40 protein-coding genes and 1 pseudogene (2 of these 41 cut by a window edge) are annotated in these 57671 nt (G+C 48.0%); 35 read left to right on the top strand and 6 right to left on the bottom strand.

What is annotated here, in order from left to right; genetic code table 11:
• The 3 genes in view from HQN87_RS21940 to HQN87_RS33060 are tightly spaced (at most 60 nt apart) and all read left to right on the top strand, a layout consistent with a single transcriptional unit that may run on beyond the window.
• On the top strand, positions 1-826 hold the 3' portion of the coding sequence (locus HQN87_RS21940; protein WP_173137659.1) for a beta-glucosidase. Its footprint begins 1454 nt before the window's first position; only the last 826 of its 2280 coding nucleotides appear in the window; its start codon lies off the left edge, out of view; its stop codon occupies positions 824-826.
• 40 nt (positions 827-866) lie between these two features.
• Positions 867-2288, top strand: coding sequence for a cellulase family glycosylhydrolase (locus tag HQN87_RS21935; RefSeq protein WP_173137657.1), 1422 nt, complete (start codon positions 867-869; stop codon positions 2286-2288).
• Between the two features lie 60 nt (positions 2289-2348).
• Positions 2349-2588, top strand: coding sequence for an alpha-L-rhamnosidase C-terminal domain-containing protein (locus HQN87_RS33060; protein WP_173137655.1), 240 nt, complete (start codon positions 2349-2351; stop codon positions 2586-2588).
• Here HQN87_RS33060 and HQN87_RS21925 read toward each other — a convergent pair.
• A complete protein-coding gene (locus HQN87_RS21925; protein WP_173137653.1) occupies positions 2555-3109 on the bottom strand; it encodes a TetR/AcrR family transcriptional regulator in 555 nt (184 codons plus the stop codon). The genes HQN87_RS33060 and HQN87_RS21925 overlap by 34 nt on opposite strands.
• A gap of 156 nt (positions 3110-3265) precedes the next feature.
• Here HQN87_RS21925 and HQN87_RS21920 point away from each other — a divergent pair, with 156 nt between their 5' ends.
• The 5 genes and pseudogenes from HQN87_RS21920 (at position 3266) to HQN87_RS21900 (ending at position 7338) form a co-directional block, all read left to right on the top strand.
• Complete coding sequence (locus HQN87_RS21920) at positions 3266-4816, top strand: NAD-dependent epimerase/dehydratase family protein (protein WP_254075607.1); 1551 nt, start codon at positions 3266-3268, stop codon at positions 4814-4816.
• 244 nt (positions 4817-5060) lie between these two features.
• On the top strand, positions 5061-5984 hold the full coding sequence (locus HQN87_RS21915) for a HAMP domain-containing protein (RefSeq protein ID WP_173137651.1): 924 nt from the start codon (positions 5061-5063) through the stop codon (positions 5982-5984).
• Positions 5929-6243 (top strand): annotated as a pseudogene (locus HQN87_RS21910) (methyl-accepting chemotaxis protein); the annotation flags it as partial. The gene HQN87_RS21915 and the pseudogene HQN87_RS21910, both read left to right, overlap by 56 nt.
• Before the next feature lie 34 nt (positions 6244-6277).
• Positions 6278-6718 carry a MarR family winged helix-turn-helix transcriptional regulator gene (locus tag HQN87_RS21905; RefSeq protein WP_173137649.1) on the top strand — a complete coding sequence of 147 codons (441 nt, stop codon included), beginning with the start codon at positions 6278-6280 and terminating at the stop codon, positions 6716-6718.
• Positions 6715-7338 (top strand): TetR/AcrR family transcriptional regulator, encoded by a 624-nt coding sequence (locus HQN87_RS21900; protein ID WP_173137647.1) that lies wholly within the window; start codon positions 6715-6717, stop codon positions 7336-7338. Before HQN87_RS21905 ends, HQN87_RS21900 begins: the two co-directional genes overlap by 4 nt.
• An 852-nt stretch (positions 7339-8190) precedes the next feature.
• On the opposite strand, the gene HQN87_RS21895 is transcribed toward HQN87_RS21900, so the two are convergent.
• The gene (locus HQN87_RS21895; RefSeq protein ID WP_173137645.1) at positions 8191-9084 is read right to left on the bottom strand and encodes a LysR family transcriptional regulator; all 894 of its coding nucleotides are present in this window, start codon (positions 9082-9084) and stop codon (positions 8191-8193) included.
• Positions 9085-9344: 260 nt separating this feature from the next.
• Here HQN87_RS21895 and HQN87_RS21890 point away from each other — a divergent pair, with 260 nt between their 5' ends.
• The 4 genes from HQN87_RS21890 to HQN87_RS21870 all read left to right on the top strand — a co-directional run bounded on the left by HQN87_RS21890 (position 9345) and on the right by HQN87_RS21870 (position 14998).
• The gene (locus HQN87_RS21890; protein ID WP_173137643.1) at positions 9345-9785 is read left to right on the top strand and encodes a DMT family transporter; all 441 of its coding nucleotides are present in this window, start codon (positions 9345-9347) and stop codon (positions 9783-9785) included.
• Between the two features lie 24 nt (positions 9786-9809).
• A complete protein-coding gene (locus HQN87_RS21885; RefSeq protein ID WP_173137641.1) occupies positions 9810-11249 on the top strand; it encodes a glycoside hydrolase family 1 protein in 1440 nt (479 codons plus the stop codon).
• A gap of 99 nt (positions 11250-11348) precedes the next feature.
• The gene (locus tag HQN87_RS21880; RefSeq protein ID WP_173137639.1) at positions 11349-13205 is read left to right on the top strand and encodes a beta-glucoside-specific PTS transporter subunit IIABC; all 1857 of its coding nucleotides are present in this window, start codon (positions 11349-11351) and stop codon (positions 13203-13205) included.
• Positions 13206-13549: 344 nt separating this feature from the next.
• Positions 13550-14998, top strand: a complete 1449-nt coding sequence (locus HQN87_RS21870) for an MFS transporter (RefSeq protein WP_173137637.1) — start codon at positions 13550-13552, stop codon at positions 14996-14998.
• Here HQN87_RS21870 and HQN87_RS21865 read toward each other — a convergent pair.
• Positions 14993-16000: a helix-turn-helix transcriptional regulator gene (locus tag HQN87_RS21865; RefSeq protein WP_173137635.1), complete on the bottom strand. Its 1008-nt coding sequence runs from the start codon at positions 15998-16000 to the stop codon at positions 14993-14995. The genes HQN87_RS21870 and HQN87_RS21865 overlap by 6 nt on opposite strands.
• Before the next feature lie 247 nt (positions 16001-16247).
• Between HQN87_RS21865 and HQN87_RS21860 the strand changes: the two genes are divergently transcribed.
• Genes HQN87_RS21860 through cydC form a run of 4 tightly spaced genes read left to right on the top strand, consistent with a single transcriptional unit; the run spans position 16248 to position 22100 of the window.
• Complete coding sequence (locus tag HQN87_RS21860; protein WP_173137633.1) at positions 16248-17600, top strand: cytochrome ubiquinol oxidase subunit I; 1353 nt, start codon at positions 16248-16250, stop codon at positions 17598-17600.
• Positions 17597-18613, top strand: coding sequence for a cytochrome d ubiquinol oxidase subunit II (locus HQN87_RS21855; protein ID WP_173137631.1), 1017 nt, complete (start codon positions 17597-17599; stop codon positions 18611-18613). The genes HQN87_RS21860 and HQN87_RS21855 overlap by 4 nt, the downstream gene beginning before the upstream one ends.
• 15 nt (positions 18614-18628) lie before the next feature.
• Positions 18629-20386, top strand: coding sequence for a thiol reductant ABC exporter subunit CydD (gene cydD / locus HQN87_RS21850; RefSeq protein WP_173137629.1), 1758 nt, complete (start codon positions 18629-18631; stop codon positions 20384-20386).
• Entirely contained in the window at positions 20379-22100 is a 1722-nt protein-coding gene (gene cydC / locus HQN87_RS21845; RefSeq protein WP_173137627.1) for a thiol reductant ABC exporter subunit CydC, read from the top strand. The genes cydD and cydC overlap by 8 nt, the downstream gene beginning before the upstream one ends.
• Positions 22101-22737: 637 nt before the next feature.
• Here cydC and HQN87_RS21840 read toward each other — a convergent pair.
• Positions 22738-23730, bottom strand: a complete 993-nt coding sequence (locus tag HQN87_RS21840) for an aldo/keto reductase (protein WP_173137625.1) — start codon at positions 23728-23730, stop codon at positions 22738-22740.
• A gap of 160 nt (positions 23731-23890) precedes the next feature.
• Between HQN87_RS21840 and HQN87_RS21835 the strand changes: the two genes are divergently transcribed.
• The 13 genes from HQN87_RS21835 to HQN87_RS21775 all read left to right on the top strand — a co-directional run bounded on the left by HQN87_RS21835 (position 23891) and on the right by HQN87_RS21775 (position 47404).
• Complete coding sequence (locus HQN87_RS21835) at positions 23891-24550, top strand: TetR/AcrR family transcriptional regulator (protein WP_173137623.1); 660 nt, start codon at positions 23891-23893, stop codon at positions 24548-24550.
• A gap of 120 nt (positions 24551-24670) precedes the next feature.
• On the top strand, positions 24671-25258 hold the full coding sequence (locus HQN87_RS21830; protein ID WP_173137621.1) for a dihydrofolate reductase family protein: 588 nt from the start codon (positions 24671-24673) through the stop codon (positions 25256-25258).
• Between the two features lie 390 nt (positions 25259-25648).
• Positions 25649-26596 carry an ABC transporter permease gene (locus HQN87_RS21825; RefSeq protein ID WP_173137619.1) on the top strand — a complete coding sequence of 316 codons (948 nt, stop codon included), beginning with the start codon at positions 25649-25651 and terminating at the stop codon, positions 26594-26596.
• A gap of 13 nt (positions 26597-26609) precedes the next feature.
• Entirely contained in the window at positions 26610-27479 is an 870-nt protein-coding gene (locus tag HQN87_RS21820) for a carbohydrate ABC transporter permease (protein ID WP_173137617.1), read from the top strand.
• A gap of 65 nt (positions 27480-27544) precedes the next feature.
• Positions 27545-29131, top strand: a complete 1587-nt coding sequence (locus HQN87_RS21815; RefSeq protein ID WP_173137615.1) for an extracellular solute-binding protein — start codon at positions 27545-27547, stop codon at positions 29129-29131.
• A gap of 115 nt (positions 29132-29246) precedes the next feature.
• Positions 29247-30968 carry a sensor histidine kinase gene (locus tag HQN87_RS21810; RefSeq protein ID WP_254075606.1) on the top strand — a complete coding sequence of 574 codons (1722 nt, stop codon included), beginning with the start codon at positions 29247-29249 and terminating at the stop codon, positions 30966-30968.
• A complete protein-coding gene (locus HQN87_RS21805) occupies positions 30965-32584 on the top strand; it encodes a response regulator (protein WP_367272767.1) in 1620 nt (539 codons plus the stop codon). Before HQN87_RS21810 ends, HQN87_RS21805 begins: the two co-directional genes overlap by 4 nt.
• A gap of 99 nt (positions 32585-32683) precedes the next feature.
• Positions 32684-34900: an FAD-dependent oxidoreductase gene (locus tag HQN87_RS21800; protein WP_254075605.1), complete on the top strand. Its 2217-nt coding sequence runs from the start codon at positions 32684-32686 to the stop codon at positions 34898-34900.
• Between the two features lie 17 nt (positions 34901-34917).
• The gene (locus HQN87_RS21795) at positions 34918-36126 is read left to right on the top strand and encodes an SGNH/GDSL hydrolase family protein (RefSeq protein ID WP_173137609.1); all 1209 of its coding nucleotides are present in this window, start codon (positions 34918-34920) and stop codon (positions 36124-36126) included.
• A gap of 46 nt (positions 36127-36172) precedes the next feature.
• Complete coding sequence (locus tag HQN87_RS21790) at positions 36173-40726, top strand: golvesin C-terminal-like domain-containing protein (RefSeq protein WP_173137607.1); 4554 nt, start codon at positions 36173-36175, stop codon at positions 40724-40726.
• 87 nt (positions 40727-40813) lie between these two features.
• A complete protein-coding gene (locus HQN87_RS21785) occupies positions 40814-41308 on the top strand; it encodes an LURP-one-related/scramblase family protein (protein WP_173137605.1) in 495 nt (164 codons plus the stop codon).
• Between the two features lie 413 nt (positions 41309-41721).
• On the top strand, positions 41722-45504 hold the full coding sequence (locus HQN87_RS21780) for a glycosyl hydrolase 53 family protein (protein WP_173137603.1): 3783 nt from the start codon (positions 41722-41724) through the stop codon (positions 45502-45504).
• Between the two features lie 328 nt (positions 45505-45832).
• Positions 45833-47404 (top strand): carboxylesterase/lipase family protein, encoded by a 1572-nt coding sequence (locus HQN87_RS21775; RefSeq protein WP_173137601.1) that lies wholly within the window; start codon positions 45833-45835, stop codon positions 47402-47404.
• A gap of 389 nt (positions 47405-47793) precedes the next feature.
• On the opposite strand, the gene HQN87_RS21770 is transcribed toward HQN87_RS21775, so the two are convergent.
• Complete coding sequence (locus HQN87_RS21770) at positions 47794-48570, bottom strand: helix-turn-helix transcriptional regulator (RefSeq protein WP_173137599.1); 777 nt, start codon at positions 48568-48570, stop codon at positions 47794-47796.
• Between the two features lie 169 nt (positions 48571-48739).
• Between HQN87_RS21770 and HQN87_RS21765 the strand changes: the two genes are divergently transcribed.
• The 5 genes from HQN87_RS21765 to HQN87_RS21745 all read left to right on the top strand — a co-directional run bounded on the left by HQN87_RS21765 (position 48740) and on the right by HQN87_RS21745 (position 55777).
• On the top strand, positions 48740-50467 hold the full coding sequence (locus HQN87_RS21765; protein ID WP_173137597.1) for an extracellular solute-binding protein: 1728 nt from the start codon (positions 48740-48742) through the stop codon (positions 50465-50467).
• Between the two features lie 19 nt (positions 50468-50486).
• The gene (locus HQN87_RS21760; RefSeq protein WP_173137595.1) at positions 50487-51386 is read left to right on the top strand and encodes an ABC transporter permease; all 900 of its coding nucleotides are present in this window, start codon (positions 50487-50489) and stop codon (positions 51384-51386) included.
• 14 nt (positions 51387-51400) lie between these two features.
• A complete protein-coding gene (locus HQN87_RS21755) occupies positions 51401-52321 on the top strand; it encodes a carbohydrate ABC transporter permease (protein ID WP_173137593.1) in 921 nt (306 codons plus the stop codon).
• 83 nt (positions 52322-52404) lie between these two features.
• Complete coding sequence (locus HQN87_RS21750) at positions 52405-54171, top strand: sensor histidine kinase (protein WP_246553501.1); 1767 nt, start codon at positions 52405-52407, stop codon at positions 54169-54171.
• Positions 54158-55777 (top strand): response regulator, encoded by a 1620-nt coding sequence (locus HQN87_RS21745; protein ID WP_254075604.1) that lies wholly within the window; start codon positions 54158-54160, stop codon positions 55775-55777. The genes HQN87_RS21750 and HQN87_RS21745 overlap by 14 nt, the downstream gene beginning before the upstream one ends.
• Before the next feature lie 267 nt (positions 55778-56044).
• Here the strand turns inward: HQN87_RS21745 and HQN87_RS21740 are convergent, their stop codons facing one another.
• Positions 56045-57190, bottom strand: coding sequence for a family 8 glycosyl hydrolase (locus tag HQN87_RS21740; protein ID WP_173137589.1), 1146 nt, complete (start codon positions 57188-57190; stop codon positions 56045-56047).
• 246 nt (positions 57191-57436) lie between these two features.
• Between HQN87_RS21740 and HQN87_RS21735 the strand changes: the two genes are divergently transcribed.
• Positions 57437-57671: the beginning of a family 43 glycosylhydrolase gene (locus HQN87_RS21735; protein WP_173137587.1), read on the top strand. Its footprint extends 1568 nt past the window's final position; the window shows 235 of its 1803 coding nt (coding positions 1-235); it begins with the start codon at positions 57437-57439; the stop codon falls past the right edge of the window.

The raw sequence follows: 57671 nt of genomic DNA, 5'->3' as shown, positions 1-57671 counted from the left end.
CTTTGGTGATGCCAATCCAAGCGGAAAGCTAGCAGAGACTTTCCCGGGAAACCTTAAGCACACACCAGCCCATCCGTTTTTCCCGGGTGAAGGAGATCGTGTAGAATATCGTGAAGGAATATTTGTGGGTTACCGTTATTACGAGATGAAAGAAATAGAGCCGCTGTTCCCTTTTGGATTCGGTTTAAGCTACACATCATTTGCATATTCTGACCTGGTCATGGACAGCTATGAGCTAACGGATCAAGATGTGGTGAACGTAAGCGTTAATATCAAGAATACTGGGGCGGTATTCGGTCGAGAAGTTGTACAGCTGTATGTCCGGGATGTTGATTCTACGATGATTAGGCCAATGAAAGAACTTAAAGGCTTCACTAAAGTTGCTCTGGAGCCTGGGGAAGAGAAAACTGTAACGTTCCAGCTGGATAAGCGGAGTTTTGCCTACTACAATGTAGAGCTTGCGGACTGGCATGTTGAGTCTGGGGAATTTCAAGTGCTGGTAGGCAGCTCTTCACAGGATATCCGGCTGCAAAACACCTTAACAGTTCACTCTACGACAAAGATTGTACCGGTCTTTCACCGCAATTCAACCTTGGGGGATATTATGAGTAATCCGGCAACTATGCCCGTTCTTGAGCAAATGCAAAGCATGGCACCGTCATCGGATCAAACTTCTGATGCCGTATCTAATGATATGATGATGGCTATGATGCGTTATCTTCCGCTTCGTGCCCTGCTGCCGTTTACTAATGGGGCGCTTACAGAAGAAGGACTTACTGGGCTAATTGCTCAGTTTAACAACGCTGTTCGGACAGAGCAGGCTTGAACATAACCGTTTTTGAACAATAGACGGAAGGGGATATACAATGAAACGTTTGTTAGTAAAGGGTATGCATTTTGTTGACGAAGATGGAAACCAGGTCATTATGAATGGCATCAATCTCGTCTGCAAGGAAAAGTCACAGGGTTATCTGGAGCCGAACACCATGGAATTGTTGGAGTACTATGCTTCACACGGATTCAATCTGGTTCGGCTGGGTATTTTCTGGGATGGAGTAGAGCCTCAGCCCGGGAGCTATGACGATGCATATCTGGATCACGTGGAGAAGGTTATTCGTAGAGCCGACGAACTGGGCGTATATATTCTGCTGGACATGCATCAGGATCTGTTCGGGGCCAAGTATGGTGATGGTGCTCCAGACTGGGCTACGCTTGACGAGGGGCTGTACCATCCGGAAAATTGTACGATGTGGTATGAGGCGTATACGTCAAGCCAGGCAATTGCCAGGGCTGCCGACAACTTCTGGGCCAACGCGAAGGCATCTGATGGATTAGGTCTGCTGGATCATTATGCTACGATGTGGGAACACCTTGCGCGTAAGCTTCATTCGTGTACTAATATCATTGGCTTCGAGCCCATGAATGAACCTTTTATGGGTAGTATAGCCCCACAGGCATTCGGCATGGCTATAGCAAAAATTATGGAAGTGAACCCCGGCTTTGATCCGAATAATATGCAGTTGGCTGGGATGGAAGAGCAGACGATCATGAAGGAAGTTTTGAGTGAGCAGTTCATGAGGTTCGACCGTGAAATATTGATGCCTTTTTATAATCGAATTACGGAAGCTGTACGCAAGGTATGTACTATCCCTATTGCCACCGGTGGTAACATTTACAGCAGCTCGTTCGTTCCAACAGGAATCACAACTCTCTCCTCTGCAGACGGAAGCAGGGATACTCAGCAAGTATATACACCTCATGGCTACGATGCTGTTACTGATTCCGACCGGTATGATGCATTTAACAAAGAGAACGTATATCACATCTTCTCACAAAAGCGTATTTCTCAGCTAGAATTGGGCTTGCCGGTAATCGTAGGGGAATGGGGGGCATTTCCAAGCAAACCGTTTACCAATGACTTGATTGAGCATATGAATAGCATTCTAGAGGCCTATTTGTGGAGCAGCGCGTATTGGGTTTATCGTCCGGGTATGGAGAATGATCCGTATTTCTCCAGCTTGGAGCGCGGTTACCCTGTGCAGGTGGCTGGCAATCTTTTGACCTATCATTACAATAGCAGCAGTAAACATTTTATGGCTAAGTGGGAAGCCCGTAAGAATGGAGAAACGGTCTTCTACATACCCGGTTTATCGGATGTTAGTGAGGAAGACATTGTACTTTCCGCAAAAGCGTATGTAAAAATAGCTAAAGTACCTCAAGGGTCAGGTGGTTACGTTACTGTAACAGCTGATGAGGATGGTATTCTTGATATTTTGATTCGGTCGTAGTTAATAGTGTGAATATGAGGCTGGTCAAGGGCTTGTCCTTACCAGCCTCTTGAGTTTCTCATGTATTTCAAACCCGACTTTATCTGTGGACTTGATAGTGCCAGCGGTTCTTACGAGAGTGTGCACGGCACAATCCGGGTGAACTGGAGACAGGACCTGTTGAACTTGGAAACGGGGATTCCCCAGGTTCAACTGCCTGAGCTGATTCTTAGGTTAGCTATGGCCTGTATCCGAGATAAGAAGTTTTGTCCGTATAACGAATATTTTTATTCTGCAGACTTAAATGCTGCTAAAGAATGATCGGCCAAAGAGAATATAAGCTGTGCCAGATCATGGCTGGATAAGGAGTAACTGTCGCGTATCCACTCCTGGATAATCGCCAAGCTTCCATTAACCAGGTAGGTATAGGTAAAGCGTTTCATATTTTCGGGGACATTAAGTTGGAGCTGGCTGTCGATGTTCATTAAAATCTCATTTAGTAAACGTTTTGGGAACAAAACGTTATCATTTGATTTAATCAGCATAACGGTAAAAAGATCATCATTTTTCTTAATATAATCTAAAAACGCCAATATATAAGTAGCCCCGCTATCGCTAGGTTCAATTTTATCTAAATATTCCCTGGTACTAGTAATGATCTCTTGCTCTACATACTCTAGCAGCCCATACGCATTTGCAAAATGCAGATAGAAAGTAGAACGATTGATGTCTGCTTTTGCGCATAACTCTTTTACACTGATTTGGCTTATATTTTTCTCTTGGAGCAAGCTAATCAGGCTCTGCTTAAGAAGTAATTTAGTTAGCCGTTCACGCTGATTCATCACAAAATCAACTCCTTTTGGTTAATGAATTTTTATTGAAATCGACATATTCAGTATGACTGTCTAGATTACATCAATCTCATAATCAACTGGTGGTTGTAAAATAGACACTGTGTCTGTATTCTGAAGGTAGACGATGGATTTGTCAATAAACTAATGATGTGGGTGAAGAACATGGCGAAGAAAAAACGCATTATGATAACGGGTGCTGCGGGTAATATGGGCGGTGAAACGTTGAAGTTATTGAAGAATGATCTAAGCAAATGTGAGCTGTTGCTCTTTGATTTAGACAATCCAAACAGCCGTCAAAAGCTGAAAGAATATGAGGGACTACAAGGAGTTAAGGTAGTCTACGGTAATTTGCTCGACCGCAGCCTGGTTTATGATTGTGTAAAGGACGCCGATATTATACTTCATATCGCGGCTTTTGTATCCCCCGCAGCTGACGAATTTCCTGAACGGGCTATGCAGATAAATTATGGATCAGCAAAAAATATTATTGATTCTATTATAGAAAGCGGCCGTGCCCATGTAACTCGTTTCGTAAATATCGGCACAATTGCGGAAACGGGCGACCGAATGCCGCCGATCCACTGGGGGCGTGTAGGTGACCCCCTAAAACCAAGTGTTTATGATTACTATGCCGTATCGAAAATTGCCGCCGAACGTATGGTAATTGAATCAGGTCTGAGCTATTGGGTAAGCCTCCGCCAGACAGGTATCATGGGTCCGGCGATGAGCAAAATTCAAGACCCCATCATGTTCCATAACTGTCTGGACAATGTTCTGGAATATGTGTCTGATCGGGATTCAGGGCGTTTAATGCGTAACCTTTGCATCAAGGATATTGATGGAGAACTGAATAAAGGCTTTTGGCAGCATGTTTACAATATTGGCGGTGGTGAAAGCTGCCGTATCAGCACGACTGAGATGTACCGGGTGCTGTATGGCAAGCTTGGCATTACTAATCTTGATTATGTAATAGATCCGAAATGGTATGCTACCCGAAACTTCCACGGACAATATTATCTTGACTCCGACAAGCTGGAGGAATACTTTCACTTCCGCCGGGACTCAGTGGAATATTTCTATCAGAGCTATCTTGATAATTTGGGATCACTTGTACCAGTTGCAAAAGTTATCACAAAGCTTCCCGGAGGACAGAGGTTTATGGGTTCGATGATTAAGCGGACAATGAAAAAGCAGGCTGTGAAAGCACGGGGAACGTTACGTTTTATTGAAGACAACGACACTGAGAAAATAGATGCGTATTGGGGTAGTAAGAAAAACTGGGGAGAAATTCCTGACAAGCTATCTGAGGTTAAGGGGTTTACGGATTGGAAAAAAGCCATCAAGCTTGATCACGGTTATGATGAGAATAAACCGGCAGAGCAATTAAATCTTGAAGATCTAAAAGGTGCTGCAAAATTCCGCGGCGGAGAATGCCTCTCAACTGATATGACAACAGGTGATTGGACCCGGAAGCTTGATTTTAAATGTGCTTTCGGCCATACCTTTAGTGCCAGCCCCAAACTAGTACTTGAAGGCGGGCATTTCTGCCCTCAGTGTGAACGTGAAAGCTGGAACTACAAAGAACGCGCGAAGCGTGAACCGTTCTTTGCTCAAGTCTGGTACCCGCTTCAAGGTGAGACAGACGGACGTGAGTACAAGAAAATCGTATCGGAATTAGACGCTGAGAAAAAGTAACATTATTAGTGCTCTTAAAAGCTTGTCCTTAGCGGGGCAGGCTTTTCTTCGCAATTTCTGGCTTCCTCCAGTTTGCAGTCAAGAATAAAACGATGGAGTGTAAGTTGAAAAAATACTATATTTCTTTCGTTTATACTATTTTTGTAGTACTCAACTCCATATTATTAAATGAGAATTTCTATAAATATGAAGAGAATGGTTAGCTCAGAGGTTGGTCCTGTAGCAGCCGCGGAGGGGTATAGTTATGAAAATTGGTAAAAAGATTTTTTTGTCCTTTGGTGTTGTGGTGCTGCTTTTTCTTACTACAATTGTTTTTCTTAATTTAACGATCAGTAATCAAAGCAAAAAGATTATTGAAATAAAGGATAATGAACTTCAATCCTCGTTGATTGCTGGTGAACTGCAGCAGACATTATCTAATTATCAGCCCCTGTTCAAAGAATTTGAAGGAGGGGACAGTAAAGCTGGTGAAGAGATCACCCTATTGATATCCCAACTGAAAAATAATGAAACAGAGCAAATTCAAACGGGGTTGAACAATGCTGTAGAGTCAAACTGGCTTGCTTTTAAGCAAGCTATGATTTTTCAATCAATAATCGTAATTATCGTTATTGTACTTTGTTTCTTCTTTGCAAAGTCAATCACAGGCCCGATTCGGCGATTGATTCGTGCAGCAAGTGTGATCTCAGAAGGTAAATTAACAGAAGAAATTCATATTCATTCACGGGATGAGTTTGGTACACTTGCAGAAATTTTTGAAATAATGAGGCGGAATTTGGCTCATTTCGTAGGAGCTTCTCAAAGTACCACACTTCAGGTTATTGATTCTACAGATAAACTGTCTCATTCAATGGAAGATACGAAACGCTTGATAGATGAAATCAATCAATCCATACAAGGGATTGAGAGCGGAGCGCATACTCAGCTTCAAAATACTCAAGAATGCGTTCAGGCTGTCGAAGAAATGGCAAAGGGAGTTGCACAAATTACTACTTCTACATCTATTGTTGCAGATAATTCGATTTCATCAGAACGGGATTCACTGAATGGAAAAAGTTTAATTGAGAAAGTGCATGAACATGCTCAGGAGTTGAAGATTACATTTACAGATTGTGCTAAACGCAAGTATCGAAGCGGCCCGTGCTGGAGAACAGGGAAGAGGTTTTGAAGTCGTTGCGTCTGAAATCCGGAAACTTGCGCAGCAGGTAACTCATTCATCAAATCATATTTGGGAAATTGTCGCCAGTATACAGGCGAACATGATAACAACAGTAAATCAAATGGAACTGGGTCAGCATCAGCTTGAAGAGACAGAATCCTCTATTATGGAAGCAAATGCTGCATTCGAAACTATTATGTCCAGAACCATAAATATCTCTATTATGAGAATCGGCTGTCGAGTTACAGACTACAATTACAGCATATAAAGTCTAATTAGTGAGGAGAAGGAGGGAATGCTACATGGAGAAGATTTCAGAACGTTTTGAAGCGATCTGGACTCTGATCAATCGGGACCTTACTTTTGAAGCTCTTGGAGAGCTGAATCCATTGTTAACACAACGAGAGTGGTCAGTATTAATTTATATCTGCTCAAGTGAACATGTTACGCTAGGTCAGGTAGCTAAATTTGCAAAAATATCTAAAAGCTCAGCTACAATATTAATTAATAAATTTGAAAGTATGTGTTATGTCAAGAGAATACATGAATCGGGGGATCGCAGATTCGTCTCTCTTGAAGTCACGGCTGAGGGATACAAAGCGTGTGGGAAATATCTTTCTGAACGACGAACTGTTGTGGAAAGTTACCTTAACCAGCTTATTCCGGAAAGCCAAGTACAATTGGTGAGTCTCTTGGAAGAGCTGGTGCGATTAAACAAGAAGAATGCTTTGGATAGTAAATGATGGCGGAGAGGAATCGGAATTTACGGAAGATTAAAAAAGAATTAACAGAGAAAATATTAGCAGAAAAAGCATATGAGTTAGCCATAGAAAAAGGAATGGATGGATTCATTATTGAGGATGTTGTTCAGCGCTCAGGTTATTCCCGGAGAACCTTTGCAAATTACTACTCCTGCAAGGAGGAAGCTGTAGCTAAGGCGGTTATAACTTCCTGCAAATACGATCGACTCATGGACGAAATTAAAGGTTTGCCTTTAAAAGCTTCTCCACTTGAAGTGATGTACCATATTGCCAAAATACTGATTACAGAAGACCTGATTTTGAAAACAAACCAGTTTGTGATTCTATCTAGAAGATATTCAGCACTCCAGCCCTATGTGCTGAAAGTGATTTATGAGGCCCAAGTAAATACTGAGCATATTTTAAATGATTTGTTCCATGACCGATATTCTACCGTGTACATCCAACTTCTTGCTGGAGTGATATTTGCAGCCATTATTCCTTTATTTGCCGATAAAAAGAATTTACTGCTCCCAGGGCAAGATCCTAATGGATATTTAAATGCCGTATTAATTTGGGAATATATAGATGATATATTTGACTATTTAAAAACCGGGTTCTAGTTTTGAAATTAAAATCCTTGATTTTGTGAAAGTATATTATGCATAAATGCTGTATAATCCCCAATAGCGTTTTTTCTCGTTTAAAATGAAATATTAGTGGGGTACATGCCAGTTGAACTTTATTTTCTCATTTAAAATGAAAAATCACATGTATGTTTATGCATTGGTTTGCATGTTTTTTGGTGGCATTCCTACACTTATAAAGATGTTAATCTAATGGACCAGAGTAGTATCATCTGTGGTTGGTGCAGCGCACTAGGGAGTAGAAAGAGGTCGAGAGGAGTTATCTCGATCTTTTTTTATGGAATTTGATGAAAACAGGGAGATTTTACGGTTCGTACGGAAAAATTAGATTCTGGACAAATCGTTAAAGTGTTTGATTTAGTTGAACAAATCGTACTTAATGAAATCGGACGTCGCTTCAGGGTGATATGATGAAAATTAATTATAATACAGACGGCACCTTAATCCGTATTGTCGATCGGAATGCTCGCCAAGTTGAGCGTAGAATGCTGCATGAGAATCAAACTGTTCTTAATCATCAACTTCTAAAACCATCCAACCCACCATACCCATTTTATAAGTGAAAGATACTTAACACTTGAATTGTTTGTCAATAATGGGTTGTATCAAGGGCTTTCAGTTACCTTCATTTATAAAAAAAGCCTGGGATCCTTCTTACTCCTGTAGATCGTTACCGTGAAGCTGCAGGACACGAACTTGTACCGATTACACACTATTCATTAGGCTAATGGACAGGTTAGTTTAATGAATTACAGTTGAAGAGTACTAATTTAAGTTCGAATAGGTGTCTAGAATATACCTCCAGGTGTATCTTGTTCTAAGTTTTGTTTATATTAGATCTGTTTGAAAAAGTTCAATAAATTTCTGAGCGGCAGAGGTTAAAGGAAGATTCTTTTTAATGGCTATGCTCAAATATCTCTTGGGTATTTTCTCTATAATAGGTAAGACAAACAACTCTTTTTGATTAACATCCTTTTGGACAAAATCCTCTATTACACACGATACACCTAAGCCCTTCTTAGCAAACTCGATAAGTAGTTCCATTGTGCTTAATTCTGCCTTTGGTTTTACTTCTAGGTTATATGACGCAAGAACATTTTCAATGTAATTTCGTGTGTGTAGCCCTTTTTGCAAGAAATTAATCGGATATTCATCAATTAACTTTTTCAAAGAGATCTCCGTTTCACAAAGTTTCTTGAATCTCTCACCCACTACAAAACAATCTTGTATCTCAATTTCTCCGATCACATTAAGCGTATCTTGTTTGCCGCTTAGATTGATGATGCCTATGTCAACTTCACCTGACTCAAGTTGCTTAATCGTAGTATGAGTGGATTGATCTTTTATATATATATCAATGTTAGGATATGACAGTGAATATGTCTCTAGATATTGCATAAAAAAGTTACTACAAGCTGCGCTACTTACAGCTACTCGCAATTCACCTGCATCCAAATTATTGAACTCATCAAATCTCCGTTGTGCTGCTTGTAGTAATTCATAACTCTGCTCAACATAGCTATAAAGTACCTTACCCTCTGAAGTGAGTGTAACTCCGTGCGGCCCCCTATAAAATAGTTGTGACCCTAATTTACTTTCTAAAATTTTAATAGATTGGCTAACCGCAGATTGTGAAGTGAATAATTCCTTTGCGGCATTTGACATACTCCCAGCTTTAACAGTCATATAAAAAATTTTATATAGTTCAAAATTGATATCCATATCAGTTTTTAGTATACCCCCTATACTGAATATTAATTTTACTTATCACATTGCGTAAATTATACTCGGATTGTTCACGAATAATCAATAATAATTCGCCACTTTAGATTTCCAGGGATAATTGTTAACGGCTGAGTTATTCAGTACTTCATACTCAATATGTTCGTTTTGGGAGGAGGACTTACACAGAAGTTTAGTCAAAAGAATTGAAGTTGTAATGGATTGTTGAGTAGTACTTATATAGTGAAAGGAAAACAATTATGGCCATTTTTTTCATGATATTTGCATTATTGGCTGGGATGGCTTTACCTACTCAGTTTAGCGTGAACTCTCAACTAAGGACGGTTGTCGGCTCTCCAATTATTGCCTCAGCGATTTCGTTCACCGTAGGAGCTATTTCTTTAATACTCATCTCGTTCTTTGCCAAAGGATCGTTGGTCAAAAAAGAGTGGTTAGAAGCGCCATGGTGGATGTGGACTGGTGGACTGTTGGGCGCCTTCTACGTCTTGGCCACAACAATCTTGATGCCAAGAATCGGTGTAGCTGCAACGGTGGGCTATGTTTTAGCCGGCCAAGTTATTGTATCTATTATTATCGACCATTTCGGATTAATTGGAACAACAATGCACACCTTGAACATTCCTCGATTATTGGGGGCGCTGTTAGTCATAGTCGGTGTATTTGTCGTTCAGAAATTTTAAGTTATTGAGTTGGAGGGGAGCATCATGAGAAACATAAGACATGATTTTCTGTGGGGAGGAGCTATAGCTGCCAATCAGGCAGAGGGCGCTTATCTCAAAGATGGAAGAGGGTTAAGTACTGCTGATATTCAGCCGTTCGTTCCAGGTGCTAAACCAACGGATTTACATTTTAACGACATGGATTCTGAAACGTTCAAACGCTATAAAAACGGGGAGTATTATTATCCTAAACGGCAAGGTGTTCATTTCTATGAGCGATATAAAGAGTACATTGATGTATTGGCTGAAATGCATGTAAAAACATTGCGCTTGTCTATCTCGTGGAGCAGAATTTTCCCTAATGGCGACGATGCCGTTCCAAATGAACAGGGTTTAGTTTTTTATGAGCAATTATTTGAGTATATGAAGAAGAAAAAAATTGAACCGATCGTTACAATATTTCATTATGAAATGCCATTGAATTTAGTCGAGCAATATGGTGGTTGGACTAATCCCAAATTGATCGATTTTTTTGAGAATTACGGACAAACTGTGTTGAGAAGATATAATAATAATGTAAAATATTGGATAATCATTAATCAAATTAATCTTGTTCATAAGGAAGCCTTTGCTTCTCTTGGAATACTGAAGGATCAAATGGAAAATTACGAGCAAGCTAAGTTTCAAGCACTGCATCATCAATTTGTTGCATCTGCAAAAGTTACTGAGTTTGGTCACAACTTGAATCCGACACTTCAGATGGGCGTCATGTTAGCAGATACGCTAACTGCTCCTTACTCATGTGATCCTGCAGATGTAGAATTGAATTTCAGAAGGAATCGAATGCAATATTTCTACAGTGATGTGCTGATTCGTGGAGAATATCCTGAGTATGCATTGACTTACTTTGAAGATCGGGATATCCGAATAAATATGACTGAGGATGAAAAGAATCTTCTTCGTAACAACACAGCTGATTTCCTTGCAGTTTCTTATTATTGGTCAAATACGGTCAAAGCTAGTGAAAATTCGATGGACCCTAACACTACTGTGAAAAATCCTCATTTAAAAGTAAACCGTTGGGGATGGTCCATTAATGCATCTGGACTATATCTTTGTATGTCTAAGTATTGGGATAGGTATCACATTCCAATGATGATTGCTGAAAATGGGATCGGATTTAAAGATGAATTGACTATCGACAATGGTGTTCGCGATGATTATCGTATCGAATATCATCGAGATCATATCTTGGCCATGAAAGAAGCAATACGTGAGGGAGCGGATATCTTTGCTTATTGTTCGTGGGCTCCATTCGACATTATAAGTGCAGGAACTGCAGAAATGAGTAAGAGATATGGTTTCATTTACGTTGATTATGATGATGAAGGAAACGGAAGTGGCCGATTCCACTATAAGGACAGTTTTTACTGGTATAAGCAGGTAATTGATTCAAACGGCGAGGACGTTTTCGGACACAAATAGTTCTAGATGAGAACATACCAAAACAACTTAGGCACCCCCGGATCATTACAGTATCTATTTACAAGGATGATCCGGGCATCATTACTAGGAGGGATAACCATGGGTTATCAAAAAACAGCTGAAGATATTCTCGATGGAGTAGGGGGCAAAGAAAACGTCAATGCGGTGTGGCACTGTGCTACAAGATTACGTTTTAAGTTAAATGATACTAATGCTGCCGATACTCAGAAAATACAAAACATTGATGGGGTCATCACCGTTGTAAACAGTGCCGGACAGTACCAGGTCGTAGTAGGTAATTCGGTAGGGCGAGTTTATGACGAACTTACAGCGTTACCTGGGATGGCATCACATGTATCTCCTAACACTGAAAGCGCTTCAGTTAAAGAGAAGGGCACATTCAATCCAATTAGTCAATTAATGGACTTTGTCTCGGCTGTGTTTACGCCGTTTCTTGGAGCTTTAGCTGGAGCAGGAATCTTGAAAGGACTATTGGCTCTGATCATAACTTTGAATTGGATATCTACTGATAGTGGCCCATACAAAGTTTGGAATGCAGCAAGTGACGCCATATTTTACTTTTTACCCATGTTTCTGGCATTTACTGCGGCTAAAAAGCTCAAAGTCAATCAGTTTGTAGCTGTATCACTGGCAGGCGCCTTAATTCACCCATCCTTAGTGGAAATCGTGTCAAACTCTCAAACCATTGATTTCTTTGGAATATCGATTGTTCCAATTACGTATACGGCATCTGTATTTCCTATTTTGTTGTCCATTTGGGGACTTTCTTATCTGGAACCTCTGTTGAATAAATTTTTCCCGGAGTCACTCCGTAATATGCTAACCCCTTTGGTCTCGCTAGTTATCATGCTGCCTTTGACTTTAGCCGTGATTGGTCCGGTTGGTACCAAAATTAGTGACTTGTTTGCTTGGTTGTTGTTAGCAATCTATGGTTTTTCTCCACTCTTGGCAGGGCTGATCTTGGGAGCATTCCATCAATCCATCGTCATCTTCGGTGTTCATTGGGCATTGATTACACTAATGATTAACAATGTTGCGAATCATGGATATGACCAATGGTTGCCTATTGTGTGTGCAGCGGTACTTTCTCAAGCCGGTGCTGCGTTTGGCGTCTTTTTGAAATCCAAAGATCCGAAAATTAAAGGCCTTTCCGGTTCTGCTGCGATCACAGCTATTTTTGGAATCACAGAACCTGCAATCTACGGAGTGACCCTGAAATTAAAACGACCATTTTATTGCGCTATGATTGCCGCAGGTATTGGTGGTGCTGTTATTGGTTCTTTTGAGGTCCATGCGTCTACATTTACATTTCCGAGTTTATTAGCCCTTCCAACATACTTGGGCCAAGGTTTCCTTGGAGAAGTAATTGGACTCATGATTGCCTTTTTCGGGGCGGTAATTCTAACCTTTTTCTTCGGAGTACCTAAAAAAGCAGAGACACTTCCTACTCAGGTAGATGTTAACCTGAATGAAGTCATGGTACCCGCGGATGGTCAGATTGTTGCTTTAAACCAAGTAAGTGACGAAGTATTTGCGTCTGAAGCCATGGGAAAAGGAGCAGGTATTATCCCGATCAATGGACTGGTTACAGCACCTGTTAACGGTATAGTAAACAGTGTGTACAAAACGGGCCATGCCATTGGTATAATTTCTGATTCTGGGATAGAACTTTTGATTCATATTGGCATCAATACCGTGAAATTAAAGGGGCAATTTTTTAAACCTTTAGTTAAGGAGAATGATCGGATTATCATTGGTGACAAAATAGTTGAATTTGATTTGGAACAAATTAAGGCTGCTGGCTATGACCCTACTGTCATGGTGGTTGTCACAAATTCATATCAGTATGATCAAGTTCAAGTAAATCTAGATAACTCTAATTCCAAACAACTGCTACAAGTACAACCAAAGGATCCTAACCAAACGACCTCTTAATGTAAACTGAACATACATGTTTAATAACATCACTAAAACCTCTTTGCTCACAATTGTAAGACTTTTGTCTACCTTGATTGTGTGTAGTGATACATTAATTACACGGGCCATAGCCCTTCTTCTTGAAGGAATGTGTTTAGCTTTGCGCGGTAGGAGCATCCTTTAGGGAAACTAGCATGGTCAATTCATATTCAAAAAGTCCTGATTAGGAATTACCTAAATCAGGACTTTTATTTTTGCTCCCTTAATGAGGGGAGATTCTCCCGCAACAGGTAGAAGAAAGAGGGGTTTTCATTGATAATGGTTATCAATGATATCCGAAATTCGAGGAGGAAGAGGTAAGAATGCTCAGACATAAGACAGTCGAAGGCGAAGAACTGGAGCAGGGGGTTAGTCCGCGCCGATGGTATACGTTGGCGGTTATTCTTCTCCCCATATTACTTATTTCGTTGAACACCTATATGATCCAGGTCGCGCTTCCGTTCATACAAAATAATCTGAACGCCAGTTTTTCCGATGCGCAGCTTATTGTGACCTGTTTTTCACTTAGTTTGGCCATAACGCTCATTGTTAGCGGAAAGCTTGGCGACATCTACGGGAGGAAACGATTGCTGCGAATTGGCGTGAGCGGGTTTACACTCATGGCTATGTTGGGAGGTATGACTACGAGTCCGACTCTCCTGATCGTCATTCGAATCTTCCAAGGCCTTGCCGCGGCGCTTATTCAACCTCAAGTGTTATCCATGATGCAAGTTAATTTTCTGCCGCGGGAAAAGGGACTTGTCTTCGGGATTTACGGCGCATTGCTCGGGTTCGGGTTCGCCTTCGGCCTCACGTTGGGAGGGATTCTGGTCCATTGGAACGTGTTTGGTTTGGGTTGGAGATCCGTATTTTTGATCAATGTTCCATTCGGTATTGTTGTACTTCTATGCTTGCCGTTTCTATCGGAAACGCGAGGAGACCGGGCACAGAAAAACGACTGGTTCGGTACGGTCTTACTTATGGGTGGGCTGTTTCTGCTTGTGTATCCGTTATCCGAAGGCCAAAAACAGGGATGGCCGAATTGGATATGGGGGTGTCTGGTTCTTGCGATACTGTTGCTAGTTACATTCATCGCAGTTGAATTGCGCAAGCAAAATCGCGGTGAGGCACCGCTGGTCGATCTGACAATTTTTAAGCAACGTCTGTTCGGCGCAGGAATTCTATCTGTTGTGTTCATCTATCTCAGCATGTTTTCTTTCTTTTTCATCCTGACGTACTATTTGCAGTTCGGCTTGCATTTCGGTGTCCAAGAGACGAGCCGCGCTTTTCTGCCTCTTGGCTGCTTTTTTTTCCTGACTTCTCTGATCTCTTCTCGAGTGGTTGACAGGTGGGGGATGGTTGTGCTGAAAATCGGGGCATTGGTAACGGCAGGCTGCTGTTTTTTATTTATCTTGCTGTTGCATATTGATGCGGTACATTTGCTCAATCTAACCTACATTGCACTGCTGCTGGTGTATGGCTTAGGACTGGGGCTGGTCACAACGCCGCTCACCCGAGTCGTGCTGGGCACCTTACCGGCGAAGGATGCAGGGACAGGCTCAGGCTTGTTTAATACCGTAATGTATTTGGCTAATTCGTTAGGTGTGGCGCTGATTAGCATTTTGTTTTCAGTTACGTTACGGCAGTCCTTGAATAATGCAATCCTGTCCGACTATGTAAGGGCATTTTCCGCTTCTTTAACTGCCTGTGGAGGAATGGCTCTGGTGACTTTTGTTTGCCTTATTTTGATGCGCAGCCCCAAAAATTTATAAACCAAATCGTTTGTTTTGTTCCAGGTTTAGTTGGCTGATCCGTTTCACATAATCGCTGGGATTGCAGCCGTAATGCTTGCGAAAAGCAGTCGTGAAATTGCTGGCATTGCTATAGCCGACTGAAACAGCTGTTTCACCTACGTTCAGATGAGCTACTTCCATATACCACAGGGCTTTCTCCATTCTTTGTTGACGTACAAGCTCGAAGATGGTCATGTCGAATAATTCGCGGAAGCCCTTTTTCAACTTGAATTCATTCATTCCAACTCGTTGGGACAACTCTCTGATCGACAGCGGTTGTTCGAAATGTATTTTTACTAACTCATGTGCCTGCTTCAGCTTGGAAATGTCATCTCGACGAATGATCATATTTCCACCAACAGAACCGTATGCATCCGACTCTCCGAATAACGTTATAAATTCAAGCGCCTTACTCTCCAGATATAATCGTTTCAATGTGCCAAGATGAGTACAATGGAACATGTCGAAGACACATCTTTGGAGGGTCGGTGTGTTCGGAAATTGATCAATATTCCCACGATGATGTTTAAGCCATGTTTCCATTTTTCGTTTTTCTGATGAGTCCTCAGCGTAGCGCAGTAGTTCATCAGGGGTGAACCTGATTTCCACAAGCTGATTTTGGATACCTGCCTTTTTCTCTTCATAGACTTGAACATCCTCCAGAAAGAGAACACTGCCTGTTTGTGTACCAGTATGGCTGTCCTTACCATTCCATTCGCAATGGATATCCCCATTCACACAATAACTCAATTCAAATAGCTGACAAGATTCCTGAATCTGAAGTTTCATATCCTGTTCGAATGTAATATCCGTTAGCATGATCTCCATGCCAGGACGGATTTGGGTTCTTGTCACACTTCCCTTGCCTATATGAGAAGGAATCATAAGCCGTTGTTCATAATTTCTTTGCTGAACCTGTCCCTCTACTACTCCCGTAAATTGATCAAATAAATCATGAATCTTGTTAATGTGTAAAGTCATGGCAGATATCACCCCCTTGTCTACTATGAAGTGACATATGTCACAATTCATTCATAAAATAGCGTGTTTTCACAAAAAAGACGCACTATAGAAGAAAGTTAGACACATTGCCCCCCTCGTTTGGGCCATACAGAGTTTCCCTAAACTCATTATACTTGTGAATTAAAGCACAGCAAAGTGGAAGGAATAGCAAAGCGCTTCTAAAATTTGCTGGGCTTCATTCGCAAGATTGAGGGGGGATGTATTCGTGATGATTGATACAGTGATGTGGAGTAAATGGTTAACAGGAATGACGTTAGCATTTCACACCATTTTTTCTACGATTGGTGTCGGTGTCCCATTGATGATAGCCATTGCCGAATTCGTCGGGATACGCAAGAAAGACCAGCATTACACTCTGATGGCCAAAAGATGGTCACGCGGATTTATTATTTCAGTAGCTGTTGGCGTAGTGACCGGAACGGCGATTGCCTTGCAGCTTGCGCTGGTCTGGCCGAAGTTCATGCAGATCGGCGGGAACGTAATCGCCCTTCCCTTATTTATGGAGGTTTTCGCCTTCTTTTTTGAAGCCATTTTCCTGGGGATTTATTTGTATACCTGGGGGCGGTTCCGCAACCCGTATATTCACTTGCTGCTGACGATTCCCATTGTCGCCGGGGCAGGCATGTCCGCAGTATTCATCACAACAGTGAACGGATTCATGAATCAGCCTGGAGGCTTTGTAATGGAAGCCGGACAATTCACGGCAGTGAATCCGCTGGAGGTAATGCTTAATACGGCAACACCTTCAAAGGTATTTCATGTCTTAACCTCTGCCTACTTGACGGGTGCTGCTTTGCTTGCGGGAATTGCGGCTTACACTATCCTGAGAAGGGGAGTCTCAGCCTACTCCAAGAAGGCCTTGAAGCTGATGATGACCGTTGTTGTGGCGTTCAGTCTGCTGACAAGCCTGGCCGGAGACATGTCAGCCAAGTTTCTGGCGGAGCATCAGCCGGAGAAGCTGGCGGCAGCGGAATGGCACTTCGAAACCGAACGCAGCGCAGACTTGGTTCTGCTAGGCTGGCTTAATGCAGAGAACGAGATTCTGGGGGCGATTCACCTTCCGAAAGCGCTAAGCTTCCTGGCGTTTGGAGACTTTAACGCTGAGGTCACGGGTCTTGAAGAGTTCCCGCTTGACGAACGCCCGCCGCTTATTGTCCACTATTTGTTTGATTTTATGGTCCTGAGCGGAATGGTTATCTTGGGAATTGGACTGCTGTATTTCCTCTTCCTGTTCTGGAAGAGACGAAATGAGCTTAACAAGTGGCTGCTCAGATCCATTGTCTTTAGCACATTTCTGGCCTTCCTGGGCATTGAATTCGGCTGGTTCTATGCAGAGCTTGGCAGGCAGCCTTGGATTGTCCGTGGATATATGCGTGTAGAGGAAGCAGCCACAACATCGCCGAATGTGAGGATTCTCTTTTTCCTCTTCCTCCTTCTGTATGTTGTAATGGGGACGATGTGTGTCATCGTACTTAGACGGCTGTTCCACAATAATCCTCCAGAGGCCGAGCTGAACAAGCTGGCACAAGCATCTATAGAAAAAGGTGAGCAACTATGATCAGCTATGAGCTGGCCGGTATTTCAGTGCTTTGGATTTTTTTGTACGGCTACTTAATTGTAGCGTCTATTGATTTCGGGGCCGGATTCTTTGCCTTATATGCCCGCTTGACGAAACAGGATCACCTGATTAACCGGCTGATCTCCCGCTACCTGTCGCCAGTCTGGGAGATTACTAATGTATTCTTTGTTTTCTTCTTTGTGGGCATCATCGGATTTTTCCCCGACACGGCGTACTATTATGGCTCGGCGCTGCTTGTTCCCGGAAGCATCGCCGTGATTCTGCTGGCTATACGCGGCTCCTTCTATGCTTTTCAGAACTATGGCTCGAAGCAGAACATTATCTATCTGTTTTTATACGGGGCCACAGGTTTACTGATTCCGGCTTCTTTATCGGTGGCCCTGACGCTGTCTGAGGGCGGTTTTATTATAGAGAATAGCGGAACGGTCACCTTAGCCTATTGGACGCTTTTGACAAGTCCGTTGTCATGGAGCATTGTAGCCCTCGCTATCGTGTCGGTGCTGTTCATCAGCAGCTCGTTCTTGGCCTACTACGCTTCGAAGGCGGAGGATCAGCCCGCGCTCAAGCTGATGCGGACCTACGCCCTGTTTTGGAGCATACCCACGATCATTGCTGCATTTACGGCATTTGTTTTTCTTTCCCAGCACAATGAGCGTCATTTTCATAACATGATGGATTTGTGGTGGCTGCTGGGCTCGTCCGTTGCCTTTTTCATGATTGCAACATGGCTGCTCTATTACGGCCGCCTCTATGGATTGGCCTTTATCTTTGTCATGCTACAGTTTCTCTGTGCCTTTTTTGCGTACGGGATAGGGCAGTATCCTTATATCCTCGACCCCTATATCACCATTCAAAGCGGCGCCACGAACGAATCCATGGGGATTGCGCTGGTGGTAGCCTTTATCGGCGGTCTGTGTCTGCTGGTCCCGTCGCTCATTCTGGTCTTCAGATTATTCCTGTTTGATGCGGAGTATGTAAAAGGCAAAAAATAAAGGAGGGGAGTTATCATGAAGAGGAGAACCGGTCTGATCTCAGAGTATATGTCTACACAAAGGAAGCGCCGTGCACTGTTAGCAGGCTTCTCGCTTGCACTCGGTGCAGCCATAACATGCCAGGCCGTGCTGCTCGCGGAAGCCGTTAATAAGATTTTTGTAGAACGGGTATCTGTGTCATCGGCGGCTGTTATCCTTGGCCTGTTACTGGCTGTCATGGCTGCGCGTACGCTGCTATCTTATGGTAACGGGTTAATCGGCTTGCACATGGCTGCTGATGCTATGGCAACGATGAGGGCCAGAGTGCTGCGGAAGATGACCCAGGCTTCTGTACCCTCGTCACTTCGCGGGCAAACGGGCAGCAAGGTAAGTGTGGCGCTGGATGCGGTGGATGAGGCGGACAGTTATTTCAGCCAGTACATGCCAAGAATGATGGAAGCTGCGGTTATACCCGTGCTGATATTAATCGTAATCTTTACCCAGCACAGCAATTCCGGATGGATCCTGCTGTGTACCGCCCCCTTTATTCCGGTATTCATGATTCTGGTAGGGCTGCAGACCAAGAACAAGGCAGAGGAGAAATTCGCACAGCTCGCCGGGTTCTCCGGGACCTTCCTCGACTCTCTTCAGGGGCTGGTCTCGTTGAAGCTGTTCGGCCTGGCCCGCCGCCAGCAGCAGGAGATCGAACGCAGCAGTCTGGGGTACCGGGATGCGACCATGGGGATTCTGCGGATTGCCTTTACCAATACCTTCATGCTGGAGTCGATCGTTATGCTGGGCCTTGGCATTATTGCGCTTGAGCTGGCGCTTCAGCTTCTTGTCTTTAAATCTCTTTCCTTTCATACCGCGTTTCTGATCCTGCTGCTGGTGCCTGAGTTCTTCAATCTGCTGAAGAACACGGGAACTGCTTTTCACAGCGGCCGCACCAGCATGGGAGCCCTTCGTAAAGTGGAAGAGATGCTTGCAGAAGCAACAGAAGAGAGCGCGGCAGCGGAGCAGCCGGAAGCATACGAAGGGGGCTTGCACCGGATGCCACCTACTATTGAGCTGAGGAATATCCGGTTTCAATATGCTCCGGGTATGTTCGGGCTGTCAGTGGGTTCACTATCCATACAGCCGGGTGAGCAAATCGCCATTGCCGGCAAAAGCGGGGCCGGCAAAACCACGCTGCTGCATCTCATTGCAGGACTGCTTAAGCCGGCGGCGGGAGAAGTACTGGTGAACGGACGCCAGCAGACGCAAATAGAGGAGACTTCTTGGTTTGAACACGTCAGTTATATTACTCAGCACCCGTATATTTTTGCCGGTACGTTGGCTGATAATATTGCGCTGGGCGCTGGCAGGAACGTCTCCAGGGCCGAAGTCGTTCAGGCGGCGGAAGCCGCGGGACTTGCTTCTGTGGTGGCTGAGCTGGAACAGGGCTACGATACCTTGGTAGGTGAAGGAGGCCGTGGATTGTCAGGCGGCGAGAAGCAAAGGCTTGCTCTGGCACGTGCCTTCCTGAAGCATCCGTCGGTGATTCTATTTGATGAGCCCACGGTGGGATTAGATCTGCATACCGAACGCATATTGCAGCGGTCTATAGCTGAACTTGCCGGTCAAGCTACGATGATTACCGTGGCTCACCGCCTGTATACGATCCGCCAAGCCGACCGCATATTGTTTATGGACAAGGGAGAAATACTGGACTGCGGAAGCCATGATGAGCTTCTTGAGCGGCTGCCCCAGTATGCTGAAATGGTGAAGGCGGGAAAGGGGGAGCAGCATGAATGAGCTGGCTATTTTGACCAAGGCCATGCTACAGGAACGGAAGGATATTGTTATGGCCATCCTTGGGGGCTTCATTGCCGGAATAGCGGGAGTATGCCTCTTTGCAACCAGCGGATATCTGATCTCCCAGACAGTATTTGCCCCTCCGCTATATAGCTTGATTGTGCTGACATCTCTTGTGAAAATACTTGGTCTGGTGCGGGCGGCCGCGCGATATGCTGAACGTTTGTATACCCACCGGGCGACGTTTTCGATGCTCAGCCGTTTGCGGACCGCTTTTTTTGCCAAGCTGGTTCCTCTGACTCCGGGAGTACTAAACCAAAAGCGGAGCGGAGATCTCCTCTCACGTATCGTAGGCGATATAGAAAGCTTGCAGCACTATTTTCTGCGGGTCGCCTATCCTCCGGTCATTGTCGTTATGGTATTTTTGGCCACGGTTCTGTTTACTTCTGCCTTCTCCATCTGGATCGCCTGTTTGTTTATACTGGGGATGCTGGCAGCGGCATTTGTGGTTCCGGCCATTGTTATGCTGGGACAGAGGAAGAACCATGGGCGTGTTCGGGAGCAACGCTCGGCGCTTTCCACGGAAGTGACGGAATTACTTTACGGTTTCCGCGATTTGAAAGTGTACGGGCAATTGCAGCAACGCGGAGAGCAGCTGGAGTCTGCCTCTGCGGCATTGACGGCTGAACAGCAGGCAGCAGCACGGCATTTACTGCGCGGGCAATCGCTGCATGTATTTGTAACTTTTCTGATATCCTGGAGCGTGCTGACCCTTGGCGCCTTGCTGATTGTGGAGGGTTCGCTTGCCGGGGTGTTTCTGGCGATGCTGGTTATGATCTCTCAGACTGTGTTTGAGGAAGCTGCGGCATTGGCGACACTGCCCGCATATAAGCAGGATAGTGAGCATGCCGCTAAGCGGCTAGAGGAAACCGTTAGGGCAGCTGATGTACTGGCAGAGCAGCCAAGCGGCAAACTTCCTGCCGGTCAGGCCGTGTCCATTGAGCTGAGCGGTGTATCTTTTCAATATGAAGATGAATGGCGTCCGGCACTCAAGGATGTGTCCCTCCATATTCCGTCTGGATCTAAGACTGCCATTGTCGGGCCGAGCGGTTCAGGCAAAACAACCATTCTCGAATTGCTGCTTAAGCTGCGTACACCGGCGGAAGGACAGATCCGGTTCAATACAACTTCGATTCAAGAGCTGGATGAAGCAGGCCTATGGCAAGCTGCCAATGTGGTGCTCCAGCACAGCCATTTCTTCCGGGGAACCCTACGTGATAATCTGCTGCTGAAGGAGGAAGCTCATTCCGATGAAGCGTTATCCGCAATACTGAATAAAGTGCAGTTGCCGGATAAGCTCCTGGATGACATGGTTTATGAGAAAGGAGAGAACCTGTCGGAGGGGGAAAAGCAACGCCTGGCCCTGGCCCGTGTGATGCTAAGGACAGGAAGGTTATGGCTTCTGGACGAACCAACCTCTTCACTGGATTACATTACCGAGCAGCGGGTGCTCAGGCACTTGCTGGCCCAGGCGGCAGACGATACGCTGATTCTGATCAGCCACCGGCTGACCGGTCTGGAAGCGATGGACCAGATCTTGGTCATGGACCATGGACAGGTTATTGAAGCAGGCAGTTATTCAGATTTAATGAAGCAAAAGGGCTATTTCTATGAAATGAAGCAAATTGAGCTGCAAATGATAGAGGGAAGCTGAGGATGCTGTATACGCATATGACGATTGCCTTGGCCTTCTAGGACTTGGACGGGCTTCCCGAATTTCTAAAAGGCTTGAAATGTTAAAAAGCAGCGATCTCCGTTTTTGGAGAATCGCTGCTTTTTTCTTGTATAGGAAATTATAATATCCGCCAGATGTGGATAAGAAGGCGTAGCGTGGGGAGGAAGTGCTCATTGAATGATACTGGGGCCGCATGAGTAAATGAGGAGCCTAGAATGTAAGCGAAAAACCGAATACAATGTGCTGGTGCGAGTATGCGTGGGCCGGATGTAATCGGAAAACCGAACACAATTGGACTGTGAGCGCCGCGTAAGCCAAATGTAATCGGAAAACCGAACACAATTGGACGGGGAGCGCCACGTAGGCTGAATGTAAGCGAAAAACCGAACACAATTGGACTGGACGTGCCACGTAGGCCGGATGCCCCGGAAATGGGCAGATGGGTACAGTGGAGGTAGCCATACGAGTTCTCTGGAACGCAGAGGTTCCTACATTTATCCACTCGCAGGGTGATTTTGTTCTTTGTTTTTAAACAAAGGTTATCGTCCCCTGCTTAAACAGCGACCCAAACATCGGTCCGTTCACGCAGCGTCCACCAAAGTGCTCACTTTGATCTTCAATCTCTTGTGAAATTCTCTAACATTCCAGCCGGATACCGGCTGCCGGCTGATCCGTGCGGAAGGATCTCATTAATACGCTGAAGATCAGCTTGTGAGAGATGAACATGAACAGAGCCAATGTTCTGCTCAACCCGCGCAGCGCTGCGTGTACCAGGGATCGGGACGATATTCTCTCCTTGGTGAAGAAGCCAGGCCAGGGCCAATTCTGCTACAGAGATCCCTTTGACAGAAGCAAGTTCTCTAAGTTGCCCGGTTGCGTTCAGGTTGTAGATATAGTTGTCCCCTTGCCAACGCTCATCGAATCGGCGCATATCGTCTTCGGCGTACTCGTGAGAGGGTTTAACCGCATCGGTCAGGAACCCTCTGCCTAATGGAGAGTACGGCACCAGACCTATACCCAATTCATTCAAGGTTGGCAGTATATTGTCCTCGATCTCGCGTTCGAATATGGAATATTCAGTCTGAAGCATAGACACCGGGGTAACAGCGTGAGCTCGGCGGATGGTTCTGGAGCCCGTATTACTCAACCCGAAATATTTAACCTTCCCTTCTTGGATCAGATCTCCAACGACCCCGGCTACCTCCTCGATAGGAACATCAGGATCAGGGATATGCTGATAGAGAACATCAATGTAATCCGTCTGCAGATAGCGAAGACTGTTCTCCGCTACTTTACGAATATTATCTGGACGGCTGTTGAAACGTGTTCCGAATGGCTTGGCTGTCATGTCAAAGCCAAATTTGGTAGCCAGTACTACCTTGTCACGAAAATCCTTCACTGCTGTACCCAGCAGCTGTTCATTGTGGCCTTTTCCATATCCATATAATTCTGCCGTATCAAAGAAATGAACTCCAAGCTCATAGGCCCGGCGAATTGTCGCTATTCCCTCCGTGTCATTTGAAGGACCGTAGGCCATTGTCATCCCCATGGTTCCCAAACCAATAGCGGAAACGCTTAAACCTTGCTGACCAAGAATCCGGGTTTTCATTGTGGTGCCTCCCTTATCCATTTTCATTTCCTCAGGAACAAAACCATATTATCACGGAAAATAAATTAAGTAAACAAAAAGTGTATAAAGTGTCTATTGTGTATATGGTGTATGGAGTCATGCTTATGAGTTATACTATAATTTACAAGGGGGCATTTACATGGAACCACAGAATGAAAAACAACATCAGATGAGGATTAATCTTGCGAATAGACTGGTAACATTCGTTAGAAAAAATGGATTCCAAAGTCTGAAAATTGACGAAATCGCAAAAATTATGGATATCAGCAGGGCCACTCTATATAAATATTTCTCGACCAAAGAAGATATCATAACGTTTATTGTCAGTGGCCTTGTAAAATATATCCATGAAATTATAGAAGATTCTGAATCGAATCAAGCGTACGGTCCACGATTTCAGCATTTATTTGAACAAACCATTTTATTAAAAGAGTACATCACCGATATTTTCCTGAGGGAGCTTGAGGGCAGTTACCCTGAGAGCTATGAGCGGCTAAAAAAAGCGATGAAAGAGCGGGAACATCAGGAATTGGCTTTCTATGAAGCAGGAATGAATAATGGGGTTTTTAATAGGATTGATGGCAGGCTTATCGTCTTGCAGGATGAGATTCTAAGAACCGTGTTAGATGTGAAATACCTGATGGAGAACCATTTGACCGTGTATCAGGTGCTATTTGAATATTACAATCTAAAAAAAACTCAGTTGTTTAAACCTGATGAAACGGAAAGGATAGATGACAACTTGATGATTCCTAGAATGGAGTATATGGCACAAAAAATTTCGAAAGACTTGTATTAAACCTAGCAGCACGTAACTCTAGCATGTAGAGAATTCCGTTGATATACTGGGCTTGCAGCAGTGTAACAAACCAAGTAGACGTAGCGGGAAATCGTACGCATAAACAAAGGAGAACTGAAAATGAGAAAGCTCGTTCTATTTCTGCACGCATCGCTTGACGGTTTTGTTGAAGGGCCGAAGGGTGAAATGGACATTGGCTGGGTTTCCTACGATGCTGATTTAGAAAAACATGCGAAAGAAATTCTCAGTACTGCCGACACTGTCATTTGGGGACGAGGGACTTATCAGATGATGTACAATTACTGGCCATCCGTGCCTTCGAACCCGTCAGCTTCACAGCATGAACTGAATCATGCCGAGTGGATCGAAAAGGCAACCAAAATCGTTTTTTCCACAACATTGGAGAACGTCGAATGGAATAATTCCAGACTGGTGAAAGAAGCTGCCGAGGAAGAGATCCATAACCTCAAACAGCAGCCCGGCAAGGATATGGTTATCCTCGGCAGTCCCAGGCTGGCACACTACCTTATGCAGCTTGATCTAATTGATGAGTATAAAATTACGGTTTCTCCTGTCCTGATCGGTAGCGGATTGCCGTTATTCCAAGGTCTCAAGGAGAAGATTAATCTTAAGCTAATCGACAACAAGACCTTTGATTCTGGAGCCATAGGCCTCACTTACCAGACGATAAGAGGACCGTTAGCTTAAGGGGCTATCCAAGCACAACAATCGCAGCGATTCTTCTCCGGGAGAATCGCTGTTTTCTGTTTGTTTTTTGTGATTTTAGACAGATTTGAAGAAACTTTTTCAGCTTAAACAGCGGAGAGGACGGAACGAATGTGGAAAAGCGTCAGCGGTCGCCTTGGTCTCCGGATTTTCACCTCAAAGGTGAATCCAAAAAATCTGGAGACCACAGCGATTGGAACATCGGTCCGTTCACGCAGCGTCCTTCCAGGCGCTAACGTTGATCCTGCTCAAAAACCAAGGACTTCCCTAAAGGTCACTCCTTAATATCTTATAAGAAATTCTTGAAATCACAGAAATTTGTCCGGGTAGGGGGTGCTACTATACAACTATAAATAAAGACGAGGTGATGAAATGCAAGCGAAACTGGCAGCGGACGCCATTCCCCTCTCCAAAAAGCGGAACTCATGGATAAGGACGATAAAAAAGTATAAAGTGATGTACGCGCTCTTGTTCCCGGCATTGATTTATTTTGCCGTATTCAAATACATTCCTATGGCGGGAATCATTATTGCCTTTAAGAACTATAACCTGGCTTTGGGGCTATGGGATAGCCCGTGGGTGGGATTCAGAAATTTCACGGATTTTATGAACGGCGTGTATTTCTGGGACATCATGAGAAACACGATTATCATATCGCTGTATAAGCTGTTGTTCGGTTTCTCGGCTCCCATTATTCTGGCTTTGCTGCTTAACGAAGTGTATACCCAATGGTTTAAGAAAATCGTTCAAACGATCACGTATTTACCCCATTTTCTGTCATGGGTCATAGTGTATGGAATGATGGTGGCTTTATTAGCTCCGGGGGATGGTCTGTTTAACATGATTTTGAAGGAAGCTGGAGTGGAGCCTATCTCCTTCCTGACAGAACCTGCCTGGGGCAGACTGCTGATTATCTTATCTGAAATATGGAAAGATATTGGCTGGGGAGCGATATTGTATCTTGCCGCATTAGCGGGAATCGATCCGAGTCTATATGAAGCGGCTAGAATTGATGGCGCTTCCAAATCGAGACAGCTCTGGCATGTAACCCTTCCCGGCATCCGGGGAGTTATGATTCTGATGCTGATCCTGAAGTTAAGCCATATCCTGGATGCTGGTTTTGACCAGATATTCATGTTTGCCAACAGCTTCAATCAGGAGAAGATCGACATTATCGACACCTGGGTATACCGGGAAGGGCTGGAGCGGCTTAAGATTGGCCTGGCCACGGCAGTAGGATTGTTTAAAGCAGTCATCGGATTTATTTTAGTGCTGACGGCGAATAAGATCGCCAAAAAATTCGATGGGCAGATCTGGTGAGGGGGTGATCTAAATGATCAATTTAACAATCGGGGAAAAAGTCTGGCAAGCTGTCGTTTATTTTATTCTGATTCTGCTATCCCTGCTGTGCTTACTCCCCTTTCTGTATGTGGTTGCGGTCTCAGTAACCCCGGAATCGGAAGTGCTAAGAAGAGGAATTGTGATTATACCAGAGACCTTTACCTTTCTAGCCTACAAAGAAGTATTCATCTCTCATGGCATCGGGCAGGCCTATAAAATCACCTTGTTCCGGACGATTGTAGGCACTTTGCTGAATGTGTTTTTTACGGTAATCGCAGCGTATCCCTTATCCAAAAAATATTTGCCGGGGCGAAGCCCATTCCTGCTATTCATTGTCTTCACGATGATGTTCGGGGGAGGATTAATTCCGACTTATTTATTAGTCCGCTCGCTGGGATTGCTGAACAGTCCATGGGTACTGATCATTCCACAGCTCATCAGTGCCTTTAATCTGGTCATCATCAAAGGATTTTTCGAGCAATTGCCCGCAGAAATTGAGGAATCAGCGAGGGTAGACGGGGCAAGTGAGCTTCAGTCCTTATGGCGGATCATTTTACCCCTGTCCTTGCCCGTCCTGTCCACCATCTCCTTATTCTACGCAGTCGGGCATTGGAACAGTTACTTCGATGCTATTGTCTATATCAATGATTCCAGCCTGATGCCGCTTCAAGTCATCTTGCGTAACATCCTGCTTAATGTCGCCACCCAAAGTGCTGATTCGCTTGCCAATTCCGGAGCGGTGAGTACGTTCGCAGTGCAAATGGCTGCAGTTGTGGTGACTACCGTCCCGATCTTAATCGTCTACCCCTTTATGCAAAAGCATTTTACCAAAGGTGTACTCTTGGGGTCGGTCAAAGGTTAAAAAGCATTTCAACCGGAGTTGTTACGGGGAAACCGTGATAATATAGAAGCAAAGGAGAGGTCATTATGCAACGTAAAGCGATTTCATTGGCTATTCTGGCAGCAATGGTCGGGGTGGGAACGGTGTTGTCTGGATGTGGGGAAGCTAAAGAGGATACATCGACAGCTCCAGGTAATTCACAAGACCCGTCTAGTCCCTTTAAAACTAAACTAAAAATCTCGATGTTCAACCAGGGGACGTTCAATGCTGCTGCTCCAATTCCTCCCCGTGAAGAAGATATCCAGCGTCAAATGCTGGAGAAAGCCGTCAATATCGACCTGGAAATGATGATTCCTCAATCCGGGCAAGCAACGACTAAATTGAATACGCTCATTGCCGGCGGAGATATTCCGGATCTGATTTTCTTGAAAAGCCGGGCGGATCTCGCGCAATATTATGATCAGGGTGTTCTTGCGGATCTGACACCGTATCTGGATCAATTCCCTGAATTGAAGAAACGGTTCAGCAGCGACTCCTGGGAGGCGGTGTCCTATCAGGGACAAACCATTGGAGTTCCCGGCTATGATAATGTGAACGGGATCAGCCGAAGCTACTTCATCCGTAAAGATTGGCTGACCAAGCTGAATATGGAAGTGCCCACGACACCTGACGAGCTCTTTGAAGTTATGAAAGCCTTTACAGAGAAGGACCCGGACGGTAACGGCAAAAACGATACGTACGGCTTCATAGGCGGTATGAATAAAGAGGGCAATCTGCAAACCTACGGCTTCGATAGCCTGATGTGGATGTTCGGCGTCAATCCGCCATCAGCCATTGATGTGAAGGACAATGAACCGGTGTTCCTGTTTACCGACCCCAAAATGAAAGAAGCGCTCGCCTATATCCATAAAATGATGGAAGCCAAGGTTGTAGATCCGGATTGGGTGACGATGAACACGCCCGATTTGCTCGACCAAAAGCTATTTAAGGGGAAGGTCGGCTTCATGATCAGAGACGCCCGCAGACTGGAACCGGATTATCAGCAGAAAATGAAAGAAATCAGCGGAGAGGTGCCGGAATGGATCGTTATTCCTCCAATGACAGGCCCTTATGGTGATCAGATTGTAGAGAGAAAATCGTTCCAGGGCAATTCATGGGCCATCTCCAAAAAAGCGGACAAGGAGAAAATCATCCGCATCTTGTCCATGCTGAATTATTTCTTCACGGACCAGGAAGCCTATCCGAATTTTGCTTACGGGATCAAAGGGATTCATTGGGATGTGGTAGACGGCAAGATCAAAAATAAAACCTCCGAATTATCGAAGGATATGAAAGAAAAGTACCTATGGGTCGATCATTATAGAATGCCGCGCCGCGGGGATGATGCTGAGTACTTCAGCTTCCAGAATCCTAAGACGGCAGAAGCTTTTGAGAACAACCAGAAATATGTGGCGGCTACCTTGCCCGGGAATCTATTGACTGAAGACCCGAACGATTCATTGGCAGCCGACCGCCAGCGTTACATTAATGAGAGTCTGGTCAAATTCATGACTGGCAAAGAACCTCTGTCGAACTGGGATAATTTCCTTGATACACTGGAGACCAAGTTTGACATGCAGAGATATAAGGAGTCTGTAATCAAACAATTCAAAGAAGCAGGCTTAATTAAGTAAAATCAAACGAAGAGAGCGGCTATCATTAGCCCCTCTCTTTGTTGTCATATGCTATGATTTGTTCAATACAGATGCAGAAGGAAGATGATCCATGCGAAGAAGAATCAGCTTGCCTTTGAAATTATTTTTAATCGTGTTTGCCTTTGTGTTAAGCTGCATCATCTTGATCAGCCAGTTGTCTTACCGTTATGTCCAGAAGGAAATAAGAACCACGGATGTGTATTACACCAACCAGATTCTTGACAAGATAGACCAGTATTTCACCGTTAATTTCTCCTCCTTCCAGACGATCCTGTTCTCGGTCGAATCATCGGTGAAGGCCAACATGGACAATACGGATGTGATTAAAAAGCAATTAAGAGTGCTGTATGAACTTAACAGTAATTACGTAAGCAATATCTATTTGATCAAAAGCGATTTATCCATTCTAGGCGGAAGCACGCCGACCCGGATATTCGATGAACCTTTAGCGGAAAGAGAACCGTTGTTTGCTGCGGCTGACAAGGACAGAAGGACTACCTTTGTCAGCGACCCTTACAAATCCAAGTATTCCGGCTGGACTGTGACAATGGTCCGATATCTGAACGGCGCTCCGTTTCCTATAGCCATTGCGGTAGATCTGGATCTCAATGCCATTGAAGAAACCCTGTTCAAGATTAATCGGCAAGAACAAATGAATTTGGCTCTAATCACGGCATCGGGCAAAATCATTGCCGGATTCTCGGAAAATAAAGGCCCCCTGAACATTCAGGACCATACCTTCTCCATTGGTGAAACATCGGCGGAACAAATTCTGGATACTGCAGAATCAAGCCTTCAATTGCATACCAGAGAGGGGACTCCCGTCTCCCTTCTGAAGAAACCGACGGAGAAATTCAACTGGACCATCCTCTCGATCAACGATGAATCACGCCTGAAGGCGGCTTTATCCAGATTGGAAACCTATTATATCGAGCTTCTGGCCGCAGGTTTTCTCTTAAGCCTGTTCGTATCCTTCGTCATTGCCAAATATATAAGGACCCCGCTCTATGCACTCAAAACAAAAATGAAGCGGGTGGAGCAAGGCCTTCTGACAACTACGATATCCATTAACCGGAACGATGAGTTTGGAGATCTCTCCCGGGCCTTCGACCGTATGCTGCAGCAGATTGTGGAGCTGATCCGGGGAGCAGAGCTTCATCATGAACTTGAACGCAAGCTGGAAATTCAAGTGCTGCAGTCTCAAATCAACCCTCATTTTCTGTATAACACGCTGGGCTCTATCAGCAATGTCATCCGGCTCGGACAAATCGAGAAAGTAGATGTGGTGATCGAGTCTCTGATTTCAATCCTGGAATACGGGATAGCTGACGCTTCGGAGAAGGTCTCCCTGCGTCAGGAACTGCAAAATGTATCGGACTATATCGCGATCCAGAACATCCGTTATAACCGAAACTTCCAATTAATTGAAGATATCGAAGCAGGGTTAATAGACTTTCCTGTGTTCAGAATGCTGCTGCAGCCGCTTGTGGAGAATAGCATCTTCCATGGTTATAACGGAGGGGGGCTCGAAGGCCCTATTACTATTCACGCTTACAGGGAGCGCGGCAGGGTCATCATAGAAGTCGTTGATCAAGGCGAGGGTATTCCAAGCGATAAGATACAGCATGTTCTAATCTCAGAACCCAGTGATGTGGAAGTGAAGCGGAAAAGAATCGGATTAAACAATATTCATGACCGGATCAGACTGCACTACGGAGAACAGTTCGGACTCCAAATCATAAGCATACCTAAGGAAATTACCCGTGTTCAGGCCTTGTTCCCGGCAGGCTTGTTTAAAGGAGATGCATCATTGTGAGAGACTACACCTGCTTCATTGTTGACGATGAGGATCTAATCATTCAGAGACTGGAATTGTTTTTTCACGAGCTTTCCCTTAGGGACAGGCGATTTCATCTGGTGGGCAAAGCGAGTAACGGGCTGGAGGGGCTGGAGGAGATCGTAAAGCTTAAGCCGGATATCGTGATCTCTGATATTGTTATGCCGCGAATGGACGGGATTTCCATGATTGAGCAGCTAAAGCCCATGCTTCCCCGGACCCAGTTCATTCTTTTGACCGCTTATTCATCCTTTGAATACGCCCAGAGAGCGATTCAAGCCAACGTACTGGAATACATTGTTAAGGTTCCGCTCAGGGAAGCCGACTTGAACCGGGCTTTGGATAAGGCGGCCGGAATTCTAAATGAGGTTAAGAAAAAAGAAGCGGAATTTCAATCGTTAAACGTATCTGTGCTGGAAAATAAATATAGAGTCCGCAAGCAATTTTTCAACGAGCTGATCAGAGGCGAAATTCCTTCGCACCGGGCATCGGATTTTGCCAACCGCATGCAGTTTCATTTCTTTCAAGCTAACTACCGCTGCTTCATTGTCGAAATGAACAGGTATGAGAGCTTCCGGAACGCTTATTCAGCAACGGATCAAAATATCTTGAGATATGCAATTACGAATATCATCGAAGAAACGGTGATGAATGGCGGCAGTGGTGTGGCTGCGGATCTATCCGATAACCGTTTTATTGGCTTCCTGTCCTGGGAGAATAACCGCAGTGATCTGGAGACGGAATATGATTGCCAGGCATTAGGAGGACAGATCGTCTCCCATTTGGACCAATATTTGAATCAAAGGGTATCTGTCGCCTTCGGAGGGCCGCACCGGGGCTGGGAATCTATCAAACAAGCGTACACGGAAGCACACCATGTGAGTGACGATTTCTATTATCATACGGAGAAGGCCGTACAAACACCTATGCATCGTTTCCATTACCAGAATGACAGAAAAGAGGAATTTCAGCAGAAGCTGGCTGAATTTCTGGCCGGGGTGAAAAGAAAGGTCTCCAAGGAAGAGCTGGAGCAAGCCTTTGCGGAGCTGAACCAGTGGGTTACAGACCATAAAATCCATAAATCCATCATGGCGCCTATGCTGCGGGACTTGTACAGAGACATTACTGTGAAATTTAAATCAGGGAACAAGCTGACCACTGAAGTAGCGGAGTTTCCCATAGAATGTATGTCTTTCCGGGAGCAGCTTGCCTATATTGGTGACTTCACCTACGAATATGTACATGCCGGCCAGCTTTTACATCGGGTAGAGATCATGAGTGCTATCCGGTTTATAGAGCAAAACCTGAAACAGAGATTAACGCTTGAGGCGATTGCCGAGGAAGTGAATTTAGCCCCATCGTATTTCAGCAGCTTATTCAAAAAAACAATGAACGAAGGCGTGATCAGCTACATCAACCGTAAAAAAATCCATGTAGCTCTTGAGCTGTTAAATGTTCAGGATTATTCAATATTGGAATTGTGCGAGGAAGTAGGGATTGTGAACGAAGGTTATTTCTGCAAATTATTCAAAGAATACACGGGGGATACGCCCAAGCAATACCGGATAAAAATGACGCGGTATGAATCCAGATAATATTGCAACAATTGTATAATTTTTTCGCGAAATCATGTAAAAAAAAGCTCTTCAAAAAGCTTACCATGAGAGCAGGATCTAATCATGGAGGTTATCAAAATGGAGCTTATTAAAGCAGATGTAACCGTCGTAGGCGGAGGGATTGCCGGGATCTGCGCTGCCATCGCTGCCGCACGCCAAGGGCTGCAGGTCTCCCTAATTAATGACCGCCCGGTTCTTGGGGGGAATGCGAGCAGCGAGGTCAGGGTTCATATCAACGGGTCGGCCTATCTCGGGAAAAGTCCATCCTATTATGCACGCGAGGGCGGATTGGTGGAGGAGCTCAAGCTGAAGATTTTCCATTACAATCCGTTGTACAACAAGAAGCTTATGCTGTCGCTATCGGATACGGTCTTGCTTGATATGGTCTATGGTGAGGCTAACATTTCTCTATTCCTGAATACAAGCGTGCATGACACGGGCATGGAGAACGGCAGAATTAAGTGGGTGGAGGGCCTTCAATTAGCTTCCGAGCGGAAATTCCGTTTCCAAAGCCGGACCTATATTGATTGTTCGGGAGATGGAATTGTCGGATATCAGGCAGGGGCGCTCTTCCGGCGGGGGAGAGAGGCGAGGCATGAATACGGGGAAGAATTGGCGCCTGAAGCGGCGGACCATTACACTATGGGCGATACGATCCTGTTTCAAGCCCGTGATGTTGGTTATTCCGTTCCCTACGAAAGACCTGGCTTTGCGTATGATATTACGAAGCTGGCTTTTTTTGATAGTATCCGAAAAGGCTTGAACCACCGGGCTTTTCCCAGAAAAATCAACGGGCTTGGCGGCTTGTGGTGGCTGGAATACGGCGGACATCTGGATGTTATCAAGGATAATGAAGACATTGCCTTGGAGCTGCGGAGATTGGTGTACGGGATTTGGGATTATATCAAAAACAGCGGCGAATTCGATGATGTAGACTCTCTCATCCTGGATTATGTATGCCCGATTCCGGGAAAGCGGGAGTCAAGGCGGTTTATTGGTGATCACATGCTGTCCCAGAACGATCTTACGGCAAAGCCGCATTTCGAAGATGCTGTATCCGTCGGCGGATGGTATATGGATTTACATGCGAATAAGGGCATCTACGATGAGGGACCGGCAACAGCCTGGAATTTCGTGCCGGGACTATACAATATCCCTTTCCGCAGCTTATATTCGCGAAATATTCCTAATCTTATGTTCGCCGGCCGCAATATAAGTGCTACCCATGTAGCTTTCGGATCGACCAGAGTAATGGCAACCTGTGGTTGTATGGGTCAGGCGGTTGGAACGGCTGCTTCGTTATGCCTGAAATATGAGATAGACCCTGCGGCCATAGCTGAGGATCATATGGGCGAGCTGCAGGCGCTGCTGCTCCGGGACGGGCAGACCATTGTAGGAATGCAAGAGGAATTGGACCCTTACTTCGCGGACGGATTAACGATTCGGGCTTCGTCCCAGCGCAGCTATGACAATCTTCATCCCACCGAAGAGATCTCCTTGGAGACCGGGTTATGTCTGGTCTTGCCGATTCAGACAGCTATGGCTGACAGCGTACAGATCAAGATTAAAAATCAGTCCGGGCATTCGGAGACACTACATGTGAAGCTGCTTGGCGGGGACCGGAAGGAGAATTATATTCCCAACAGCGAGTTGAAAGACTACCACTTGGCGATTGCAGCCGGGCATGACGACTGGATTACGCTGGACCTCGGCTGCAAGAAACCGGCTGACGACAAAATCTACATTGTATTGGAAGGTACGGCGGGTCTTGCCGTATACGGCAATGAAGAGAAATTAACCGGAGCGGTCAGCTTCTATTATAGACCGGAAGAGCCGTCCAGACTGAAGAAATTCAATAAGAGCATTTGCTTCAAGGATCTGTTGCCCGCCCAGGATATGTACAATCCAGGGAATGTCGTCAACGGCTTCTCCAGACCTTATGGTCTGCCGAACAGCTGGATCTCTGAACGTACGGAAGGACAGGAATGGCTGGAATTCAGTTGGGCCAGCCCCAAAAGTCTGGACGAAATCCAGCTTGTGTTCAATTCGCAGCTTGATTTGGAGCATTTCGACGACCCGATCCAGTCGCTTATCCAAGATTATGTGATGACCTTAACCTTAGAAGACGGAAGCGAGCGGACCGTCATCACCCGGGGGAATTATCTGACCTTGAACAAACATAAGGTGGATGCCACAGGTGTCACCCGAATCCGCTTCGATTTCTATGCAACGTACGGTTTGCCTTATTTTGAAGTATTTGCTGTGAAATGCTTTGCTCCTAAAAACGATAAGTGAGGTCAGGTGAAGTCGAGATGAAGGAAGCATTCCCCCGAAGAGGGCTGCCTAATGTCATTCAGAAGCTGGAAAATGGGGATACCGTAACCATCGTCTATTTCGGTGGCAGCAATACGCGTTCTGAAGGATATAGGGTCATGACGGCGGATTGGCTGCGTGAGCAATATCCACAGGCGGATATTCGCGCTGTAAATGCGGGCATTAACGGGACAGGATCGGATCTCGGCTGTGCCCGCGTGGAGACAGATGTACTGCGTCACAAGCCTGATCTGGTATTTGTTGAATTTGTCGGTAACGATGGCGGAGATCCCGAATCCAAGGCGCGGATCGAAGGAATTGTCCGTCAGATCCGCAAGCGGAGCCGGTTCACCGATATCCTGTTCGTTTATACGCTGAAGGAACGGGATGTGGCCTTATTTCAAGCCGGGGAATATCAGAAGGGGGCTCTGATGCAAGAGGAAGTGGCTGACTATTATGGTATTCCTTCGATTCATCTGGGCGTAGCGGTCAGTCATCTGGTGTCAAAGGGTCAACTCATATTCACCTCCAGAGAAGACGTATCCATTTCTGGAGCCGTTATTTTCACACATGATTCGATCCATCCGACCATTCCCGAAGGACACCAGATTTATACGGATACGATCACCCGCTCATTCGAGAGAATTCGGGAACTTCAAGATCATCCGGGAAGGGTAGTGCATCACTTACCCCAGCATCCGCTCGTCCCCGCTAATCCCTGGGAGTATGCGGGCATGCTGCCACTGGATAGTCTGACTACTTTTTCCGCAGGATGGTCTTATATGACACCGGATAATTCTGCTCTGGCGCGCGAGTACAATTGGTTGTTCCCCGGCCTATGGCGGGCAGCCGAGCCTGGAGAGGCGATCACGGTGCAGTTCGAGGGAACGCGTATCGGGTTATTCGATATCGGGGGGCCTGATTCCGGCAGATTGAAGGTGTCGGTGGACGGTGGAGAACCCTTTATTGTCGACCGGTTCACACTATACAACGATCATAACCGGAACCAGTATGTATTCTTGCCGGAGCTCCCGAACGGGCAGCATACGGTCCGCTTCGAAGTCGATGCCGGAAAAACAGACAAAGCGGCTGTGTTCGAGGCATCCGGCAATGAACGAAGCATTGAGCATGTCCGGCAGCATCCGGAGTGGTACGATCAAACGGTGATTCGGCTTGGGAAGCTGTTGTTGGTGCAGCCGCCATTATAATTCTTGTTATGGAAGCGTTATCAACTTGAGAGAGGCTGTGATTTGTATGAACCCAAGGAAGCTGCTTATCTTAATCGTGTTCGTCGTGACGATCTTCGTTCCTTTCAGCCTGGACGGTATAAGGACCGCTTATGCGGATACCTTACCGTATAAGACCATCATCATTGATGATGGAAGCCTCACGGTCGATGGTGTCGTCACCCCTGATGTGAACAACGCGAATAACGGGTACTCCGCTCTTTATTGGACTACAAGCACGGGAGTGAAGGGTTATAATAATTCCAGTTCCAAATTTACCGATGCCGTAAACAGAAGCATCACTTGGAATCCGCGATTGGAAGCAGGGACAGCGAAGATTTCGTTCAACAAGCTGGACTGGGCGGATAAAGCCGACAGTAATGTCAAAATCGAAATTGTTCATAATGGGATTACGGATGTCATGTTCATGGATCTGAGGCCTTCGTCCGGCCCGGCGGCCGGATGGGTTGACTTGGGGTCCTACTACTTCAGTGGCGAGGATAGCGAATTTGTCAGGCTGACCCGAACGCAGCCTACGACCGGAAAGATCATTACGCGGGCCGATGCGGTCAAGTTCGAAGGGAATATCGAGCAGCAGGCGCCTCCATTGCCTCCACTGCGCAGCCGCACCCTGGCGAATCTCAGTTACACGGAAAAAGGCAGCATCGAGAATGCCGGCTATAAGGCGACCTTCTATGAAGCAGCCTGGGATGGAGGCAAATCCATCGTTCGTGATCTGTTCTATAAGAACACGGATACGGGGAACTGGATACCCGTCAATAATGTGGCGGAAAGACTGGAAGAGCAGTGGGTATTATTGGAGGGGAATGCGGGGAGCCGGACCAATTACTACGATACGATGAACAAGCACTGGATTACCTTCGACGAGATCGACTTCCCTGACAGCCACACGGCGATATTAACCGATTCCACCCATGGAAGCGATTACGATTTACAGGTGAACTGGTCCATGGCAGGTGACAAACCGGATGTGTCCTACGACTTCACCCCCCGCCGGGACGGCAATTATGTGATCGGCTATCAGTCTTTCACAACCGAGCAGCTCTCTGATGTCAATGAAGTGTTGAATGGGTTCAGGTCACATGCCAAAATGGTTGGTTCGGTGGAATCAACAAGCTTACGCGAGCTGAGCGCTCCGATGAGTCTGGTGGAAAAGAACGATGGCTTGGGCAATGCTTTTTCGTATGGCGTATTTGTACCATCGGAAGAACTGCCCGTGGAATTTGAACCGACGGGCGGCGTCTCCAAGCAACGGCTGGGCATGAGTCTGGTCAACAATGAAGGCAGCGTGCAGCCGATCCTGTATGCGCCTCAACTGGGAGATTATTCACAAATGACTGCGGAGAGCACCTATCAGTTCCATATGGGGCTAATCGTGCAAAACAGCAGTATATATGAGGCTTACCGAGATATTCTCCGCAGTGAGTACGGCTATTCGGCCTACCGGGAAAATGTCGGAGAACAGTCGCTCACTGACGCGATGTTCAATATGATCGACTTACTTAAGATAGAGCCACAAGGGGACGACTCTGTGAATTATGTCCCGTCACCCAGCGGGTGGTGGAGCCGTGCCAAGGGCTTCATTGACATTGAGAACGAGGACAATGTACGAACCAGCTCGAATGCGGTTCTTCTGGGGGCCTACTATTTGACCGGGGATGACCAGCTATACGATACGAGAGCCTTGCCGTCGGTCCAGTATGGCTTATCGCGAAATGGTATCGGCTGGTCGCCAACGAAGAAACCGGTATACGGTGTGCCGTCGTTATGGAAAATGGCAACCCTGCCGTTCGATTATTCCAGCATAGCCGCTGTCCATCAGATGATGGGTACTTCGGCAGGAATCGGGGCGCTGGCACAGGAAGAGTATCTCGTGCGTGATCCTGACCAGAAAGACCGGGGGCCTGTCATTCAGCCCCTGATGAAGTACCGGATGACAGGCGATGCGCAGTATTTACAGGCCGCCAAGGATGCAGCCGACAGCTATATCCTGGAGCATATTGATACGCCTGCATCTGTGAATGTGGGTAAAAATGAGTTCATCTATTATTACAGCAAGCTGTGGATGGAGATCCTGGAGCTCTATGAGGAGACGCAGGACCCCAAATACTTGAACGCTGCTTATAAGGAAGCCAAACGGTATGCAACGATGTTCGTGGCCCGTCCGGTTCCAGCAGGTGCCGTTACAATTCCGCAGCCGGAGACGTATAATTACGCAGAGTCATTCCATTGGCCGGATAGTGGTAAATTTCAATATCCCCGGCTCAAGCTCCCGGAAGATGTAGCCGGAGGCGTACAAGCGGATAAACGGCTGGTTTCTCCTAATGGATTAACGTTTGAAGCGGGAAGCACAACGGGCTATTACCGGATGAATGCCCAGGAAGCACCCTTCATGCTGAGACTGGCGCTCTATACAGGCGATACCCTGCTGCAGGATATTGCCCATAATGCGGTTATTGGCCGGTATTCCAGTTATCCGGGGTATTACTACAAGGGGTTCGCTGTCAGCCAGCTTGAACCAGAGTTTCCTCTGGAAGGCCCAAGCGGGGCTACCTCTATCTATTATCACCATATACCGGGACAGCTTGGGCAGACGATGGATTATTTGATCAGCGAACAGGCGTTGAAATCGCAGGGCAGTATCTCCTTCCCTGCTGTGTTTGAGACTAACTTTTTATGGTTTAAATATCATCTTTATGGCAATAAGCCAGGTCAATTTTACGGGAATTCTAACGTTTGGCTCTGGATGCCCAAGGGGATTATTAAGACCAACGATCCTCAATTGAACTGGATCACCGGAGAGAGCGGGAACAAATTCTACATCGGGCTCAGCAACGAATCGTCGGCTGAAGTCCAGACTCCTATTGAACTGAATGCGCAAATCATCGGGTTCGACCCTGCACAAGATTATACTGTAACGATCATCCGCGACAATGGCACGCCGGAGCAGGCGGTGATGAGCGGCGGAATCATTCAGGCCACAATATCTGGCAAGGGAATCACTGCTATCATTGTAGAAGGGCTTAACATTGATGTGCCGCTGCACCAGGTCAGAACTGCTGATCCATCGGATGCAAGCTATTTCTTCGATATCCACAGTCCAATAGATGCGGTTAAAGGGATGCTGATCGTCAAGCCCGACGAAACTGCCTATGATGCTTATGTGCAGGCCAAAACGACGAAACCCGCGACGATCCATTATTCCTTGGACGGCGGGGTTACGTATACGACTGTTCCAGATACGATCTATCCGATGGAATGGTCAATACGGGTAACTGACTTATCCCAAACCTTCACTTATTATGTGGAATCGGACGGGAAACAGACCCGCAAGCGGACACTCTATTTGCCCGATCATGTACAAGAAACTCCGGTTCAACCGGATTGGCAGGAGGGTTCATCCATCATTGTCGATAATACGGAGGCGGAGACAGAAGGCGTCTGGATACGGGATACAACCGCTAACGACTATTACTACGATAACTATGTATACGCCAAATCAACTACCGGCACAGCGACAAGCAGAATGAAGTGGCGGCCTGAGCTGCCGGAGAGTGTTACTTACAGTGTGTATTACAAGCTTCCGCAAATCACCGCAGCCAGTGAGAATTGGGCAACGAATGCCTCATTTACCGTTCATTATAGCGGAGGCACCCAGACGGTTACCGTGGATGAGACAATGGCCAATGGGACTTGGGTGCACCTGGGGGATTATCCTTTTGCAGCAGGCGATAGCGGGTATGTTGAATTAACCAATAAGGCCAACAAGTCACGGGTAGTTGCCGATGCGATGATGTGGGTGGACCCGAGCCATATGCCGCAATTGGAGTCTGCGGTGATCCTGTCGGACCGGAGCGAACTGCAAATGACTCAGACCGCGAACTTAAGCGTAACCGGCTATTTGGATAACGGTCTGATTGCGGATCTGTCACAGGCAAATGTGCAGTATTTCGTGGATCGAACCGATCTGGCTGAAGTGGACAGCAGCGGTGTGTTGACTCTTCTAAGTCTAGACGGGGAGACGGAGCACATTGAGGTATGGGCCACGGTGACGGTTGACGGGGTGAGCTTAACCACACCGCCTTTGACCCTTGCGATCAGGGACTTAACGGTCATTGTCGACAGCACGGATACGACCGGGTTATACACGACAGAAGGGTCCTGGAGCCAGAGTAATTTAGCCGGATACAAAATTGGGGTGAAGTCCCGTTATTCTACCGTTCAAGGGTCATCAGCAACGTGGAAAGGCCAGTTCCCGGCAGGGGAATATACGGTCTCCATCTACAAACTCGTCCATACGACAGCAAACGATAATCATGTCAAAGTGGAAGTGAAGCACCAGTCGGTTACCGAGGTCACGTATATTGATGCAACCGCCGGCCCGTCGGGCTGGGTTAATCTGGGGACCTTCAACTTTAATGGAGACGGCAGTGAGTACGTCCGGTTAACCAGGGTTACTCCGACAACGGTAGACCCGCCAACTCTGCCTGCCGATATGATTTATACGAGAGCTGATGCTGTTAAGTTCGAGCGGCATTCCGCTGTTCCGTTGAACAAATGATCCCTTCGGCTTTTTTATTGGGCAGGGTTGTTGATATAATGAGCTTATTCTGAATAATATCATTCCATTATATCGGAGGAAGCTGAAATGAAGCAGCTCTATATCAAGCAGAAGGTATTCAGTCTAAGCGAGAAGTTCACGGTGAAGAATGAGCAGGAGCAGGATGTGTATTATGTGGAGGGCAGTTTTATGCGTATTCCCAAGACGTTCTCCATACTCGATCCCGGAGGCAATGAAGTTGCCCTGATTACGAAAAAGGTGTTTAGCTTTTTACCGAAGTTTTTTGTGGAGGTAGACGGCCGGGAAGTCTTGACGATTCAGAAGGAGTTCACGTTCATGAAAGACCGGTATTCGATAGAATCGGCTGATATAGAGGTGCAGGGGAATTGGTGGGACATGGATTTTCAGGTCATGCAGCGCGGAGCCGTTGTCGGTGAAGTCAGCAAGGAGTGGTTCACCTGGGGCGACAGCTACAGTGTGCAGGTGCTGAACGAGGAGCTGGAGGCCATCATCATCGCGATTGTGGTCGCCATTGATTGTGTGAAGGCTGACAATGCGGCGGCTTCTTCTTCCTCCTCATAGTATATAAGACGCACTTAAGTTTTAAACTTGAAGCTTCATCGTCACTGCGGTGAATATTTGGACTTCCGGCCGCTGTTGTCCCCAGATTTCTTGATTTATTCCGCTGTTCGCGGTTGAAATCCGGGGACAAAGGCGGTCGCTACCGCTCCTACAGTTCCAAATTTCCCCTCCGCTTCTTTTGCTTTTTGTTAATTTCTTTAGTGCTTCTTATTTAGATTCCAGATTCGAGTATTCTGTAACACTCAGGCAACCGTATCGTTTAAACCAAGAGCAGTGGTTCTCCTCTAAAGGAGGTGCACTGCTCTTTCTTTTGTCCGATTGTTGGAAAAGTATTACTTTCAGTTGCTTGCCTTAATCCACGCCGTGTAAGCGCTCACGTATAATTAAGCTACCTATGAAGAGGAGGCTGTACGATGAGAAACAGAAAAAGAAACAGTAACAGCAATAATAACAGCAATAGAATTCTGGCCATGCTGCTGTCCTTAGCAATGATCCTGTCCATGGTTTCAATCGGCGTACCCGCACGGGCAAGCGCTTCGCCGGCTCCTGATTCCTTCTCCAAGGGCGCAGATATTAGCTGGCTGCCGCAATTAGAGGCATTAGGGTATAAATTCTATAATGATGACGGGCAGGAGCAGGATCTCCTGCAGATTCTGAAGGATCACGGGATCGACTCCATCAGAATCAGGGCCTGGGTGAATCCTTCGGATGATCCGGCTAACGGTCATAACAGCACCGAAGAGGTAGTTGCCTTAGCCTCACGTGTAAGCGCTATCGGATTCAGGGTGATGATTGATTTTCATTACAGTGATACCTGGGCCGATCCCGGCAAACAGGTCACTCCTGCCGCATGGGCCGGCGATAATCTGGAGCAGCTGAAGGCGCATGTGTCGGCGTATACTTCGGAGGTTATGAATGCGCTGAAGGCAGCAGGCGTAACGCCGGAGTGGGTGCAGATCGGGAATGAGATTAATAACGGGATGCTGCATCCGCTGGGGAGCTACAGCAATACGTCCAACCTCGTTCAACTGATTCAGGCCGGATCAAGCGCGTCCAAGGCGGTATTTCCGGGAATTAAGGTCATCATCCACCGGGCAAACGGAGCAGAAGCCGGCGTTGATCCTTTTTTTGCCGGACTTGTAGCGGCGGGCCTCCAGGATAGTGATTACGATATCATAGGGCTGTCTTATTATCCCGATGCAGTGTTCACCTCCTCTATTGATGAATTAGGCGAGAACATGAACAAGCTGGAAGCGAACTATGGAAAAAAAGTGATGGTCGTTGAAGTCGGAGGGGACGTCTCCAAGGATGTAGACAGCGTGTACAACATGCTGGTAGCTGTGCAAAACAAACTGCACGCCATCCCTAATGAGAGGGGAACCGGTATTTTTTATTGGGAGCCTGCGGGAATCCTGTTCGGCTATCCTTTATCTGCGTGGAACAGAGATGGCACACCGACCCTTGCTATGGATGCGTTCATTGACGGAGCTGCGGAGATTAACCGGAATCCGGTAACCTCTGTGACGCTGGATAAGCCTGCGGTTACGATTGAGGTTGGGGGGACCGGTCAATTATCGGCCATCCTGGAGCCTGCGAATGCAACCTATCGGGGAGTGGAATTTGCAAGCTCCAAGCCGGAAGTGGTCCGGGTGGACCGTTACAATGGTATTATCTCCGGGATATCGGCCGGATCTGCCACCGTCACAGCGGTTACCTATGATGGAGGGTTCCAGGCTTCGAGCGAAATTTCGGTCATTCCCAGCACAAGTCTGGTGCAGAACCCCGGGTTCGAGGATGGATTGAACGAATGGACCCTTACAGGGGATACCAGCGCAGTCAGCACAGATAAGGACGTACATTCAGGTGCGTTGGCGTTACACTATTACAGTGCTGACCCTGCGGAATTCACGGCTTCTCAGACCCTCACGGGGCTGGACAATGGAACCTATTCGTTGTCGGCTTGGGTATCAGGAGGCGGCAGTGAAGAGGTCTCGGAGATTTTTGCGGGCAATACCACTCAGAGCTTCACCAATACAGGCTGGCAACAATGGACCAAGGCGGTGCTGGATTCTATTGAGGTCACGGATGGAACGCTAACCCTTGGCGCTCATTACAAGCTCTCTGACGGGCAGTGGGGGAACATTGACGATTTCGAGCTGATCAAGAAGGATAATACCCGGTTGGCTGATTTAAAAGTAAACGGGGAAACTGTTCCGGGGTTTGACCCGAAGATCCAGGACTATGAAGTAGTGTTGCCGCATGGTACGACGGCCCTCCCTACAGTGGAGGCCAAGACAATAGCAGGCGCAGAGGCCGTGGTAACCCAAGCAACTGCCTTGCCTGGCAGTGCCAGGGTTGTTGTAACGGGGGACGGGACAGCAACCTATACGCTTCATTTTACGGTAGATCCGAACCCTGTTGTGAACCCCGGCTTTGAGCATGTGAATGAAGAGGGGCTTCCTGAAGGGTGGACTCTGTCTGACACTACGCCCCTGGCATCGAACTCTGCCCGTACGGGAACGAAGTCACTGGGGTTCTGGAAGGAAACAGCCTATACCCTGGAAGCTTCCCAGACCCTTACCGGCCTGACGAATGGAACCTACACGTTGTCAGCCTGGTCGCAAGGCGCTGGCGATGAAGTGAAGAATGAGCTGTTCGCAGTGAATGGGGATCAGGCCCGGTCTGCTTCCAGTTTTGCAAATAAGGGCTGGAATGAGTGGAACCAGGCGGTTGTCGAACAAATTAAGGTGACAGATGGCACGCTGAGAATTGGGGTCTCGCAGGATGCCAAGGCCAGGAACTGGGGGTCTTATGACGACTTCGTGCTGCTGAAGACCATTGATGCACCGGGGACGGGCGTTCCCCCCACAAGCGGAAATACGGACCCTGTCTCTTCCGGAAGCGGGAATGGAGGTAATGGCGGGAATGGTGGGAACGATGGGACCAGCGGGAATGGCGGGAACAGCGGGAACAGTGAAAGCAGTACTCCACTAGCCCAGGTTGTTACGCTTGTTACTGGCAGTACTACAACTTACACCGTGAAGATCAAGGCAACCAGGGACCTGCAAACGAATATTGCCACGGCCAAGCTGGAACCGGGCTTGCTGGCGGACCTGCTTCCGAAGATTAAGGCGTCTGAAGCGGCTGGACAACAAGCAGTGATTGACATCAAGGTGGAGGGTGCAGCAACTGATAAGGCTGTCCAAGTCAGCCTGTCCAAGGAAGCTCTTACACTATTAGCAGAAATGAAAAATGTGGAGTTAAAAGTAGATGCAGGAATGGCAGCGGTCACTTTCAATTCAAAAGCATTGGCCGCCCTTGGAGGCAGTCCGGCAGGAGATCGCTTGATCCGCATCAGGGAGCTGGATCCATCCGGCCTTCCAGCAGCTGTTCAGACCAGGCTGGGGGACAGACCGGTGGTTGACATTTCTGTATGGGCAGGGAATGTTGAAGTGAGAGAATTTAATGGAGAGAAGCTTAGGGTTAGCCTGCCGTATACGCCCCGGGCGAATGAGAAGACCAATGCCATTGTAGGATACCGCATCGGCCAGGCAGGAGTCCTGAAGCTGGTGCGGGGAGGATATGATGCTTCCACCGGACAGGTTCATTTCCAGACAACCTCTCTCGCCGCTTATGCGGTGGGGTATAACGAAGTCACCTTCAATGATGTTAGCCCGGAGAGCGGGTATAGCGGGGCCGTTGGTTATCTGGCGGCAAGAGGAATCGTGAACGGCATTGGAGGGAATGAATTTGCACCGGAGAAGCAGGTGACCCGGGCCGATTTCCTGATGATGGTCATGAAGGCTTACGGGATTGAGCCGGAGGCGGGGGTAACCGGGAATTTCTCGGATGCCGGGAATAAGTATTATTCCGGTTATCTGGGCACTGCGCGGAAGCTGGGGCTGGTTACTGGCGTGGGCGGCAATCAGTTTAGGCCGGAAGCGACGATCAGCAGACAGGATGTTTCGGTTATTGTGTACAACCTTCTGAAGCAGTTGGGTGAGTTGCCAGCCTCTACAGAGGGTACGAGCTTAGATAGTTATATAGATTCAGCGGCGGTATCCGTCTATGCACAGGACGCGCTCAAGGTATTAGTGCAAACAGGCGCCATTACGGGAACTGAACATAAGCTCGCTCCCAAGGCTCTTGCTACCCGGGCAGAAATTGCACAGATTGTATTCAATGCATTGAAATAAATAAAAGTGAAGTCCCCTCTTGGCAGCCAGCCCCCTAAGACATCTATGAGATGCACTTAGGCGGTAGCTGCCCGGAGGGGTTTTTGCTGAAATATAAGAATTTATAGGTTTCACACGATAACTTATCCTTCTATTTCTCGCTGAAACGGGGCCGCCCTTAAAGACGGCAAAGCCGTTTCCACTTATGGAAAGCCGGATACATTCCAATGTTAGAATATATCAATTATGATCCGGTTTAGATCATTGTTTTGGGCGGAGGGGTCTATTAGAATTTCTAGTGTAAGCAAGCGTATTCATGCAGTTACACCCCACTAAAGGAGACGGTAACATGCTTAGATTGGTCCAGGTTGAGAATGGGGCGGTTCGGGGATTACCCGCAGCCGATCCCCGGATTACGAGCTTCAAGGGGATACCGTTTGCGGCCCCGCCTGTTGGCGGCAACCGCTGGCGGGCACCGCAGCCTGCCGAAGACTGGGAAGGTGTGCTGAAGGCCCACGAATTCGCACCGGTCTCGATGCAGGTCAGACAGGAAATTGATGATAACAACATCTATACCCGTGAATGGGCCGTAGAACCGGACATCGCGATGAGTGAAGATTGCCTATACCTGAACGTGTGGACACCTGCCAAGCACGCAGACGAGAAGCTTCCCGTATATGTATGGTATTTCGGCGGAGGCTTACAGGTGGGCCATCCGGCTGAAATGGAATTCGACGGTGAACGTATTGCACGCAGAGGCATCGTGGTGGTCACCATCAACTACCGCCTGAATATCTTCGGATTTCTGTGCCATCCCGAGATCACGGCGGAATCGCCGGACGCGCCCGCCAACTTCGGCAACCTCGACCAGCAGGCAGCGACCCGCTGGGTGAAGCGCAATATTGCCGCATTCGGCGGGGACCCGGATCAGATCACCATCGGCGGACAGTCTGCCGGGGGCGGGAGTGTCATGAGCCAGCTGACCTCACCGCAGAACGAAGGCTTGTTTCAGCGGGCCATCATTGAGAGCGGTATCTTCACTAGGCTGTATCCGGGCACGCTGCTTCCTCCTATGCGCAGTAATCTGCAAGAAGCTGAACATGGCGGTATCGAGTTCTTCAAATATTTAGGGGTATCCACGCTTGCGGAGGCCCGGAAGCTGGATGCGGTCTATCTTCGGGATAAGGCAGTAGCACACGGCGGATTCTGGGGAACGGTCGCAGATCAACAGTTCCAGGTGGGCAACCCGTTCGATTTGTTCGTGCAGAATAAGCGGTGGAAGGTGCCGGTTATGCTCGGCCATACCTCCTCCGAGTTCTTCAGTACCCCGAAGGTTGAGTCTTATGAGGAGTTCAAGCAGCTTGCGGCAGATATGTTCGGAGAAGATGCCGATACCTTCCTGGAGCTTAGCGGCGTTCAGAGGGATACTGTGCAGGAAGCGGCGGAGCGGGCTTCGGTAAGCGGAATCGAATACGCGATTCGTATTGCCGCGCAGGCCAATGCGGATAGTGGCGGCGCGCCGCCGCTCTACTATTATAATTTCGATGCCGAGATTCCAGGGTGGGATAACCCGGGCACCTTCCACTCGGTGGACCTCTGGTTCTTCTTCGAGACCCTTGCCAAGTGCTGGCGGCCGTTTGTCGGCAAGCATTATGATCTGGCCCGCCAGATGTGCAATTATACGGCTCATTTCATCCGCACCGGAGACCCGAACGGTCAAGACTCCACAGGGGAAGCCTTGCCCCGCTGGGAGCCATACACCCCGGACGCGCCGTACGGGATGGTGTTCGCAGATCAGGCTGAGTTCGCCAGGCAGCAGCCGGGCGGGATTATGAATTTTCTAGTGCAGCAGTATTTCAAGAACGCGAAGAACGCGAAGAACGCGAATAGCGGTACAGAGAAAGAGGAATCTCCAATCTGATTCTGTAAGATTAAAAGAGGAATCTCCAATCTGACGCTGTAAGATTAATTGGACAAACGTATCTTAATTTGGATGATTCGGAGCGTCAGCGGTAATTAATTGGATAAACATCATTTAATTTCCTGTCTTTCCGCTGTTCTGATCTATTTGCAGCCTATTAAGTGCTGATTTTCCAACTGTTGCCTGGCAAGAGCGCCTCCGTTCATCAGCAAGTGGAGTAAATCCAACTCTTTCCGGGCGCGGACACTGGCACTGCCACTGCCACACCGTTGCCCACGCTGTTCCTGCTTCGGAAGCAACAGCTGTCTGCGGATTGCTATCGCGAACAGCGGGTTGAATTCAAGAAATCAGCAGACGGCAGCGGCCGGAGGGTCGAACATTCTCTGGAGTCACAGCGAAGCTCCCAACTTGGCCTGCTTCTGGAAATTTCCCGGCGTGTGCCCGGTGATTTGTTTGAATTGGCGGCAGAAGTGCTCCACATTCTGATAGCCGCACCGTGCGGCGACCTCGGCAATGCTCTGGGCGTTGTGGATCAGGTATTCTTTGGCCATCCTGATCCGGCTGTTGATGACATCTTCCATGCAGGAGATGCCGAAGGTTTTTTTGTAAATGCTCTGGAGATACCCAGGACTGATCGCAAGGTAATCCGCCATGGTGGCGACGGTCCAATACTCTCCGGGGTTATTCTGAATGACCGTGCGCAGCTTCAGCAGCTTGTAGTATTGAGGTGTAATATTGTCCTGGAAGTAGGATTCCCATAGCTTGTTGAACAAGGCCCGGAGCAGATAATCAATCGAGGATGCTTTGCAGTCCCGGCTGAAATGATGCTCGCTGACAATCAGCTCAAGCAGCTTCTGGCAGAAGTCGGGATCACTTAAGGCAAAGGGAATGCCTGGCGGAAGCGGAGATTCCGTAATATAGGGTTCATCGGATTCAAACCGAATCCAGTCATTGACGAACGGACCGGCGCAGGCCTGATAATAGACCTTCTGCTGCGGCTGATAGAGAACTACACTGTGCGCGGGATATAGCTTGAGTGCGCCATGCACCCAGAACAGGGCCGGAGTCTTGGTAACGACTAGCAGCCAGTGCGCGCCCGCGGGAACATCGACAACAAAATTAGCAGCGTGTACAGTATTGCACTCCACATAGTGAATAAGGGCCATTGCGCTCTCCTCCTGGCAGACATGCTTCATTATAGCATGTTCTTTTTTGTGTTTGTGTCAATGCCGGATAAGTGAAGTAAAAATGTGAGCGTTGTCAATAAATAGGCGCCTCCCCCATAATGAAAGCGTAACCAAATAAAATCAACACTAATTGAACTGGGGGTTGACTATGAACACAGGTACAAGGAAGGGTCCGGCAGGGCTGAAAAGCACTTCAATTCTGCTCCTGTCTGCACTGCTGTTGTCCGCTTGCTCGGGCAAGCTAGAATCCGGTAACGGCGGCAAGGAAGCGGCAGCCGGCAATGATCCGAAGGCAAGCGCATCCGTCGATGAGAGCCCGCTCGGGAAATATGATCCTCCGATTGAACTATCGTTCGTCAGAGACCTCAGCGATGTGGTAGAGAATAACGTGCTTGGTGTGCTGAAGGATGAGACGATTGATAACAACCGCTGGACCAAGTTGTATGAGGATCAGCTCGGAATCAAGATCAAGTATAACTGGATTGTGAAGGGCAGCCAGACCTCGGATCAATATCTGCAGAAGATCAATGTCACACTGGCCTCCGGCGACTTGCCGGATGTGACTCCGGTCAACGCCACACAGCTCAAGCAGTTGGCCGATTCCGACCAGATCGAGGATATGACGGCGTTATATGAAAAGTATGCCTCCCCGTTCACCAAAAAAGTGCTCGCGGGGGAAGGGACGAGTGTATTCGACGCAGCAACCTTCGACGGGAAGCTGATGGCGATTCCGAGCCTGGAATCCTCCATTGAACGGTCGATGTACATCTGGATTCGTACCGACTGGCTGGAGAAGCTGGGACTCCAGCCGCCGAAGACCATGGCGGATGTGCTTGCAATCTCCGAAGCCTTCGTGGAGAAGGACCCGGACGGGAACGGCAAGAAGGATACGATCGGCCTTGGCATCACCAAGGATCTGTGGGGAGGGGCCATGGGGCTGGAAGGCTTCATGGCCGGGTACAACGCTTACCCGAATATCTGGGTGGATGACGGCAGCGGCAAGCTGGTCTATGGCAGCATTCAGCCTGAAGTGAAGCAAGCGCTCCAGGTGCTCCAGGATATGGCCAAGAAGGGACAGCTCGACCAGGAGTTCGGGGTGAAGGACGGCGGCAAGGTCTCCGAGATGATCTCCGCAGGCAAGATCGGGATGGAGTACGGAGAGCAATGGAATTCCATCTGGCCGCTGCAGCTTAACCGTGACAATGATCCCAAGGCGCAGTGGCAGGCCTTCCCGATTGTCTCGGAATCGGGCGATACGCCGAAGGTGCCGCTGAAATTCAGCACCACCCGCTTCTTCGCGGTCAAGAAGGGAGCCACGAACCCTGAAGCCGTAATCAAAATGTTCAATCTGCATGTGGAGAAGAACTGGGGCGAGACGGCCGAATTCGATAAGTACTATGCACCGCCGGAAGCGGAGAGTGTCTGGCAGCTGTCCCCGGTTACACCGTATCCGGTAACGAAGAACGTAGACGCCTTCCGTGAGATTGATGCTGCCCGCAAGGCCGGTGATTTCTCTACCCTGAAAGGCGAAGCCAAGACGATCCAAGGGAAGCTGGAGTCCTATGCTTCAGGTTCAACGGAGGGCTTCTCTCTATGGGGCTGGGAGCGGATCTATGGCGAGCAAGGCTCCATGGGAATCGCTGACCAGTACATCAAGAATGACCAGTTCCTACAGGAGAAATTCGTCGGCGCTCCGACACCGACCATGGTCGAGCGCAAAACGACACTTGAAAAGCAGCAGAATGAAATGTTTGTCAAAATTATTTTAGGTGATCCTATCGACAAGTTCGACCAGTTTGTGAAGGATTGGCAGAAGCTGGGCGGGGATCAGATTACGCAAGAGGTCAATGAATGGTACGAATCGACTAAGAAATGATGTGCCCCGGAGGATAACGATGAGAGCAAAACTGCGAAAAGAACTGCCGCTTCATTTGATGCTTGTGCCGGGACTGGTCATGATTATTCTGTTCTCCTACGTGCCCATGGCCGGTGTTGTGATTGCCTTTCAGAAGTTCATTCCGGCCAAGGGGCTGTTCGGAGATCAGAAGTGGATTGGCCTGGATAACTTCGAATATGTGATGAATCTACCTAGCTTCACACAGGTCTTGTGGAATACGCTGTTTATTTCGAGTCTCAAGCTGATTCTGGGTCTGATTATTCCGCTTGTATTCGCAATACTGCTGAACGAGCTGACCAGTAATTGGATCAAAAGGTCCGTGCAGACCGCGATCTATCTGCCTTATTTTCTGTCCTGGGTCGTGCTTGGGGGGATATTGATTGATATTCTGTCCCCCTCGGGCGGGATCGTGAATGAATTTCTCGGATGGTTCGGTGTCTCCAAGATCTTTTTCCTGGGCGACAATGACTGGTTCCCCTTCACGCTGATTACTTCGGATGTCTGGAAGAACTTCGGCTATGGCACCATTGTGTATCTGGCGGCGATTACAGGAATTGACCCGGGACTGTATGAAGCAGCTACCATTGACGGCGCTAACCGCTGGCACAAAACCTGGCATATCACCATTCCGGGCATACGCATGGTTATCGTTCTGCTGTCGGTGCTCAGTCTGGGACAGCTGCTGAATGCGGGATTCGATCAGGTCTTTAATCTCTACAGTCCCCAGGTCTATGAGAGCGGGGATATCCTGGACACCTTTGTCTACCGGATCGGTCTGCTCGACGCACAGTACGGAGTGGCGACTGCTGTCGGCTTCTTTAAGTCTATCATCTCGCTCACCTTAATTTCCAGCTCCTATTTCCTGGCTTACCGATTTGCCAAATACCGGATCTTTTAGAGGAGGGAGTACCCATGGAGCAACGGCTTACGCCTAAGCAGGCGGAATGGACTCCCATTCGCCCCAAGAAACGCCTGGACTGGATTGCGGTGCTGAATGCAACCTTTCTAATCCTGATTTCACTGCTGTGTATATTGCCTCTGATTCATATTGTAGCGGTATCCTTCAGCTCAAGTGCGGCGGCTTCCGCAGGGTATGTCAGGCTCTGGCCGGTAGACTTCACGCTGGCCTCCTATATGTATACGATGAGCCGTACTGAATTCTGGCAGTCGATGCTTGTCTCGCTGACCCGAATCGGCATCGGAACTCCGCTGAATCTGCTTTTGACCATTCTGGTGGCGTATCCATTATCCAAAGAATCACATGCCCTGCGGTTCCGCAGCGTGTATGCCTGGGCTTTTTTCGTTACCATGCTGTTCAACGGGGGACTGATCCCCTGGTATACGACCATTAAAGAGTACGGCTTGCTCGACTCGATCTGGGCGCTTGTGCTGCCCGGTGCGGTTCCGGTGTTCAGTGTGGTGCTGCTGCTGAACTTCTTCCGGGAGATTCCGAAGGAGCTTGAAGAAGCGGCGCTCATTGACGGGGCGGGGCATTTCCGGACGGTGTGGTCCATCTTTGTACCGATTTCCAAGCCTGCGCTCGCTACACTTGCCTTATTCTCGATGGTCGAGCACTGGAATAGCTGGTTTGACGGCTTGCTGCTCATGGGGAATCCGGCCAATTATCCGCTCCAGAGCTATATTCAGACGATTGTCATCCAGCAAAATCTGTCGAACATGTCACGTGACGCGATGCTGGACCTGGCGCTGATCTCGGACCGGACGCTCAAATCCTCCCAGATCTTCCTCGGCTCCCTGCCGATTATCCTGGCGTACCCGTTCCTGCAGAAGTACTTCGTGAAGGGGATCGTACTCGGCAGTGTCAAAGGCTGACCTCAGAGAAGTTATGCAGCAGCCAGCGGAACTCCCGGAATTCAGGCTATAATGGTGAAAAATGATTCTTGGAGGCCTGGTCATTGTTCTTCCAAAAGGATTCCTCACTGCGTAATACGATCTTTCTGCGGATGATTGTGACCTTTCTGCTGATTATGCTGCCTATTCTTATCTTTGCCGTCTATCTGTATCAATGGATTGTGCAAACCGCAAGTGCGGATATTAGAAGCTCAGCCAGTGCCCAGACGGAATTCTATCTGCGGGATATGGAGAATGAGATCGAGCGGATGAAGCTCATGCAGTACAGCCTGCTGGAGGATGAGGATCTGAACAAGCTGGCGCTGACCTGGGAGACGCTGCCGACCATTGACCGCACAGAGAATCTGAATTCGCTGATGAAGCGGTTGTTCATCGTGCAGAACAGCAGTACGTATATCAAGGACGTACGGGTTCATATCATGACCATAGGCAGAACCATCTCGTCTGTTGGCGGTGTACGTGAGATCGAAGGGAAGCGCTTCCGCGAGATTCGTTCGGTCTTCGGAGACCGCCGCTCCCAGGTCATTGAATGGCAGGGAGGCTTGTATCTCAGTGCGATGAAGCAGCGGGGCGTCAAGGGCGCAGAGCCGATTCTGACGGTGGAGATCGAGCTGGACATCCAGGAGCTGCGGGCGGCGCTGGGCCAATTCAATACCTATCCGGGCAGTGGTACGCTGCTGCTCTCAGACCGTGCAAGCTTTGCATTGTCCAGTGTGACGGGAGATCTGGCCCATGCGGACCCCTCCCAGTATTCTCCCAAGATCCGCTCGGTTGCCTCCGGGGAGCGGCTAAGGATTGCAGGGGCACCTTATTATATTGTCCAGTCGGGATCGCAGGAGCTTGGTTTGTCCATCTACCGGATGATCCCGGAGGGCATCATCAAGACCCCGTTAAGCAAATTCTATACCTGGGCCTGGGTATTTGCCGTAGCTGCGCTTGCCATCATCATTGCTTTTGCGCTGTCCACATACAAGTTCATCCACAAGCCCATGCTGACGCTGGTCAAGAGCTTCAGGAGAATGGAGCACGGAGATCTGGATATTCATATCAAGCATGAATCGAGGGATGAATTCCGGTATTTGTACAGCCGCTTCAATCAGATGGTAAGCAATCTGCAGTCCTTGATCGATCAGGTGTATAAGCAGACCATCATGGCGCAGCGGGCCGAGCTGAAGCAGCTTCAATCGCAGATTAATCCGCATTTTCTCTATAACAGCTTCTTCATTCTGAACACGATGGCCAAGACCGGTGACACCGAGCGGATCGAACAGCTCACGACCATGCTCGGGGAATACTTCCAATTTGTCACCCGGAACGCTTCCGATCTGGTCTCGATGGAACAGGAGATTCATCATGCGCGGATGTATACAGAGATTCAAGCCATGCGCTTCTCCCGGCGGATCGGGGTGCGGTTCGATCCCTTGTCCGAGGAGCTGAAGAGGGTATCCGTCCCCCGGTTGATTGTCCAGCCGATTGTGGAGAACGCGTTCAAGCACAGCCTGGAAAAGAAAGCGGCAGAGGGTCTGATCATTGTCCGCTTTGCGCAGGAGGGCGCTGAAATCCGCGTGATTGTGGAGGATAACGGCGACCGGCTGACGGATGAGACACTGGCGCAATTGAATGAGTCCCTTAACGTGTGCCAGGAGCAGGCAGAGACGACCGGGCTGGTGAACATTCACCGGCGCCTTCGCATTACCTTCGGGGAAGAGAGCGGCCTGCTCGCTGAGCGGAGTGCACTGGGCGGACTAAGGGTGACCATCCTTCTTAGAGCTGGAGGTGAGCATACAGGTGTACAGGATGATGATCGTTGACGATGAAGAGATTATTACGGATGGCCTGGCGGTTATTTTTGGCAAAATGGACCTGGGTCTGGATATCTACAAGGCTTATTCGGGCCAGGAAGCGCTGGAGCTGTTACACCGCACCCGGGTGGATATCGTCCTGTCCGATATATGTATGCCTGAAATGGACGGGCTGGAGCTGATGGAGCATATCCGCCGGAGCTGGCCGCAGTGCAAAATCGTGTTCCTGACCGGACACAGCGACTTCAATTACGTCTATCAGGCGATTCAGGCCCCGGGCGTTCAATATGTGCTCAAGAATGAAGGTTATCCGAAGCTGATTGAGGCGGTTAAGCGTGCGCTTCAGGAGCTGAAGGATACGATGCAGGTCAATGATCTGATCCGTCAGTCCAAAGAGCAGCTTAACACGCTGGAGACCTTGGCCCAGGGAGACTACTTCCGCCATCTGATTCACAGTGTCAAAGTAGATCAGGAGGTGGCGGAGGACTTCAGCCGGCTGCGGATTCCGCTGGATGCTTCACTGCCTGTACTGATCGCACTGGGCAGCATAAGTGATTCTGAGTCTCCGCGGACCTATTCCGACCGCCAGGAGACAGCGCTTGCGGTTAAGTTCCTGTCGGAGAAGCTGCTGAAGGAGCGGACGGTAAGCCTCGGGGTCATCGACCGGTACGGCGACCTGATCTGGCTGATTCAGCCTGAGCGGTCAAGGGATCTGGACAGGGCGGAGACTTTTGAACAACTGGGCAAATTCCTTGAAGGTACCTTCGAGCTTATACAGCAGGCCTGCCGGGAGTCGCTGGAGGTCGGGATGGCCATTACCCTCAGTGCAGAGGAATTCCAGTGGGCCAGGCTTCCCATGCTGTACGATAAGGCAAGACAGGTGCAGCATTACCGGGCGGGTGACGGGGAGCAGATGGTGCAGAGGGTGAACCTGAATGAGGCGGCTGCGCCGGACCCCGTCCGTGACCGGTTCCTGCGGGACAAGGTGGATACCTTGGCTGCGCATCTGGAGGCAGGCCGCAAGGAGGAGTTCCTCCGGCTGTTCGGGGAGATGGCAGGACCGGCGGGGCAGGACCGGGGAAGATGCAACCCTTATCTCACCGAGCTGTATTATACGATTGCCCTGATGCTGATGTCGTATATCAACCGCTGGGAAGCTGATGAGGCGGTAGGCGTGAGCAGTCTGATGCAGCTGGAGGTCCACCGTACTCTGGGAGAAGCGTTCCGTTATCTGCGGGATACGGCAGAGCTTCTGTTCTCCGTGAGGAAGAGCGGGGAGCAGAAGCGGGCGGCCGGGGTCATTGATACCCTCTGCTTATATATTGAAGAGAATCTTACCCGGGATCTGTCGCTGGTCCGGCTGTCGGATGTGATCCATTTCAATCCCTCTTATCTGTCCCGCCTGTTCAAGCAGGAGCGCGGAATTAATCTGTCCGAGTATATAGAAGACATGCGAATCCGCCAGGCCAAGGACCTGCTGAAGCGAGGGGAGCTGAAGGTTGCGGAGGTCGGCTCGTTAATTGGTTATGTGACCCCGCAATCCTTCACCCGGGTGTTCAAAAAGTGGACCGGAACCACGCCGCAGGAATACCGTACGGATATGCTCAGCGGTTGAATGGTGTTAACAAGTGGAAACGAATGCCGTCCTTTAAACGGACGGCATTCGTTTCAGCGTGCAACATATAGATTCTTATATTTTGAAAAAATCGCTCCTTCGGGATGGATGGCGGTGCCTCCATATTCCGGGGGAGCGATTGTTGGTGTGCAGCTATTAATGCGGGCGTGGAGCGAGCCTATTCAGGTCTGCTGCTCCTCAGACTTGGGAGTGTGGCTAGGCCGTAACGGACTGAGAAGCTCTTATTCCGGTGGAGTTAGGAATCTATTATAAATAAATCCGGTAGTTTCCGCTTAGCGCCAGCATAGTGAAGAAGTACAGGCAGTTGTCATAATACCGCCGCTCCCCGGTGCGCAGCGGGGTATTCCAGAACCGCTGGACGAAAAGCCCGGCATCCGGTCCATCGGCTGCAAGCGAAGCCATAGCCAGGGTTGCCAGCAGGCCGACCGGATGGAGGGAAGGCTCGTCAAACGGCTGGCCGTCAATGGTATAACGCCGGTAATCCGCAGGATCTATGTCCCGGAAGAACGCCTGAATCCGGTTAGACTGCTCAACCTGCCAAGGGTCACAGCGGAACCATTCATAGTCCAGCCCGATGTTGGCGGCAACCCGGTAAGCATCGCTGAAGAAGTGGCGGAAGTCACCGTGCGGCTGGGGTTCGGCCGGAGTTCCGTCGTAATTGGCATATTCCGGTGACAGGCCGGTTTCGGGATGGCAGGCTTTGTGCAGATAGGCTCTGCTTTTGGCAGCCGCGTCCTTCCAGAATGCCCGGTCCGCCTCATCCGCCTGCAGAGCGAACAAATCATAGAAATGCGGTAAATGGTAGGAAGGGTCGCTGAAAGGCGTCTCGGGAATGAACTTAACCAGCCGGGTTGCAGGGTCCCACATGGGATCGCCTTCTCCGTCTTCGCCTTTGTGTACACAGGCGCGGAGAATAATTCTGGCCTGCTCGGAATAGTTGAACGGCTCGGCACCATCGCTCCAGCGCGCCGACGCAAAGAACAGCGCCATGGCGAAGAACTCTTCCCCGTCCGGTGCCGGACCGGGAGACAGCCGCGTGCCGTCCAGCTTGCAGTGCCAGGCGAAATAATCCTTATAACGGCCCTCCGTATGCTGCATATAGACCTTGGCGAACTTCCAGAGCCGGTCGAATTCCTCCTTTTTATCCATTTGAACCGCCATCATCATCCCGTAGGACATGCCTTCGGTACGCACATCAGTATTACCGGTATCTACGATATACCCCTTATCGTCACCCATAGGATGGTAGATCCGGACCCCTGGAGCGCCGTAGAAAAGCTCGTTCCACGTATCTTCAAGTCTCTGCGCAATGGCCTCGGACGGCAGGCCGTTCTCAAGAAACAGGTTTCTGTATTGTTGTGTATAAAAGGTGCCTTCTGTGGTCGTACTCATAATCATCCTCCAGGCAGATCATATTTTGCCCAAAGTATATCACAACCGGAGATATAGAGATTAAAGCGTTTTCCTTGAAATTTATAGAGTATTCCGGCGGCCTTCCCGTAATCTAAGAATAGATCAAACTTAGGTGTCTATATGTCATGGACTTCACTTAAGCGGCTTCTCTATACTGAGAGGGACATGTTTTAAGGTGAATATGAAGGTAAGGGTGATATTCTTATGAATAAGGTGCAGGGTCCTATGAAGCTTACAGTGTATACACGGTTGCCGGACCAGGATTACACGGCGTCTCTGAGCAACAGCGTTCATCTTGCCTGTACAGATGAGTCTGGCGGATATCAGCCTTTGAACCGGAACTATGGCCTGTTGTTCGCCGTGGCTACCGTGGATGAGAATAATGTGATTCATGAAAAAGGACTTAAAAATCCCTATCTATTCCGCACACCCGGCGGTGCTTTCGGCATTATTGCGGTAC

It is taken from the genome of Paenibacillus tritici (genome assembly GCF_013204885.1).
Classification (GTDB): domain Bacteria; phylum Bacillota; class Bacilli; order Paenibacillales; family Paenibacillaceae; genus Paenibacillus_AQ; species Paenibacillus_AQ tritici.
Note: the sequence above shows the minus strand (reverse complement) of the source record. Positions and strands in the feature narration are given on the sequence as shown.

Excerpts from the sequence above, each read along its gene's own strand:
- HQN87_RS21775 (WP_173137601.1), top strand. The coding sequence starts at position 45,833 with ATGCTTAGATTGGTCCAGGTTGAGAATGGGGCGGTTCGGGGATTACCC.
- HQN87_RS21915 (WP_173137651.1), top strand. The coding sequence starts at position 5,061 with ATGAAAATTGGTAAAAAGATTTTTTTGTCCTTTGGTGTTGTGGTGCTG.
- HQN87_RS21895 (WP_173137645.1), bottom strand. The coding sequence starts at position 9,084 with ATGGATATCAATTTTGAACTATATAAAATTTTTTATATGACTGTTAAA.
- HQN87_RS21760 (WP_173137595.1), top strand. The coding sequence starts at position 50,487 with ATGAGAGCAAAACTGCGAAAAGAACTGCCGCTTCATTTGATGCTTGTG.
- HQN87_RS21770 (WP_173137599.1), bottom strand. The coding sequence starts at position 48,570 with ATGGCCCTTATTCACTATGTGGAGTGCAATACTGTACACGCTGCTAAT.
- HQN87_RS21820 (WP_173137617.1), top strand. The coding sequence starts at position 26,610 with ATGATCAATTTAACAATCGGGGAAAAAGTCTGGCAAGCTGTCGTTTAT.
- HQN87_RS21780 (WP_173137603.1), top strand. The coding sequence starts at position 41,722 with ATGAGAAACAGAAAAAGAAACAGTAACAGCAATAATAACAGCAATAGA.
- HQN87_RS21880 (WP_173137639.1), top strand. The coding sequence starts at position 11,349 with ATGGGTTATCAAAAAACAGCTGAAGATATTCTCGATGGAGTAGGGGGC.
- HQN87_RS21840 (WP_173137625.1), bottom strand. The coding sequence starts at position 23,730 with ATGAAAACCCGGATTCTTGGTCAGCAAGGTTTAAGCGTTTCCGCTATT.
- HQN87_RS21835 (WP_173137623.1), top strand. The coding sequence starts at position 23,891 with ATGGAACCACAGAATGAAAAACAACATCAGATGAGGATTAATCTTGCG.
- HQN87_RS33060 (WP_173137655.1), top strand. The coding sequence starts at position 2,349 with ATGTATTTCAAACCCGACTTTATCTGTGGACTTGATAGTGCCAGCGGT.
- HQN87_RS21890 (WP_173137643.1), top strand. The coding sequence starts at position 9,345 with ATGGCCATTTTTTTCATGATATTTGCATTATTGGCTGGGATGGCTTTA.
- HQN87_RS21800 (WP_254075605.1), top strand. The coding sequence starts at position 32,684 with ATGGAGCTTATTAAAGCAGATGTAACCGTCGTAGGCGGAGGGATTGCC.
- HQN87_RS21870 (WP_173137637.1), top strand. The coding sequence starts at position 13,550 with ATGCTCAGACATAAGACAGTCGAAGGCGAAGAACTGGAGCAGGGGGTT.
- cydC (WP_173137627.1), top strand. The coding sequence starts at position 20,379 with ATGAATGAGCTGGCTATTTTGACCAAGGCCATGCTACAGGAACGGAAG.
- HQN87_RS21795 (WP_173137609.1), top strand. The coding sequence starts at position 34,918 with ATGAAGGAAGCATTCCCCCGAAGAGGGCTGCCTAATGTCATTCAGAAG.
- HQN87_RS21765 (WP_173137597.1), top strand. The coding sequence starts at position 48,740 with ATGAACACAGGTACAAGGAAGGGTCCGGCAGGGCTGAAAAGCACTTCA.
- HQN87_RS21925 (WP_173137653.1), bottom strand. The coding sequence starts at position 3,109 with ATGAATCAGCGTGAACGGCTAACTAAATTACTTCTTAAGCAGAGCCTG.
- HQN87_RS21755 (WP_173137593.1), top strand. The coding sequence starts at position 51,401 with ATGGAGCAACGGCTTACGCCTAAGCAGGCGGAATGGACTCCCATTCGC.
- HQN87_RS21785 (WP_173137605.1), top strand. The coding sequence starts at position 40,814 with ATGAAGCAGCTCTATATCAAGCAGAAGGTATTCAGTCTAAGCGAGAAG.
- HQN87_RS21935 (WP_173137657.1), top strand. The coding sequence starts at position 867 with ATGAAACGTTTGTTAGTAAAGGGTATGCATTTTGTTGACGAAGATGGA.
- HQN87_RS21885 (WP_173137641.1), top strand. The coding sequence starts at position 9,810 with ATGAGAAACATAAGACATGATTTTCTGTGGGGAGGAGCTATAGCTGCC.
- HQN87_RS21745 (WP_254075604.1), top strand. The coding sequence starts at position 54,158 with ATGATGATCGTTGACGATGAAGAGATTATTACGGATGGCCTGGCGGTT.
- HQN87_RS21815 (WP_173137615.1), top strand. The coding sequence starts at position 27,545 with ATGCAACGTAAAGCGATTTCATTGGCTATTCTGGCAGCAATGGTCGGG.
- HQN87_RS21740 (WP_173137589.1), bottom strand. The coding sequence starts at position 57,190 with ATGAGTACGACCACAGAAGGCACCTTTTATACACAACAATACAGAAAC.
- HQN87_RS21865 (WP_173137635.1), bottom strand. The coding sequence starts at position 16,000 with ATGACTTTACACATTAACAAGATTCATGATTTATTTGATCAATTTACG.
- HQN87_RS21855 (WP_173137631.1), top strand. The coding sequence starts at position 17,597 with ATGATCAGCTATGAGCTGGCCGGTATTTCAGTGCTTTGGATTTTTTTG.
- cydD (WP_173137629.1), top strand. The coding sequence starts at position 18,629 with ATGAAGAGGAGAACCGGTCTGATCTCAGAGTATATGTCTACACAAAGG.
- HQN87_RS21830 (WP_173137621.1), top strand. The coding sequence starts at position 24,671 with ATGAGAAAGCTCGTTCTATTTCTGCACGCATCGCTTGACGGTTTTGTT.
- HQN87_RS21920 (WP_254075607.1), top strand. The coding sequence starts at position 3,266 with ATGATGTGGGTGAAGAACATGGCGAAGAAAAAACGCATTATGATAACG.
- HQN87_RS21790 (WP_173137607.1), top strand. The coding sequence starts at position 36,173 with ATGAACCCAAGGAAGCTGCTTATCTTAATCGTGTTCGTCGTGACGATC.
- HQN87_RS21825 (WP_173137619.1), top strand. The coding sequence starts at position 25,649 with ATGCAAGCGAAACTGGCAGCGGACGCCATTCCCCTCTCCAAAAAGCGG.
- HQN87_RS21905 (WP_173137649.1), top strand. The coding sequence starts at position 6,278 with ATGGAGAAGATTTCAGAACGTTTTGAAGCGATCTGGACTCTGATCAAT.
- HQN87_RS21900 (WP_173137647.1), top strand. The coding sequence starts at position 6,715 with ATGATGGCGGAGAGGAATCGGAATTTACGGAAGATTAAAAAAGAATTA.